Origin of the sequence: Streptomyces hygroscopicus subsp. hygroscopicus (assembly GCF_030269125.1) — a bacterium.
GTDB lineage: Bacteria > Actinomycetota > Actinomycetes > Streptomycetales > Streptomycetaceae > Streptomyces > Streptomyces hygroscopicus_C.
Window position 1 is genome coordinate 400,363 of the sequence record NZ_BSSM01000003.1, and the last position, 56,629, is coordinate 456,991.

The 56,629-nt window shown below is 71.2% G+C and carries 52 protein-coding genes (2 of these 52 running past the window's edge); 36 read left to right on the top strand and 16 right to left on the bottom strand.

Annotated features, from left to right (window positions below):
- From QSK45_RS09910 to QSK45_RS09935, 5 genes are all read left to right on the top strand, one after another.
- Nucleotides 1–1,325: the 3' portion of an allophanate hydrolase gene (locus tag QSK45_RS09910; RefSeq protein WP_285555539.1), read on the top strand. It extends 340 nt beyond the left edge of the window; the window shows 1,325 of its 1,665 coding nt (coding positions 341–1,665); its start codon lies off the left edge, out of view; the stop codon is at nt 1,323–1,325.
- 42 nt (nt 1,326–1,367) lie between these two features.
- Nucleotides 1,368–2,063, top strand: a complete 696-nt coding sequence (locus QSK45_RS09915; protein WP_285555229.1) for a TetR/AcrR family transcriptional regulator — start codon at nt 1,368–1,370, stop codon at nt 2,061–2,063.
- A gap of 551 nt (nt 2,064–2,614) precedes the next feature.
- Nucleotides 2,615–3,859, top strand: a complete 1,245-nt coding sequence (locus tag QSK45_RS09920; protein ID WP_285555231.1) for a ThuA domain-containing protein — start codon at nt 2,615–2,617, stop codon at nt 3,857–3,859.
- A gap of 498 nt (nt 3,860–4,357) precedes the next feature.
- Complete coding sequence (locus QSK45_RS09930; protein WP_285555233.1) at nt 4,358–5,269, top strand: phosphatase PAP2 family protein; 912 nt, start codon at nt 4,358–4,360, stop codon at nt 5,267–5,269.
- A gap of 79 nt (nt 5,270–5,348) precedes the next feature.
- Nucleotides 5,349–6,050: a sensor histidine kinase gene (locus QSK45_RS09935; protein ID WP_285555234.1), complete on the top strand. Its 702-nt coding sequence runs from the start codon at nt 5,349–5,351 to the stop codon at nt 6,048–6,050.
- Nucleotides 6,051–6,711: 661 nt separating this feature from the next.
- On the opposite strand, the gene QSK45_RS09940 is transcribed toward QSK45_RS09935, so the two are convergent.
- The gene (locus tag QSK45_RS09940) at nt 6,712–7,143 is read right to left on the bottom strand and encodes a MarR family winged helix-turn-helix transcriptional regulator (RefSeq protein WP_285555235.1); all 432 of its coding nucleotides are present in this window, start codon (nt 7,141–7,143) and stop codon (nt 6,712–6,714) included.
- A gap of 188 nt (nt 7,144–7,331) precedes the next feature.
- Here QSK45_RS09940 and QSK45_RS09945 point away from each other — a divergent pair, with 188 nt between their 5' ends.
- Complete coding sequence (locus QSK45_RS09945; RefSeq protein ID WP_490993539.1) at nt 7,332–8,732, top strand: DHA2 family efflux MFS transporter permease subunit; 1,401 nt, start codon at nt 7,332–7,334, stop codon at nt 8,730–8,732.
- Between the two features lie 25 nt (nt 8,733–8,757).
- Here QSK45_RS09945 and QSK45_RS09950 read toward each other — a convergent pair whose 3' ends face one another.
- On the bottom strand, nt 8,758–9,570 hold the full coding sequence (locus tag QSK45_RS09950; protein WP_285555239.1) for a family 1 encapsulin nanocompartment shell protein: 813 nt from the start codon (nt 9,568–9,570) through the stop codon (nt 8,758–8,760).
- The gene (locus QSK45_RS09955) at nt 9,551–10,615 is read right to left on the bottom strand and encodes a Dyp-type peroxidase (protein WP_285555241.1); all 1,065 of its coding nucleotides are present in this window, start codon (nt 10,613–10,615) and stop codon (nt 9,551–9,553) included. Before QSK45_RS09955 ends, QSK45_RS09950 begins: the two co-directional genes overlap by 20 nt.
- A 434-nt stretch (nt 10,616–11,049) precedes the next feature.
- Here QSK45_RS09955 and QSK45_RS09960 point away from each other — a divergent pair, with 434 nt between their 5' ends.
- A complete protein-coding gene (locus tag QSK45_RS09960) occupies nt 11,050–11,943 on the top strand; it encodes a helix-turn-helix transcriptional regulator (protein ID WP_285555243.1) in 894 nt (297 codons plus the stop codon).
- Between the two features lie 178 nt (nt 11,944–12,121).
- On the opposite strand, the gene QSK45_RS09965 is transcribed toward QSK45_RS09960, so the two are convergent.
- Together QSK45_RS09965 and QSK45_RS09970 are read right to left on the bottom strand one after the other, a co-directional pair.
- Nucleotides 12,122–13,519, bottom strand: coding sequence for a CHASE3 domain-containing protein (locus QSK45_RS09965; RefSeq protein WP_285555245.1), 1,398 nt, complete (start codon nt 13,517–13,519; stop codon nt 12,122–12,124).
- 135 nt (nt 13,520–13,654) lie between these two features.
- Nucleotides 13,655–14,119 carry a MarR family winged helix-turn-helix transcriptional regulator gene (locus QSK45_RS09970; RefSeq protein ID WP_490993540.1) on the bottom strand — a complete coding sequence of 155 codons (465 nt, stop codon included), beginning with the start codon at nt 14,117–14,119 and terminating at the stop codon, nt 13,655–13,657.
- A gap of 191 nt (nt 14,120–14,310) precedes the next feature.
- On the opposite strand from QSK45_RS09970, the gene QSK45_RS09975 reads away from it, so the two are divergent.
- From QSK45_RS09975 to QSK45_RS09990, 4 genes are all read left to right on the top strand, one after another.
- On the top strand, nt 14,311–15,555 hold the full coding sequence (locus tag QSK45_RS09975; RefSeq protein WP_285555247.1) for a cytochrome P450 family protein: 1,245 nt from the start codon (nt 14,311–14,313) through the stop codon (nt 15,553–15,555).
- A gap of 129 nt (nt 15,556–15,684) precedes the next feature.
- Complete coding sequence (locus tag QSK45_RS09980; protein WP_285555249.1) at nt 15,685–15,963, top strand: alpha/beta fold hydrolase; 279 nt, start codon at nt 15,685–15,687, stop codon at nt 15,961–15,963.
- Nucleotides 15,964–15,968: 5 nt separating this feature from the next.
- Nucleotides 15,969–16,523 (top strand): alpha/beta fold hydrolase, encoded by a 555-nt coding sequence (locus QSK45_RS09985; protein WP_490993526.1) that lies wholly within the window; start codon nt 15,969–15,971, stop codon nt 16,521–16,523.
- Nucleotides 16,524–16,996: 473 nt separating this feature from the next.
- Entirely contained in the window at nt 16,997–17,713 is a 717-nt protein-coding gene (locus QSK45_RS09990; RefSeq protein WP_285555251.1) for an SDR family oxidoreductase, read from the top strand.
- Between the two features lie 180 nt (nt 17,714–17,893).
- Here the strand turns inward: QSK45_RS09990 and QSK45_RS09995 are convergent, their stop codons facing one another.
- Both QSK45_RS09995 and QSK45_RS10000 read right to left on the bottom strand, forming a co-directional pair.
- On the bottom strand, nt 17,894–18,739 hold the full coding sequence (locus tag QSK45_RS09995; protein ID WP_285555252.1) for an LLM class flavin-dependent oxidoreductase: 846 nt from the start codon (nt 18,737–18,739) through the stop codon (nt 17,894–17,896).
- A gap of 50 nt (nt 18,740–18,789) precedes the next feature.
- On the bottom strand, nt 18,790–20,490 hold the full coding sequence (locus QSK45_RS10000) for an amidohydrolase (protein ID WP_285555253.1): 1,701 nt from the start codon (nt 20,488–20,490) through the stop codon (nt 18,790–18,792).
- A gap of 135 nt (nt 20,491–20,625) precedes the next feature.
- Between QSK45_RS10000 and QSK45_RS10005 the strand changes: the two genes are divergently transcribed.
- Complete coding sequence (locus QSK45_RS10005; protein ID WP_285555254.1) at nt 20,626–21,813, top strand: metal-dependent hydrolase family protein; 1,188 nt, start codon at nt 20,626–20,628, stop codon at nt 21,811–21,813.
- A 124-nt stretch (nt 21,814–21,937) separates the two neighbouring features.
- Here QSK45_RS10005 and QSK45_RS10010 read toward each other — a convergent pair whose 3' ends face one another.
- Nucleotides 21,938–22,483: a YceI family protein gene (locus QSK45_RS10010; RefSeq protein WP_395485498.1), complete on the bottom strand. Its 546-nt coding sequence runs from the start codon at nt 22,481–22,483 to the stop codon at nt 21,938–21,940.
- Between the two features lie 203 nt (nt 22,484–22,686).
- Between QSK45_RS10010 and QSK45_RS10015 the strand changes: the two genes are divergently transcribed.
- Nucleotides 22,687–25,446: a helix-turn-helix transcriptional regulator gene (locus tag QSK45_RS10015; RefSeq protein WP_285555256.1), complete on the top strand. Its 2,760-nt coding sequence runs from the start codon at nt 22,687–22,689 to the stop codon at nt 25,444–25,446.
- 224 nt (nt 25,447–25,670) lie between these two features.
- On the top strand, nt 25,671–26,114 hold the full coding sequence (locus QSK45_RS10020; RefSeq protein ID WP_285555257.1) for a cupin domain-containing protein: 444 nt from the start codon (nt 25,671–25,673) through the stop codon (nt 26,112–26,114).
- Between the two features lie 54 nt (nt 26,115–26,168).
- Here QSK45_RS10020 and QSK45_RS10025 read toward each other — a convergent pair whose 3' ends face one another.
- Entirely contained in the window at nt 26,169–26,663 is a 495-nt protein-coding gene (locus QSK45_RS10025) for a hypothetical protein (protein WP_285555259.1), read from the bottom strand.
- A 157-nt stretch (nt 26,664–26,820) separates the two neighbouring features.
- Complete coding sequence (locus QSK45_RS10030) at nt 26,821–27,387, bottom strand: SsgA family sporulation/cell division regulator (protein WP_285555261.1); 567 nt, start codon at nt 27,385–27,387, stop codon at nt 26,821–26,823.
- Nucleotides 27,388–27,563: 176 nt separating this feature from the next.
- Between QSK45_RS10030 and QSK45_RS10035 the strand changes: the two genes are divergently transcribed.
- The 6 genes from QSK45_RS10035 to QSK45_RS10060 all read left to right on the top strand — a co-directional run bounded on the left by QSK45_RS10035 (nt 27,564) and on the right by QSK45_RS10060 (nt 33,451).
- Nucleotides 27,564–29,096, top strand: a complete 1,533-nt coding sequence (locus tag QSK45_RS10035; protein WP_285555262.1) for a GMC family oxidoreductase — start codon at nt 27,564–27,566, stop codon at nt 29,094–29,096.
- A 209-nt stretch (nt 29,097–29,305) separates the two neighbouring features.
- The gene (locus QSK45_RS10040; RefSeq protein WP_285555264.1) at nt 29,306–29,671 is read left to right on the top strand and encodes a hypothetical protein; all 366 of its coding nucleotides are present in this window, start codon (nt 29,306–29,308) and stop codon (nt 29,669–29,671) included.
- 67 nt (nt 29,672–29,738) lie between these two features.
- On the top strand, nt 29,739–30,569 hold the full coding sequence (locus QSK45_RS10045; protein WP_285555266.1) for a class I SAM-dependent methyltransferase: 831 nt from the start codon (nt 29,739–29,741) through the stop codon (nt 30,567–30,569).
- Between the two features lie 261 nt (nt 30,570–30,830).
- Nucleotides 30,831–31,055: a hypothetical protein gene (locus QSK45_RS10050; RefSeq protein ID WP_285555268.1), complete on the top strand. Its 225-nt coding sequence runs from the start codon at nt 30,831–30,833 to the stop codon at nt 31,053–31,055.
- A 391-nt stretch (nt 31,056–31,446) separates the two neighbouring features.
- Entirely contained in the window at nt 31,447–32,370 is a 924-nt protein-coding gene (locus QSK45_RS10055; protein ID WP_285555270.1) for an SDR family oxidoreductase, read from the top strand.
- 97 nt (nt 32,371–32,467) lie between these two features.
- A complete protein-coding gene (locus QSK45_RS10060; RefSeq protein WP_285555272.1) occupies nt 32,468–33,451 on the top strand; it encodes an alpha/beta hydrolase fold domain-containing protein in 984 nt (327 codons plus the stop codon).
- A gap of 199 nt (nt 33,452–33,650) precedes the next feature.
- Here QSK45_RS10060 and QSK45_RS10065 read toward each other — a convergent pair whose 3' ends face one another.
- Complete coding sequence (locus QSK45_RS10065) at nt 33,651–34,259, bottom strand: helix-turn-helix domain-containing protein (protein ID WP_285555274.1); 609 nt, start codon at nt 34,257–34,259, stop codon at nt 33,651–33,653.
- 110 nt (nt 34,260–34,369) lie between these two features.
- Here QSK45_RS10065 and QSK45_RS10070 point away from each other — a divergent pair, with 110 nt between their 5' ends.
- Genes QSK45_RS10070 through QSK45_RS10080 form a run of 3 tightly spaced genes read left to right on the top strand, consistent with a single transcriptional unit; the run spans nt 34,370 to nt 36,289 of the window.
- Nucleotides 34,370–34,855, top strand: a complete 486-nt coding sequence (locus tag QSK45_RS10070; RefSeq protein WP_285555298.1) for a hypothetical protein — start codon at nt 34,370–34,372, stop codon at nt 34,853–34,855.
- A 29-nt stretch (nt 34,856–34,884) separates the two neighbouring features.
- The gene (locus tag QSK45_RS10075) at nt 34,885–35,520 is read left to right on the top strand and encodes a class I SAM-dependent methyltransferase (protein WP_285555300.1); all 636 of its coding nucleotides are present in this window, start codon (nt 34,885–34,887) and stop codon (nt 35,518–35,520) included.
- A gap of 31 nt (nt 35,521–35,551) precedes the next feature.
- Nucleotides 35,552–36,289 (top strand): SDR family NAD(P)-dependent oxidoreductase, encoded by a 738-nt coding sequence (locus tag QSK45_RS10080; protein WP_285555302.1) that lies wholly within the window; start codon nt 35,552–35,554, stop codon nt 36,287–36,289.
- Nucleotides 36,290–36,345: 56 nt separating this feature from the next.
- On the opposite strand, the gene QSK45_RS10085 is transcribed toward QSK45_RS10080, so the two are convergent.
- The gene (locus tag QSK45_RS10085) at nt 36,346–37,569 is read right to left on the bottom strand and encodes a glycoside hydrolase family 3 N-terminal domain-containing protein (protein WP_285555304.1); all 1,224 of its coding nucleotides are present in this window, start codon (nt 37,567–37,569) and stop codon (nt 36,346–36,348) included.
- A gap of 512 nt (nt 37,570–38,081) precedes the next feature.
- Here QSK45_RS10085 and QSK45_RS10090 point away from each other — a divergent pair.
- From QSK45_RS10090 to QSK45_RS10120, 7 genes are all read left to right on the top strand, one after another.
- Complete coding sequence (locus QSK45_RS10090) at nt 38,082–38,618, top strand: GNAT family N-acetyltransferase (RefSeq protein WP_285555306.1); 537 nt, start codon at nt 38,082–38,084, stop codon at nt 38,616–38,618.
- A complete protein-coding gene (locus QSK45_RS10095; RefSeq protein WP_285555307.1) occupies nt 38,615–38,971 on the top strand; it encodes a hypothetical protein in 357 nt (118 codons plus the stop codon). Before QSK45_RS10090 ends, QSK45_RS10095 begins: the two co-directional genes overlap by 4 nt.
- 53 nt (nt 38,972–39,024) lie before the next feature.
- Nucleotides 39,025–40,290: a ParA family protein gene (locus QSK45_RS10100; RefSeq protein WP_285555308.1), complete on the top strand. Its 1,266-nt coding sequence runs from the start codon at nt 39,025–39,027 to the stop codon at nt 40,288–40,290.
- Nucleotides 40,287–41,522 carry a ParB/RepB/Spo0J family partition protein gene (locus tag QSK45_RS10105; RefSeq protein WP_285555309.1) on the top strand — a complete coding sequence of 412 codons (1,236 nt, stop codon included), beginning with the start codon at nt 40,287–40,289 and terminating at the stop codon, nt 41,520–41,522. Before QSK45_RS10100 ends, QSK45_RS10105 begins: the two co-directional genes overlap by 4 nt.
- A 267-nt stretch (nt 41,523–41,789) precedes the next feature.
- A complete protein-coding gene (locus tag QSK45_RS10110; protein WP_285555310.1) occupies nt 41,790–42,599 on the top strand; it encodes a GNAT family N-acetyltransferase in 810 nt (269 codons plus the stop codon).
- Between the two features lie 56 nt (nt 42,600–42,655).
- Nucleotides 42,656–43,441 carry a GNAT family N-acetyltransferase gene (locus tag QSK45_RS10115; protein ID WP_285555311.1) on the top strand — a complete coding sequence of 262 codons (786 nt, stop codon included), beginning with the start codon at nt 42,656–42,658 and terminating at the stop codon, nt 43,439–43,441.
- Between the two features lie 25 nt (nt 43,442–43,466).
- The gene (locus QSK45_RS10120) at nt 43,467–43,796 is read left to right on the top strand and encodes a nuclear transport factor 2 family protein (RefSeq protein ID WP_285555314.1); all 330 of its coding nucleotides are present in this window, start codon (nt 43,467–43,469) and stop codon (nt 43,794–43,796) included.
- 118 nt (nt 43,797–43,914) lie between these two features.
- On the opposite strand, the gene QSK45_RS10125 is transcribed toward QSK45_RS10120, so the two are convergent.
- Entirely contained in the window at nt 43,915–44,979 is a 1,065-nt protein-coding gene (locus QSK45_RS10125; protein WP_285555316.1) for an NAD(+)/NADH kinase, read from the bottom strand.
- Nucleotides 44,980–45,196: 217 nt separating this feature from the next.
- Between QSK45_RS10125 and QSK45_RS10130 the strand changes: the two genes are divergently transcribed.
- Nucleotides 45,197–45,988 carry an MIP/aquaporin family protein gene (locus tag QSK45_RS10130; protein ID WP_285555318.1) on the top strand — a complete coding sequence of 264 codons (792 nt, stop codon included), beginning with the start codon at nt 45,197–45,199 and terminating at the stop codon, nt 45,986–45,988.
- A gap of 215 nt (nt 45,989–46,203) precedes the next feature.
- On the top strand, nt 46,204–48,972 hold the full coding sequence (locus QSK45_RS10135; RefSeq protein ID WP_285555319.1) for a helix-turn-helix transcriptional regulator: 2,769 nt from the start codon (nt 46,204–46,206) through the stop codon (nt 48,970–48,972).
- 97 nt (nt 48,973–49,069) lie between these two features.
- On the opposite strand, the gene QSK45_RS10140 is transcribed toward QSK45_RS10135, so the two are convergent.
- From QSK45_RS10140 to QSK45_RS10150, 3 genes are all read right to left on the bottom strand, one after another.
- Nucleotides 49,070–49,588, bottom strand: coding sequence for an SRPBCC family protein (locus QSK45_RS10140; protein WP_285555320.1), 519 nt, complete (start codon nt 49,586–49,588; stop codon nt 49,070–49,072).
- 931 nt (nt 49,589–50,519) lie between these two features.
- Nucleotides 50,520–51,488 carry an amidohydrolase family protein gene (locus tag QSK45_RS10145; RefSeq protein WP_285555321.1) on the bottom strand — a complete coding sequence of 323 codons (969 nt, stop codon included), beginning with the start codon at nt 51,486–51,488 and terminating at the stop codon, nt 50,520–50,522.
- Between the two features lie 205 nt (nt 51,489–51,693).
- On the bottom strand, nt 51,694–52,701 hold the full coding sequence (locus QSK45_RS10150) for a LacI family DNA-binding transcriptional regulator (protein ID WP_285555322.1): 1,008 nt from the start codon (nt 52,699–52,701) through the stop codon (nt 51,694–51,696).
- Between the two features lie 292 nt (nt 52,702–52,993).
- On the opposite strand from QSK45_RS10150, the gene QSK45_RS10155 reads away from it, so the two are divergent.
- The 4 genes in view from QSK45_RS10155 to QSK45_RS10170 are tightly spaced (at most 30 nt apart) and all read left to right on the top strand, a layout consistent with a single transcriptional unit that may run on beyond the window.
- Nucleotides 52,994–54,286, top strand: coding sequence for an ABC transporter substrate-binding protein (locus QSK45_RS10155; protein WP_285555323.1), 1,293 nt, complete (start codon nt 52,994–52,996; stop codon nt 54,284–54,286).
- Nucleotides 54,287–54,292: 6 nt separating this feature from the next.
- Nucleotides 54,293–55,204 (top strand): carbohydrate ABC transporter permease, encoded by a 912-nt coding sequence (locus tag QSK45_RS10160; RefSeq protein WP_285555324.1) that lies wholly within the window; start codon nt 54,293–54,295, stop codon nt 55,202–55,204.
- Entirely contained in the window at nt 55,201–56,139 is a 939-nt protein-coding gene (locus tag QSK45_RS10165) for a carbohydrate ABC transporter permease (RefSeq protein WP_285555325.1), read from the top strand. The genes QSK45_RS10160 and QSK45_RS10165 overlap by 4 nt, the downstream gene beginning before the upstream one ends.
- A gap of 30 nt (nt 56,140–56,169) precedes the next feature.
- Nucleotides 56,170–56,629: the beginning of a glycoside hydrolase 5 family protein gene (locus tag QSK45_RS10170; RefSeq protein ID WP_285555326.1), read on the top strand. It continues 803 nt past the right edge of the window; only the first 460 of its 1,263 coding nucleotides appear in the window; it begins with the start codon at nt 56,170–56,172; its stop codon lies beyond the right edge, outside the window.

Consider the following 56,629-nt stretch of genomic DNA (forward strand, 5'->3'; position numbering starts at 1 on the left):
TACGCAACGCCTGGGACGCGCAGCGCGTCTCGGGCGGCTCGTCCTCCGGCTCCGCCGTCGCGGTCGCGCTGGGCATCGCCGACCTCGCGCTCGGCACCGACACGGCCGGCTCCGGGCGGGTGCCCGCCGCCCTCAACGGCATCGTCGGCGTCAAGCCCACCAAGGGTCTGGTGCCGGTGACCGGTGTGGTCCCCGCCTGCTACACCCTCGACTGTGTGACCGTCTTCGCGCGTGACCTGCGACTCGCCCGCACGGCGGTCGAGTTGGCCGAGGGACCCGACCCGGCCGACCCGCTCTCGCGCAGCGGCGCCCAGCTCCCGCCCCCGCCCGCGCGCCCCCGGGTCGCCGTCCCGGCCCCGGAGCATCTCCGGGGGCTGGCCGAGGGCTGGCGCGAGGCCTTCGACGCCGCGGTCGTCCGCCTGGCGAGCACCGGGGCGGAGATCGTCGAGGCCGACGTCACCCCGCTGCTCCAGGCGGCGGAACTGCTGTACGGCGGCGCGTTCGTCGCCGAGCGGTACGCCGCCGTGGGCGCGCACCTGGAGGAGCACCGCGATCTGATCGGCACGGACCTCGATCCGACCGTCGCCGCCACGGTGCTGGCCGGCCGGCAGAAGACCGCGGCCGACTGGGCCGCCGACACCGCCCGCCTCGCCGCCCTGGGCGCCGCCGGGCGGGCGGTGCTCGACGGCTGCTCGGCTCTGCTGACCCCGACCACCACCTGGCACCCCACCCTCGACCAGGTGGCGGCCGACCCGGTCGGCGCCAACGCCCGACTGGGCCGTTTCACGAACTTCGCCAACCTGCTGGACTGCGCCTCGCTCGCCGTGCCCGCGGGGTTCGTGGACGGTCTGCCGTTCGGTGTGATGTTCACCGGGCCGGCCTTCTCCGACCGCGCGCTGGCCGCACTGGCCGAGCGGTTCGCGGATCCGGGGCTCGACCTGTTCGTGGTCGGCGCCCACCTCACCGGGCAGCCGCTCAACGCCCAGTTGGTGCAAGCGGGCGGGACACTGGTGGGCCCGGCACGCACGGCCGCGGGCTACCGGCTGTACGCCCTGGCCACCGCGCCGCCCAAGCCCGGCCTGGTCCGTGTCGCCGAGGACACGGCAGGCGGTACGGGGCCGGGCGTGGAGGGCGAGGTCTGGCGGCTTCCGGCGGCCGGGTTCGGTACGTTCACCGCCGCCGTTCCGCCGCCGATGACCATCGGCACCGTGGAACTGGCCGACGGGCGGCACATCAGCGGCTTTCTCGTCGAGCCGTACGCCGTCGAGGGCGCGCCCGACATCACCCGTCACGGCGGCTGGCGGAGCTATACGGCCTCCTCGTGACCGGGGACGGCGTCGTGCCGGGGTGATGGCAGGATGGGCCCCATGACGACGACGCGCCCCCGTCAGGGCAGGCCCCGGCACACGCCATCGTCCGATCCCGGCACCTCCGCGCGGGACCAGATCCTCGACGCCGCCGGGGCGCTGTTCGTCGAACGCGGCATCGGCGGGACCAGCACCCGGATGATCGCCGAGCGGGTGGGCATCAGACAGGCCTCGCTGTACTACCACTTCGCCACCAAGGAGGACATCCTCGCCGAGCTGCTGGCCACGTCCGTACGGCCCAGCCTGCGGATGATGGAGCGCATCGGGGCGCTGGTGCCCGAGCGGGCCGAGCCGGCCGCAGCGCTCTACGCGGTGGCCGCGATGGACGTGCGCACGCTCTCACGCACCAGCTACAACATCGGCACGCTCTACCTGCTGCCGGAGGTGCGGGCGGAGCGGTTCGACGCGTTCCGGTCCGAACGGGACCGGCTCCAGGCCGGCTACGGTGCCCTCGGGGCGCTGGCGGCGACCGGGGACGTCGCGCGGAGCATGCCCGCCGAACGGATCGGCGAGCTGCTGATCCAGCTGGTGGAGGTCGTCATCCAGATACGGCGCTCCCGCGAGCCGGAGCCGGCCGACACGGACGCCATCGCGTCGTCCTGCCTGCGGTTGTGCGGCCTCGACGAGCGGGCCGTGGCCAGGGCGAGGGGCGGGGCGGACGTGCTGTTGAGCGGTTCGGACCGGCCGACGTCCTGATGGGCGTGACGCACGAGGGGAAGGTGCTCGGGCGGTTCACGCGTCGGGCCCGGCGGGACACCGCGCTCGGTGTCGCCGGGCCGACGTCCGAGCCGGTGGCCGGCCGACGCGGGTGCGCCGGCCACCGCGGTGTCAGGACTCGTGCGGGTGGAGCGCCTTCTGCGCGGTGAAGAAGTGCGCGGCCTCGCCGCCGCCCAGCCGACCGAAGCCGGAAAGGGCAACCCCGCCGGAGGGCACGTACCCTTCGCCCGCGACCGACGGGCCGGCGAGGCGTCGGCCGGCCGGCGCAGAGCCCCTTCCGCGTCCGCCGTGTTCGCCCCGGTCGCGTCCGCCGACGGCACCGTCACGGTTCCTGGGCCGACGGGCTGGAGCGGCTGAGGTACCGACCGCCCACGGGCCCGCCGTCCGCCCGCCGGAGGCGGCGGACCCGTGCCGTACGACCACCGACGGACATCTTGGCCTAGACCAGTGTTCGCATGTACTCTCCCACCACCTCGCACTGCGGCACCACAGCACGGCTCCCCACGGTCGCTGCCCAGGAAGGTCCCCGCATGATGCACTTCCGCGCCCGAACCCCCCTGCACCGCTCCCTGTCGAGACTGCTCGCCCTGTTCGTCGTCCTGCTCGGCGTCCAGACCGCACCCGCGTACCGCGCCCACGCCGCCACGCCCTTCAAGGTGATCGCCTTCTACGACGGCACCTACGACGCGGCGCACATCAGCTTCGACCACGAGGCCAACGCGTGGTTCCCGCAGGCGGGCGCACAGAACGGCTTCACCTACACCGCCACCACCGACTGGAGTCAGCTGAACACCGCGAACCTGGCCGGCTACCAGGTCGTGATGTTCCTCGACGACTACCCGCACACCGCCGCGCAGCAGACCGCCTTCCAGACCTACATGGCGAACGGCGGGGGCTTCGTCGGCTTCCACGTCTCCGCGTACGACGACGACACGAGCGACTGGCCCTGGTACCACGACACGTTCCTCGGCACCGGGACGTTCCGGAGCAACTCCTGGGGGCCGACGTCCGAGACGCTGCGGATCGAGGACGCCGGCCATCCGGTGACCGCGGGTCTGCCCGCGACCATCACGTCCTCGGTCAGCGAGTGGTACAGCTGGCAGAACGACCTGCGGCAGAACCCGGACATCGACATCCTGGCCTCGCTGGACCCGTCGACCTTCCCGGTCGGCACCGATCCCAACCAGACCTGGAACAGCGGTTATTACCCGATCGTGTGGTCCAACCGCCACTACCGGATGGTCTACGACAACTTCGGTCACAACGCGATGGACTACTCGACCGACACCGCCCTGTCCTCCACCTTCGCGAGCGCCCAGCAGAACCAGCTGCTCCTCCAGGAGATCACGTGGGCGGCCGGACAGTCCGGCCCGGTGACCCCGCCCGCGAACGCCACCGGCCCCATCCACGGGTACGGCGGCAAGTGCGTGGACATCGCGGGCGCGAACACCGCCAACGGCACGGCCGTCCAGCTCTACACCTGCAACGGCACAGCCGCGCAGAACTGGACCGTGGGCGGCGCCGGCACGCTCAGCGCGCTGGGCAAGTGCATGGACGTGACCTCGGCCGGCACCGCCAACGGCACCAAGGTGCAGCTCTACGACTGCAACGGCACGGGCTCGCAGGTCTGGCAGCCCGGTGCGAACGGCTCCCTGGTGAATCCGCAGTCGGGCAAGTGCCTGGACGCGACCGGGCCCAGCTCGGCCGACGGCACCCTGTTGCAGATCTGGTCCTGTACCGGAGCCGCCAACCAGAGTTGGTCCCTGCCCTCCTGAACGCGCCGGGGCCGGCGGGGCGAGGTGCCTCCGCCGGTCCCCGGGACGCACGCCGTTCCGCGCCCTCAGTCCTTCGCGCCCGTCGTCACCTCCAGGAAGACGGGGTTGGTCAGGGCCGCCATCGGGCCGAACAGCAGCGCGTTCCCCATGGACGCGGCCCGCGCGGATGCCGTCGATGACGGAGTCGGTGGCCAGGTCGTCCGCGCGGACGACGTCGTGCGGCAGGCCGATGACGTTCGGGGCACTGTGCGCGTCGCTGTTGCCCATGGCGGGCAGCCAGCGCTTACCCGTGCGAACCGCCTCACCGAGTTACTGGTCCCAGGTGCTGACCGCGTGCTCGTCGTCGTACGTCCACGGGCCGGTCCACACCTCGGTGGCATCGGCGTCGTCGAAGCCGAACTTCCACTGGCAGTGCCGGGCGACGCAGACCTAAGACATCCCCGACACATCATGTGTTCAGGTGAGAAAAACATGAGGACACTGACCTAACATCAGTGCGTGAGCCCTGGTGGGAAAGACGAGAAGCCCTTCGCCACGCGCGTGCGCGGACGACTGGAGGCCGTCGCCGCGGGCGCGGCGCTGCTGCTGGCCGGCGTCAACGCGGCGTTCGTGCGGACGGCGGCCGGACAGCGTTGGGAGAACGCGGCGCTGGCCGGCCGACGCGAGGACGAGACCCTGGCCGCCGCCCGTACCGCCGACCACATGCTGGATCACATCACCCTGTCCTCGCTCGGCGTGGCGGTGGCAGTGCTGGCCCTGATCGGGCTGGTGCGGCGCCGCTCCGTCCTGACCGCGGTCGCCGTCGGTACGGTGGGCGTCTCCCTGGTGCTCGCCGAGGTGCTGAAGCGGTACGTGCTGCACCGTCCGGATCTCGTGGACGCCCCGCGGCGGCTGCTCGGCAACAGCTTCCCGAGCGGGCACACCACGATCGCGATGAGCGTGCTGTTCGGGCTCACCCTGGTGGTTCCCTACCGGTTGCGGGGCGTCGCCGTCGGCGTCTGCGCGTTGTGGGCGACCTTCGTCGGTGCCTACACGGTGGCGGCGGGCTGGCACCGGCCCAGTGACACCATCGGGGCCGACCTGCTCGTGCTGGCCGTCGCCTGCGCGCTCACCGCGCTCCTGGCGCGGAGTGGACGGGTGCGTCCCGTCGCGGACCGCCCCCGACCGTTGCGCGCGCTGTTCGTGATCGCCCCGCTGAGCGGTGTGGCGCTGGCCGGGCTCGGCTCCGGTGCGCTGCTGCTGGTGGAGTCCATGTTCCGGCTGCCGCCCGGGGATCCGGCGGTGCCGCGCCTGGCGTACGCGGGCGGCCACGCGCTGGCCGCGGGGGCCAGTGCGGCCGTCACCCTGGTGCTCCTCGCTCTGCTGCGCCGGGTCGACTTGGACCGGCCCCAGAGCCCGGATGAGGCATGAGCGGCTCATAAACGTGGCTTATGAGGTCATACGGCGAAGACCGCTATCGCTGCCCGACGGCCGGTGCCAAGGTGACGTCATGACGGCTTCATCGCAGTCGATCGCCGAGAATGTGACGCGCGGCCAGGACGTCGTGCGGAAGGGTACGGACGCCGCGGCGCGGCCTGCCGCCGACGCCGCAGCGGAGCGACGCCGGCAGGCCGCGCGTCTGCTGCGGGACGGGGCCCAGGAACGGCTGGTGTCCCTCCTGCTCGGTCTGCGGATGGCTCGCGAGCAGCTGGGCGAGGCTCCCTCGACGGCCGCTGCCGGACTCCTCGACGACGCGATCCGGGATGCCGAGACGGCGCTCGCACAGGTTCGGGAAGTGGCGGCGGGGCTGTGCCCGCAGGTGCTCCAGCTGCGTGGACTGGGGCCGGCCGTCTCCGCCCTCGCGGCGGCGAGTCCGGTTCCCGTCACCGTGACCGTCCGCTCGGGTCGGGACCGGCTGCCCCGGGCGGTGGAGACCCACGTGTACTTCCTGATCGCGGAGGCGCTGGCCCACGCGGTGCAGGACTCCGGCGCGAGCCGTGGCGAGGTGGAGCTGACGCATATCGGCTCCGGTCTCGTGGTGAGCGTGGTCAGTGACGCCTGTCCGCCGCGCGGAGCGGGCGCCGATGCCCGGATGGGCGCCATGACGGAGTGCGTGACCCTGCTGGAGGGCACGCTGACGGTGACGTGTTCCTCGGCTGCGGGCACCACCGTCCGTGCCGTGCTGCCGGTGCCGGCCGGCCGACCGGCGTGACACCACGACGGGGGTTCACCCTGACGGTGGCCCCCGGGTCACGCCGCCCGTGACGCCGTGGCTCTCAGGCCGCCGGAGCGACGACCGCGGCGGCGCGTAGGCACAGCTCTCGGTGCCCGGGGCCTGAGCCGCCGCCACCGTCGTACGATCCGCGGCCGGCCCGGCGCGCGGCCACCGGCCAAGTGCGCCGGCCGCTGGCCGCCGCCCGGTTGTGCGGGCGAGCACAAGGGCGGCCGTGAGCACCACCGGGCCCCGAGCACCGTGCTGCTTCGCCAGGCTTCCGGCGTCGGCACCCGCCCCGCGGCCGAACCCACCGCCGCGGGGCGTGGTTCGCCTCGCTGCCGCGGATGTGCGGTGTCTTCCGGGCCGCCCGGCCGGCTCTTCCCACCGAGACGCCGCTGGTCGTCGCCGAGGGGAGCACGCGGGGCGTGCCCTTCACCGTGTCGCTCGACGTGGCCCTCGTGGCCTCGGGCACCGGCGCGACCACCGTGGTCAACGGCGCCCTGGGCGACGTCTCGCGCCTCACCGCACGGCTCGCAGTGCGGCTGGGTACCCCGCGACCCACCACGCGTGCGGTCCGGCGGCACTCCCCCGCCGCAGCCGGCGGCCCCGCTCGACCGACGCCCCGCGCCGGTCGGCCGTTCCCGGGCCGCCGGCACCGTCAGACGGTGCGGTCCCGGATGCGCGCGAGCAGGGACCGCAGTTGTGCGCGGTCCTCCTCGTCCAGGGCCGTGGTCGCCTCGGCGAGCGCGAGGCGGTCGATCTCCTCCGCCTCGCGGTGACAGCGCATCCCCTCTTCGGTCAGCCGGACCAGCGAGGCCCTCCGGTCCCGCGGGTGGCGGACCCGCTCCACCAGGCCGTCGCGTTCCAGGCTGTCCACGATCGTGGTGGCGGTGCGGGCGGCGATGCCGGCCATCTCGCTCAGGTCCCTCATCCGCAGCGGCTGCCCCTCCCGGGCCAGCATGCGCAGGGCGCGCAGCCGGGCCACCGAGGCCCCCTTCTCCCGCAGTCTGCCCTCCACGAACTGCCGTAGCCGGTACGTCGTCTCGAACAGCTCGTCGACCAGGACGTCGCTGCTGCCGTGCACTGCCATGGTGCCCAGTCTCTCCTGTCCCGCGCCGCTCCCGCGCACCTTCGGCGCCGCTTCCCTGCCATGGAAGCCAATATCCTGAGAAGGCACATAGTGAGTATGCTCAGCATATGCGACGACGTCACTCCGCGCGGTCCGCCCCGCCGCCCCGCCTCAGCCAGCGTCTGGTCGTCCCGGTCGTGTGCGTCAGCGTGACGTTCGTCGCGATCGCCGACGGGGCGATCACCACGGTGGCCCTGCCCTCGATCGCCCGTCAGTTCCGGCTGACCGCCGCCGCGTTGGACGGAGTGGTCGTGGTCTACCCGGTCTGCCTGGCCATGGCCATCCCGGCGTCGGCGTGGCTGGTCGAGCGGTTCGGCGGCAAACGCGTCCTGCTGACCGCCCTGGCCGGGTTCCTCGGCTCCTCGCTGCTGTGCGGGGCTGCGGCCGGACTCGTCCAGCTCGTCGCCTGGCGCGGGGTGCAGGGGCTGTCGGCCGGCGTGCTCTTCCCGGCCTCCACGGCGCTGCTGTTCGGCACCTTCACCCCCGCGGAGCAGCTCCGCGTCTCCCGCTACATGATCGTTCCGCAGCAGATCGCCCCGGCCGCGGCCCCCGTCCTCGGCGGGCTGCTGGTGGACCATCTGTCCTGGCGGTGGGTGTTCTACGTCAATCTGCCGGTGGGCCTGCCGGCGCTGGTGTTCGGCGCGCTGTTCCTGGCCGGCGGCCGGGGAGCCCGACCCGGCCGCTTCGACCTGCCCGGCCTGCTGCTCAGCGCGGCCGGCCTGGGCACCGTGATGTTCGGCCTGTGCGAGGGGCCCGACCGCGGCTGGTCCTCCCCCACCGTGCTCGCCGTGCTCGTGCTCGGCGCGGTGCTGCTGACCTCCGCCGTCACCGTGGAACTGCGCACGGCCGAACCCCTGCTGCGGCTGCGGCTGTTCGCCGACCGGCTCTTCCGGGACACCAACCTGATCAACCTGATCGGCCTGATCCCCATCATGGGCGCCCTGTACCTGGGACCGCTCTTCCTCCAGCAGGCGCAGGGCCGTACGGCGCTGGAGTCGGGCCTGACCACCTTCCCCGAGGCGTTCGGCGTCCTGCTGACCGTCCAGCTCGCCGGTGTCCTGTACGCCAGGGTCGGTCCGCGCCTGATCGTGGGCTGCGGTCTGACCGGGGTCAGCGCGGTGCTGCTGCTCCTCGCCGCCTGCGACGACCGCACGGGCCTGTGGGCCTTCCGCGGCTGCATGTTCCTGTTCGGCGCGGCGATCGGCTGCTTCTTCATACCGACGACGATCGCCTCACTGGCCACCGTCGACCGTACGGACCTGCCGCAGGCCACCATGCTGAACACCGTCGTGCGCCAGACCGGCGGCGCGCTCGCGCCGGCGGCCGTGACCACGGCCCTGGTCCTCGGCACCCCGCCGGGCACCGCCGCCGCCCCGCCCATGGCCGCGTACCAGCACGCGTACCTCGTCCTGGCCGCGATCGCCGCGGCGACGGCGGTCTTCGCCTTCACGCTGCCCGACGGGCCGGCCCGCGCCGCCGCCCGCGGACCCGCCGGCCGGTCCGGTCCGGCCGCCCTCCCCCGGCGCCGGCGGGACCGGACCGGCTCCTGAGCCCCGTCAGTGCGGGCCGCCGGGATCAGACGGCGGTCGCAGCGGGCGAGAAGGCCACCACGGCCTCGCTCGTGTACGCCAGGAAGGTCAGCGTCTCCTCGAAGTAGAGCGTGACGCTCGTCGCGTCGTGCGACAGATAGCCGATGGACACGTCCTGGCCGAGCCGCAGCTCGAAGTCGCCGCCGCGGCCGGAGAGCAGGAAGGCGCCGTCGATCGCCGGTGCCCAGACGATGTCCCCGTCGAGCAGCCCGGCGATGTGCCTGAGGACGGGATAGCCGTGGTCGGACGTCTCGCTGACGGCCGTGTACGCGTCGGCGCTCAGCGCCAGCGTGTAGGGACCGTCCACGCCGGCCAGCCGCAGGGCCGTCACCGCCCGGGTCACCGCGTCGGGGTAGTCGCGCACGTCGGCGGGAAGGGACAGTGCCGGGTGGGAGGTGCCGCGGCGCAGGCCCGTGATACCGGCGGCCGGGTAGCCCTCGAAGACGGCGCGGTCCTCGGCGAAGGCCAGGCGCCGGGCCGCGTCCTTCACCGGCTGCCAGTCGGCGTCCTTCGCGCCCCGGAGAACGGCGTCGGCCTGTCGGCGGTCGATGGTGAAGGGGACCCTCAGTTCGACCAGCGGCTGGAAGCCCCGGGTATGGGCGGTGACCCCCTCCGCGGGTGCCTGGACCGCTTCCATATGACCGGTGCCCACTCCGGCGAGCCCGGTGCCGCCCGCCTCGGGGACGTCGACGATACGGCGGGCCGCCACATGGCGCTTGAAGGTACGGCGTGCCTCGTCCTCCAGGTCGGCCCAGGCCGCGGCGGACAGGGGAGCGAGTTCACGGTGCAGGTTGTTCATCGGCGGGGCTCCGCTTCATGTCGCCGATCCCCAGGGAGGACCCTCGGGATCGGACCTGGTGGTCGGTCGGGGTGACGACGGCCGCGGGCATGACGTCCGGCGGCTCGGGGAGGTCTTCGAGGAAGTCCGCCGTGGGCGTGAAGAACAGGCAGCCGGTGACGGCGGTGGAGAAGTCCAGAATCCGGTCGTGCCGGGCCGAGGGGGTGCCCAGGAACATCCGCTCCAGCATCGTCTCCGTCACCTCGGGGGTGCGCGAGTAGCCGATGAAGTAGGTGCCGAACTCCCCCCGGCCCACGGACCCGAAGGGCATGTTGTCGCGCAGGATCTCGCGTTCGGTGCCGTCCGGGTCGGTGACGGTGGTCAGGGCGGTGTGCGCGTCCGCCGGTTTCACGTCGTCGGGCAGTTCCACGTCGGACAGCTTGTGCCGGCCGATCGCCCGCTCCTGCTCCTCGACGGACAGGGCCTCCCACGCCCGGAGGTCGTGCAGGTACTTCTGCACGACGACGTAGCTGCCGCCCGCGAAGGGCGGGTCCTCGGCACCGACGACGACGGCCACGCGCGCCGCCGCACCCGTCGGATTCTCCGTTCCGTCGACGAAACCGAGCAGATCGCGTGCGTCGAAGTACTTGAAGCCATGGACCTCGTCCGCGACGGTGACCGCTCCGCGCAACCGAGTCATGATCTCCGTGGCGAGCGCGAAGCACAGGTCGAGCCGCGCGGCACGGATGTGGAAAAGCAGGTCGCCAGGGGTCGCCACGGCCTGGTGCACGGGGCCGCTCAGCTGCCGGAAGGGGTGGAGCCGAGCGGGGCGCGGCCCGGAGAAGAGCCGGTCCCAGGCGTGTGAACCGATGCCGGTGACACAGCTGAGCCTGCCCTCCGGCTGCGCGCGGAAACCCACCGCGCGCTGCAACGATCCGATGTCCGACAGCAGGTCGCGGACCGTTCCCTCGCCTCCCCTGTCGATCGTCACGACGAGGAAGATCGCCGCGCTGGTCAACGGGGACAGGACCGGTTGGGGAACCGGTTGGGGGACCTCTCCGGTCATGAGTCATACCCTCCGGTGTCGGGAAAGCAGGCAAGTAAACGTAACTCTAGGTGAGACTCATCAACTTCGCGATATGTGCGCCCGATAAGATATGTGCGTCACATGTAGTAACTTAATGTGTGTGACCGAGCCATGCGAGGACGGGACTCCAGCGCGGCAAACCTTGTGGAGTACCGTCCTGCGGAGGTCACCGAGGGCACGTGCGCGTGGTGGTCCCGGACGCGGTCCTGACCCCGCGCGGGCGGACACGGCTGCCCGGCGAGTAAAAAGCGCGCAATCTCTGGGCACCCGGTCGCTCTCGATCCCCGGACGGACCTTCGGGCGCGCTCCGCCCCAGGGACACCCCTTTCGGGCCGGTTGGGGGACGCGGCAGGTACACCCAGCGGACACGATACGACGTTTAGTGTGTCACTTCAGCAAGTAACCTTAGTTAAATGCAAAGCGTCAACCCGCTAGGTGAGTTCATACGGGCTCGCCGAGCCGCCACTTCGCCCAAGCAGGTGGGTCTGTCGGACGAGGGTCCCCGCCGTACCGCGGGGTTGCGGCGCCATGAGGTGGCCATGCTGGCGGGCGTGAGCGAGGGCTACTACGCGCGCCTGGAGCAGGGCCGGGAGAAACACCCTTCCGACCAGGTTCTCAAGGCGCTGACCCGGGTGTTCGGACTCGACGCCGAGGCGACGGAGCATCTGCACCGGCTGGCGCGTCAGGGGCTGCGCGGGACCGGTGGCAGCCGTGGCTCGGCGGACGACCGCGCTCCCTCCCATCTGGTCCGGCTCATCGGCTCCTGGAGCACGCCGGCGGTGATCCTCGGCCCCCGCTTCGACATCCTGGCCGCCAATGACGCGGCGAGGGCCTTGCTGTCCGTCATGGGCACGGAAAGAAATCTGCTGCGGTTCGTCTTCCTCGACCCGGCGGCCCGGCGGTTCCACCTGGACTGGGAGGAGATCGCCCGAACCCGTGTGGCCGGCCTGCGGGCGACGGCCGCCCTGAACGTCGAGGACGAGACCCTGCGGGCGCTGGTCGGTCAACTCTTGCGCCGCAGCGAGGACTTCACCCGCATGTGGGCCGAATACGATGTCCGCGCCAAAACCCACCAGACCAACCGACTGTTGCATCCCGACGCCGGGCAACTGACCCTGATCTACCAGTCCTTCACCGTGAACGGCTGCCCCGGCCAGCAGCTCGGCACGTACCAGGCCGAGCCGGGTTCGCCGAGCGAGGCCGCGCTGAGGCGGCTGGTCGAGACCCCCGCCGGTCCCGGGTCCGCGGCCGACGAGCAGCCCGCCCCGCATGACGATCCCGGCCCAGCGGGCGGGGCGGGCCGCTAGGCTCTGTGCGGCAGAAGACCTCACGTGGGTTGGCGGGCCGGAGGATCAGTGAGGCCCGGGTGGACTCCGGTCCGGCCGCGCCGCAGCCGCGGCACCATTTCCCGGCGGCCGGCTGGGAGACGGGGGGGAGGGGCGCGTGGACGCGGGTGGTGCCCCTTGGACGCGCCTTCCTCCCGGCTCAGTCCGGGAGCGGGATCCGCACCAGGATCGACGTGCCCTCGTCGGGCGGTGACTCGATGGTCAGCGTGCCGTCGAAGGCGGAGACCCGGTCCGTGAGACCGGTCAGGCCACTGCCGGGGGTGGCCCGGTCCAGGCCGCCCACGCCGTCGTCGGCAACCCGGATGAGCAGGACGTCGTCGGCGAGTTCCAGGCGGATGTCGATGTGGGAGGCCTGGGCGTGCTTGACCGCGTTCGTCACGGCCTCGGCCACGATGAAGTACGCGTTGGACTCCACGGCGGAGGCGAACCGCCGGTCGCACCTGTTGTCCAGGACGGCGGGCACCGGGCATCGGGACGCCAGGTCCCCCACCGCCCCCGCCAGTCCCTTCACCGTGAGGGTGAGCGGGTAGATTCCCCGGGCGAGTTCCCGCAACTCGTCGATCGCGGTCTGGGCGTTGGCGATGGAGTCCTCCAGCAACTCGGTCACGGGCCCCTCCGCGTCGGGGATCATCTCCCGCGCCAGCCGCAGCCCGATCATCAGGCTGACGAGTCGTTGCTGCGCCCCGTCGTGCAGATCACGTGCCGTACGGCGGTGCACCTCCTCGACGCTCTCCATGATGCGTCTGCGGCTGTCCTGCATGGAGGCCGCCATGGTGTTGAACGACGTGCCGAGCGCCCCGATCTCGGAGACCTTGCTCGGAGAGATCCGCACGGCGAGGTCGCCGCCCGCGAGCCGCTGGGCGGCGGCCGCCACCCCGCGCACCGGCCGTACGACGGCGCGGTGCTGGAGCACCGTGAAGGCGGCCACCAGCGCCGTCGAGGCGGCCAGGCCCACGCCCGCGGCGATCACCGCCCGGCGCCCGTTCGCCCCGGCCGCGTCCTCGCGCGCGGCGAGTTGGGTGCGCTCGTCGGCCATGTACCGGTCGAACCGGGCCCGCAGCGCGTCGACCCGTCGCTTGCCCTCCTGCGTCGCCGCCACTCCGGAGGCGGCCGGGTCGCCGCGCCGCACCTCCTCGACCAGCGGGATCGAGTAGTCGTTCAGATACGACTGGACACTCCGGGCGATCTGCGTGGCGGCTCGTCGCTGGTGGGGTGAGGTGGTTCCGTCGGTGAATCTCCGCGTCTCCGCGGGGAGGTCCCGGCGTGCCTCGTCCCACGGCTCAAGGAAGGTCTCCTGCTTGGTGATCAGAAAGCCCCTCTGGCCCGTCTCGAGGTCCAGCACCAGTTGCTCCATGGTGCCCGCCTCGACCAGGGCGGTCCGGGACGCACGCCTCGCCGACGTGGAGTCGTTGGCGTCGTCGATCGCCCACAGCAGGACGGCGAACGCCACACCTATCAGCAAGGCGAGCAGACCGCTCGCCGCGATCGTGAGACTCGTCAGCCCCAGTCGCCGGCCGTGCCACCGTCGTACCCTCATGCTCCGCCCAGCGGTGAAAAGGATGAGAACGTCTTGCGCCTTCAGTAAGTAACGTATCTATGTTCGGTGAACGGTGCACCAAAATACATAACCACCAAGGTCCCGCCAAGCATCGACCGAGGAGTCAGGTGGCCGTCAGCTCCGTGAAACGTTGTCGGTGAGCAGACGCAGCAGTTCCTTGACGGTCGAGTCCTGCTCCTCGGTCAGGCCCATCGCCTCGCCCATGGCGAGCGGTACGGCGCACGCACGGTCGCGCAGGGCGAGCCGGGCCGGAGTGAGAGTGAGAGTGACCGTGCGCTCGTCGTCGGAGCGGCGCTCCCGGCGGACGTGACCGGCCGCCTCCAGCCGCTTGAGGAGTGGAGACAGGGTGCTGGACTCAAGGCGGAGAGCGGCTCCGAGGTCACGGACCGAGATCTGGTCCTGCTCCCACAGGACGAGCATCACCAGGTACTGGGGACGCGTCGGCCGAGGAGGCCGCCATGCGCCTGACCGCAGACTCCGACACGTGGCCCGAAAGTCGGTAGCTTCGTCAGGCGGGTACGGCCGGATGTGGTCCCGAGCCTGAAGAGGCGTCGGAGTCCGCACGGTGCCGCCGGCCATCGGCGCGACGATCACCGGGCTCCTGTCCGCCACGGCCTACAGCGTGACACCGGTGACCGAACGCGACACCTGGTGACAGTCCCCCATAGGTGACGGTGTCTGCCCTTCTGTCACGCGTTCCGGGCTCATACGGTCAACTTCCCCCGCGACTTCCCGGATCACGCCGCCGGGGCCTGCGTACGCTCCCGTCCATGACGGACTTGCCCGCACCTCCCGATCAGGGCCGTGTGCTGCTGAACGCCGCGTTCAAGGCGGACGCCCACGCAAAGTACGCCCGACTGTTCGAGCTGGGCCCCGTGCACCGGGTCGTGCTCCCCTCAGGATTGGAGGGCATGCTCGTCGTCGGCTATGACGCGGCCCGTGAAGCTCTCAGCCACCCGGCGCTGCTCAAGGACCCGTCGCCGGCGGCGGAGACGCTCACGGCCGCCGGCTACGTCCTCAACCAGCCGGGCGTCGGGCTCGGCGGCCAGATGCTGGAGTCCGACCCGCCGGAGCACACCCGGCTGCGCCGCCTGGTCTCGGCCGCCTTCACGCCGAAGCGGACGGCTGCTCTGGCCCCGCGCATCGAGCAGATCGCGAACGCCCTGATCGACGCGCTGCCGCCGTCCGGGGAGACCGATCTGGTCGACTCGTTCACGGCGCCGCTGCCGGTCACGGTGATCGCGGAACTGCTCGGCATCCCCACGGCCCATCGCGCGGAATTCCGCGCCTGGAGCAGCAAGGTACTCGAACTGGGCAGCGCCGGACACCAGGAGGCGGTCACGGGCCTGCACCGGCTGCTGCGCGGGCTCATCGCGGACAAGCGCCGGGAACCTGCCGACGACCTGCTGTCCGCCCTCGTCGCCGCCCACGACGAGGAGAGCGGGCGGCTGTCGGAGGACGAACTCGTGGGCACCGCGCTGCTGCTGGTCATCGCGGGTCACGAGACAACCGTCAACCTGCTGGGCAACGGCATCGTCGCCCTGCTGCGCCACCCCGACCAGCTGCGGCTGCTGCGCGAACGCCCCGACCTGCTGCCCGGCGCGGTGGAGGAACTGCTCCGGTACGACACCTCGGTCGAATTCAGTACCCACCGCTACGCCGCGCAGGACCTGGTGCTCGCCGGTGTGCCGATTCCACGCGGCACCGTCGTGGTGGTGTCCCTGGCATCCGCGAGCCGTACCGCTCCCTTGCCGGACGGAGCCGACCCCGCCGCCCTCGACGTCACCCGCCCGTCCGCCCGTCACCTGTCCTTCGGGCACGGCATCCACCACTGCCTGGGCGCTCCGCTCGCCCGCCTGGAGACCCTGGTCGCGCTGCGCACGGTCCTCGCCCGCTTCACCCGCCTGGAACCGGCGGTGCCCCCGGAGTCGCTGCGGTGGATCCCGGTGGGCATGATGCGCGGTCTGCTCACCCTGCCGGTACGTTACGAGACGGCTGGGACCGGGACCGCCTGAAGCCGACGTCGTCACCACGGTCACTTGACCCATGCCACCGGAGTGCCGGAGGCGGAAAGTCGTCCTGCGGGCCGGGCGGAGGTGTGCCCAGACCGCCGGACGCACACTCCCGACCCGGAGGAAACACCTATGAACCCCGGTCCCCTGGTGCTGGTGCACGGCGCTTTCCACGGCGCCTGGTGCTGGAACGACGTGCTCGTGGAACTGGCCGCCCTCGGCCGGCCCGCGCTCGCCGTGGATCTGCCGGGCCACGGACTGCGGGCAAGACGGCCCGCGGCACTGACGCGCAGGCCGTTCGACGACGCCGCGTTCGCCGCCGAGTTCTCCCCGCTCGCCCACGTCGATCTCGCCCGCGCCGCCGCGTCCTGTCCGAGCAGGTGCGGCACATCGGCCGCGGCCGGCCGGTGACGCTGGTGGCGCACAGCATGGGAGGCCCGGTGATCACCCGCGTGGCGCAGGAGAGCCCCGGTCTGGTCGCCCGGGTGGTGTACATCAGCGGATACATGCCCGCGTCCCACACCCCTCCGCTCGCCTACATGGAGCGTCCGGAGGCCGCCGACTCCCTGCTGCCCGAGCTGCTGGTCGGTGACGCCACGTCGACCGGAGCGCTGCGCATCGACACCCGCAGCGACGACGAGGACGTACTGCGCGCCCTGCGGGAGACCTTCTACGGCGACGTCCCGGAGCCCACGGCCGACGCGGCGCTCGCGCTGCTCGGCTCCGACGGGCCCCTCGGTCTGGCGGCCCAGACCACGCGGCTGACGGCCGACGGCTGGGGTTCCGTGCCCCGGACGTACTTCCGCTGCGCCCACGACCGGTGTGTCCCGCCCGCGCTCCAGGACCTGTTCGTCGCCGAGGCGGACCGGGCGTTCCCCGAGAACCGGACCGTGGTCGAATCGCTGATGTCGGCGCACTCCCCCTTCCTGTCCCAGCCGCAGCGGCTCGCGCGGATGCTCGCCGAGGCGTAGCACGGCCCGGCCGGCTGTCCTCACCCCGCGCGTCACAGTCCGTGGGCGGTCCTGCCCCTTGTCGCGGGGCTTGCCTGCGCTCTGCTGACCGGGTGCGACGGGGCCGCTGACGGCGGTGACGGCACCCGTATGGTCGTCGGCACGACGGACGACATCCTGGCCACCGATCCGGCCACCGGCCACGACCCCGGCGGACGGTCACCCCACGCACCTGACCCGCGCCGACGCCCCGGACCTGCCGTGGGGCCGCTGTTGCGCGGAGGCGTCCGCGCGGCCGGGCGACTCCGGAGGCGGTGCGGCTCCACGCCGCGCTCTCGACCATGCTCGCCGCATCCACCGTGCCCTCGTGTACAAGGTTTCCGGCACGTGCGTACATCGGATACTTCGCACAACGGATCAAGATCCGCGAAACGACGGACGTGACGGGTTGAAATGATCAGCGACTGGTCGTTCGAGGAAGAGGGAGCACACTGGTGTCCGGACGTACCGTGCTGATCACAGGAGCGTCGAGGGGAATCGGCCTCGCCACCGCCCACCGGCTCGCCGGCCTGGGCCACCGCGTGCTGGGCGTGGCGCGCGGCGTCCCGGACGGTGACTTCCCGGGAGTGCTGCACGCGTGCGACCTGGGTGACTCCGACGCCACGGGTGAGCTGCTGGCGGCCCTGACCCGCGAGGAGCACGTGGACGCGGTCGTGAACAACGTCGGCACGGTGCTGCCGCAGCCGCTGGGCGACATCACCCTCGACGCGCTGCACACGGTGTACGAGCTGAATGTGCGTGTCGCCGTGCAGGTCACGCAGGCCTGCGTCGGCGGGATGCGGGAGCGCGGCTGGGGCCGGATCGTCAACGTGACGAGCCGTGCCCAGTACGGCTCGCGGCTGCGCAGCAGCTACGCGGCGGCCAAGAGCGCGCTGGTGGGGCTGACCGGTACCTGGGCGCTGGAGCTGGCGCGGGACGGGGTGACGGTCAACGCGGTCGCCCCCGGCCCGGTGGAGACCGAGCTCTTCCGCGAGAAGCATCCGGTCGGTGGTCCGGAGGAGGCCGCGGTGCTGGGTTCGGTCCCGGCGGCACGCCTCGGCCGCCCGGAGGAGGTGGCCGCGGCCATCGCCTTCCTGCTCGGCGAGGAGGCCGGTTACATCACCGGGCAGGTGCTCGGCGTGGACGGCGGCGGGAGCGTCGCCGGGCGGTGAACGCTCCTGCGGGCCGGCGTCCCGCGGCACGCCCCGGTCGTCATGCGCGGCGCACCCGTAGTGGGCGGCCGGGCCGCCTCCTCCTCGTCGGACGGCGACCGGCTCACCCTGACCGGGGTGCGGACCAGGAGCCCGGTGCGGCTGCTCGGGGGCCCGCACGTGCGGCGGGTCCGCGGCGCGTCAGACGACGTCGGCGAGCCGGGCCACCTGGTCCGGATCGGTTCCGTAGCAGTAGAGCATGACCTCGTCGGCGCCGAGGTCGGCGAGGCTGGTCACGGCCGCGCGGATCGTGTCCGGGGTGGTGAGCATGTCGGCGGCCATCCGGTCGGCCATGCCGGTGAAGGCGTAGTAGTCGGTGAGCGCGTCGCGGGCCTGCTCGACGACACGCGTCGGCCCGAGGGCGACGCTGACCTGCGCGACGAGCCGAGGACTGCCCGCACGGTCGTGCTCCCGCCACGCCTTGCGGACGGTGTCGAACAGGTCCGCGACCATCGGCAGCGGCGCTGCGGCCAGGTAGCCGTCCGCCCACCGGGCGACGCGTTCCAGCGCGGCCGGGCGGAAGCCGCCGAGCAGCACTTGGGGACCACCGGGGCGGCTGGGGAGCGGTCCGATCGGGCCTACGCCGTCGCCGTGGTCGGCGCCGGACCACAACCGGCGCATGACGGCCAGCTGTTCGTCCAGGCGACGGCCCCGGGTCCGCATGTCGGCGCCGACGGCCGCGTAGTCGTCGCCCCGGGTGCCGACGCCGAGGCCGAGCACGAGCCTGCCTCCGGTCATCCGGTCGATGGTGGCCGCCTGTTTGGCCAGCAGGACCGTGTCGCGCGTGGGGGCGAGGAGGACCTCGGTCTGTACGCGGATGCGCGAGGTGGCACCCGCCAGGACGGCAAGGGCGGCGAGGGGTTCGGGGTTGTCATAGACCACCCGGTCGAGCAGGCCGAGTGAGCTGAACGGACCGGCATCGGCCCGCCGGGCCCAGTTGGTCAGCTGGCCGGGATCGCCGATGGGCAGGCCGATGCCGATGTTCATGGACGAGGCTCCTTCTCTGGAGACGGGATCGAGGTGTGGCGCCGCTCGGGTCAGGTCACCGGTGGCAGCGCGGGGCCGGTGGTCCCGAGTTGCTCCTGGGCGACGATCTGCGGGATCGGCCAGGTGACGCCGGGAGGCGGCCAGGACTGCCCGGTCGCCTTGAGGAACTCGGCGGGCGGTTCGTACAGCGGCGGCTGGGTGCCGTCGAGGATCATGCTCTTCCAGGCGACCCCGCTCGTCCGCTCCTTGAACTCGTCCTTCATGCCCTGGAGCAGGTCGGGCTGTTCGATGAGGTCGACGGCCGAGGCGGCCATGTAGCGGGCGGCGGAGAGCATGGCCTGGTGACCGATGTTGGTCGCGGCGGTGGCGGTGACACCCCAGTTGTGGTTGGGCAGTCCGGGCGGGTAGGCCGCCGCGAGCAGCGTGGCCGTCGGCGCCTGCCAGCTCACGTCGGCGGCGTCGGTGGCCAGTCCGCCGGTGTAGTTGGCGGCAGGCGGCGCGAGCGGGGTGATGGTGATGGACATGCCGGTCTCGGGCTTGCCCAGCGACTTCTGGATCGCCTTGGCGAGGGCGTGGTCGTCCTCGGTGAACTGCGGCGCGCCGATCCGTCTCATGTTGTCGTACACCAGCTCCGCGCCCGCCTTGTTGGCGAGCAGGTTCCAGGTGGCGGAGTGGAACTTGTGCACGAGCCGGGTCTGACTCGCCTGCGCCGCGGCCTTGGCACAGTCAACGATCTTGTCGTAGAGCACCTGGGCGCGGGCCGGGCTGCCCTCACGGACGTAATACCAGATGGAGCACATGTCCGGGGTCACGTTGGGGGCGCCGCCGCCGTTGATCACGGCGTAGTGGAAGCGGCCCGAAGGCGCGACGTTCTTCTCCCGCAGGTACTCCGACATCGTGGCCATCAGCAGCGCGCCGTCGAGACCGCTCTTGTTGCCGAGGGGGGTGCCGCCGTGGCCGGAGGCGCCGAGGAAGGTGAAGGTGGCCGACAGCAGCGCGCTGGTGGTGTTCCAGAACGGCATGGTGACGTTGAACGGGTGCCAGTCGAGGACGGCGTCCAGGCCGTCGTACACCCCGGCCTTGACGGCGTACGCCTTGCCGACCAGCTGTTCCTCGCCCGCACTGCCGAAGAGCTTCACCGTGGCCTTGAGGCCGTGTGCCTCGATGGCCTTGCCGGCCGCGATGGCGGCGGCGGTGGCGGCGCCGCCCAGGAGATTGTGCGCGTCGCCGTGACCGCCGCCGTACGTCGGTCCGTAGGCGTCGTGGTTGTAGACGAGGGGGTCGTGCGTCGACGCGCCCTTCTTCTGGGAGAGGCCGGGCAGGGCGTCGTACTCCGCGCTGAAGCCGAGCACCGGCCCGCCCGAGCCGTAGGTGGCCACGAACGCGGTCGGGAAGCCGGCGGAGCCCCATGTGACACGGAACCCGTTGCGCTCCAGCAGTGCGGCGTGGGCCTGGGAGGACTTCCACTCCCGCAGGGACAGCTCGGCGTACTGCCAGATCTCGTCGCTCAGCTCCGTGAGCGTGCGGCTGTTGGAGGTGATCCAGGAATCCGCGGTGGCCTTGGCGGGGGTGTCGCCGGCGAGGCCGGTAGGAGCCTTGTAGCCGGTGGGCGAGACGCCGGAGCGTTCGTCGTGCCCCAGCGTCGCGGCGAGCACGGGATCGGCTTGCAGCACCGCCGCGGTCGTCGCGGTGGCGCCCAGTCCGAACATCTTCAGCAGGCGCCTGCGGCCCACGTAGGGCACATCGTTCATCGCAGCCCTTCTCGACAGCGCGGAAGTAACAGTTGCGGCAGTCATGATCCTCTCCCGCGCTGATCAGTGCCAGGACGTGTTAGGACTACCTAAAGTGTTTATCAGCCACGCCATACTGTCACTACCGTTACACACATGAGTCAATATGTGATCAGTGCTGCACGCATGTTCGATGGCACGAGATGGTCTGGCCCCCGCTCGCTGTACGTCGAAGACGGTCGGATCATCGACGTCACCGGTGTCGACGACATGGACGCGTATCTCTCGGTCACCGAACTCATCGACTACGGCCCCGACTCCTGCCTGCTGCCTGGACTGATCGACACCCATGTGCACCTGGCCTTCGACGCCAGTGCCGACCCTGTCACCGCGCTCGGCGACAGGGACGACGACGAGCTGCTCGACCACATGCGCCGTGCCGCACGCAGCGCGCTGGAGGCCGGCATCACCACGGTCCGCGACCTCGGTGACCGGGGCTATCTGGCGATGGCGCTCGTCCGGGAGTTCGAACAGAATCCTGGGCGGGGTCCGCACATCGTCTCCGCCGGCCCTCCGCTGACCCCGGTCGGCGGCCACTGCCACTTCTTAGGCGGGGAGGCCGAGGGGACAGCGGATCTGCACGAGGCTGTCCGGGAACGGCACGCGCGGGGATGCGGCGTCGTGAAGATCATGGCGAGCGGGGGCAACATGACACCCGGTTCGACAGCCCCGCACGCTTCCCAGTACACCATCGACGAGTTGCGTACGGTGGTCGAGGAGGCACACCTGCTCGGCCTGCGCGTCGCCGCGCACGCGCACGGCAACCGGGCCATCCTCGACGCCGTCCAGGCGGGTGTCGACACCCTGGAACACGTCAGCTTCCTCACCCCCGACGGCTGCGATCCGAACGAGGAAGTACTGGCGGCCATCGCCGGCAGCGGGGTGTTCGCCAGTGTGACGCTGGGCGTCGACCCGGAGGCGCCGGGGACGCCGCCGATGACCATCGCCACACAGCTCGCCCGCATCCAGGCCGGCTACGGGGCGCTGCACGCACGAGGGGCCCGCGTGGTGGTGGGCTCCGACGCCGGCATCGCCCCCTTCAAGCCGCACAACGTGCTGCCTCACGCGGTGGCCGAGCTGCGCGCGCTCGGCCTGACCGCGGAGGCGGCACTGGCTGCGGTCACCTCACGGGCGGCCGAGGCGGCCGGCCTCGGCGACCGGAAGGGGCGGATCGCCGCAGGCTACGATGCCGACGTGCTCGTGGTCGACGGCGATCCGGCGAACGACCCCGCCGCCCTCCTGAAGGTCGCCGGGGTGTTCCGGACCGGGGTCCGCGTGCACTGACGACCAGGCTTCGAAACCGTCATGACGCGCGGCCGGGCACCCGGCGGGGCCTTCGGCCGCGTGTGACCGTCGTGCGGTCACCCGAGCGGGCCCAGCAGCCGGTACGGGCTCGCACTGCCGGGCGTCACACCTGCCTGATCGCCGAGATGTCGAAGACCAGTCTGACCTTGTCGGAGACCAGGACGCCACCGGTCTCCAGCGCCGCGTTCCAGGTCAGGCCCCACTCCGAGCGGAGGATCTCGGCCTTGCCCTCGAAGCCGACGCGCTCGTTGCCGAACGGGTCCTTCGCGGCGCCGTTGAACTCGAGGTCGATGGTGAGCGGCTTGGTGACGCCGAGCAGGGAGAGGTCGCCGGTGATGCGGTAGTCGTCACCGCCCAGGTACTCCGCCTTGGTGGAGCGGAAGGTCATGACCGGGAACTCGTCGCTCTTGAAGAAGTCGGCCGACTTCAGGTGACCGTCGCGGTCGGCGTTGCCGGTCTCGACGCTGTCCATCCGGACGTCGATCGTGGCGGCGGACTCGGTGGGGTCGGCGCCGTCCAGGTGCAGCGTGCCGGTGAAGTCCTGAAAGCTGCCCTTGACGTTCGTGACCATAGCGTGCCGAACCACGAAACCGATCATGCTGTGGGCCGGGTCGATGGCGTAGTCGCCCGTCAGTGCCGATGTGTCCATACTGTTAGAGGTGCTCACGCGGGCGCTCCATGAAGGTGAAATGTCACGTGCGGAGGTTCGCCACCATAATGACATGGCTCTTGAATGTTCAATCGTAAAGTCATGTATGTTGGACATGTACGAAAGAGTCAGTCAGTCGCCATGGCTCACCTGTACACCCTAGGCTGCCCACGGTGACAGCGGGACCTTCCAGAGGTAGGCCCATGGACGATGCGACTCCTCCGTCGACACTGTTCGGCCGGGACCAAGAGCTGCGGAGGATCGAGACCTTTCTCGAGGAGGCTCGGCGTCGGGGTTCTTCGCTCTTCCTGTACGGCGAGCCCGGCGTGGGCAAGACACGCCTGCTGGACGCCGCCGTCGAGCGCGCCGATGCACAGGACGTACGCGTCATCCGGGCGACCGGAGTGCAGTACATGGCGGACGTCAGCTACGCGCTGCTCGGCGAGGTGCTGCTCCCCCTGGCCTCGGGAATCACCGAGTTGGACACCGTGTTCCGGGATGCCCTGCAGGCGGCTCTCGGTATGCGGACCGGGCCGGTTCCACCACGGCTGGTGATCCTCAACGCCTGCCTCACCCTGCTGCGCCGCCAGGCCGAGGAACGCCCGCTCCTGCTCGTGGTGGACGACCTGCCCTGGGCCGACGGCCCGAGCGCGGTCGCGCTCGGCTTCGTGGCCCGGCGGCTGACCGGCAGCAGGGTCGGTCTCATCACCGCCACGCGCAACGACGAACGCGACCACTTCGAGCGCAGCGGGTTGCCGACCCTCCAGGTCAGGCCGATCGACGAGCGCTCCTCGGACGAACTGCTGCGCGCGGCGTTCCCCCGGCTGGCACCCGGCGTGCGGCACCGTCTCGTCGCCGAGGCCCGCGGCAATCCGCTGGCGCTGCTGGAACTGCCCGCGGCCCTGGGCCCCGACCAGTTGTCCGGCGTCGCGGTGCTGCCGGACGTCCTTCCGCTCACCCGCCATGTCGAGTCGGTGTTCGCGGCGCGTGTCGCCTTGCTGCCCGCCCTGACGCAGGAAGCCCTCCTCATCCTGGCCCAGGAGGGTACCGGCGATCTACGGGTGTTGCAGCGGGCCGCCGGCGCCGAACCCGCCCTCGAACACCTCGCACCGGCGGAGAGCGCGAAACTCATCAAGGTCGATCTCGCCTCGCGGCAGGTGGAGTTCCGTCACCCCCTCGTACGCTCGGCTGTGGTGGAGTCCGCCGGGGAAGCCGACCTGCGCCGGATCCACCGGCTGCTCGCCGGTCTGTTCACCGATGACCCCGAGCGGCGTGCCCTGCACCTCGCCGAGGCGGCGAGCGGGGCCGACGAGTCGATCGCGAGCCCGCTGGAGCAGGCCGCCCGTCGCAAGCTCCGTCGCGGCGACGCGACCGGTGCGCTGGCGGCTCTCGTCCGCGCAGCGCGGTTCAGCACCGCCGCCGACGACCGCTGTCGGCGGCTGGCCCATGCTTCCTACCTGGCCGCCCACCTCACCGGTGAGCTGGGCACCGCCGCTCGCCTGCTGGCCGAGATCCGCGCCGTCGGCCCTCGGTCCGGCGGCTCGCTGCACGCGGCGGCGGCCGCCGCCTACGTGCTCATCGACAGTGACGGCGACGTCGAGACGGCTCACGCCATGCTCGTCGATGCCGTCGAGAACGGCGACCACGGCTACGAGGCCGCTCGCCCCGACCTCGTCGAGGCCCTGCACGCGCTGCTGATGATGTGCTGGTTCGCCGGCCGGGAGGACTTCTGGCCGCCGCTGTACGCCGCGATCGACCGGCTCCGGCCGCAGCCCCCGGAGCTGCTGCTCCTCATGAGCAGGGCCCTGCCCGACGCCGCCCGCACCACACCCGGGGAGCGGCGGCGTCTGACCGAACTGATCGACCGCCGGCAGGAGTGGCGGGAGCCCCATCAGCTGGTCCGCCTCCATGCCTCGGCGATCTACCTGGACCTCTTCGGTGGCTGTCGTGCGCAGGCGTGGGGCCTCGTCGAGAACGGACGGGCGGGCGGGGCCGTGCGCAGCGCGCTGAGCGCGCTGCTGCACCTGGGGCTCGACGATTTCGCGGCCGGACGCTGGGAGGAGGCCGAACGGCTGGCCGACGAGGGCCTGGCACTCTGCGAAGGCCACGGGTACACCTTCGTGGCCTGGTTCTTCCACCTGCACAAGGCCCTGCTCGCGGCAGCCCGCGGCGACGCGGAGGTGGACCGGTGGGCCGACGAACTCACCCGTGTCACCACTGCTCGCAGGGCCCATGGCGCGGCCGGCACCGCACACCACCCCAGAGCGCTCGCCGCCGCCGGACGCGGGGACTGGGAGAGCGTCTACCAGCACGCCTCCCGGCTCAGCCCCGCGGGCTCGCTGGCCCCCTACACCTCCCACGCCCTGTGGGTGGCCCTCGACCTCGTGGAAGCGGCCCTACGTACCGGGCGCACCGCGGAGGCGGAGGCGCACACCCGGGCGATGCGGGAGTCTGGGCTGCCGGATCTTTCACCCCGGCTCGCCCTGCTCACCCTCGCCGCCGAAGCGCTCGTGGCACCCGACGAGGAGGCACTGGCCCTGTTCGAGCGCGCCGTGTCGGCCCCCGGTGCCCAGCACTGGCCGTTCGACTACGCACGCGTGCAGTTCCTTTACGGTGAGCGTCTGCGTCGTGTCGGCGACGTGGCAGAGGCCCGCTCGCACCTCATCACCGCCCTCACCGTCTTCCAGCGGCTCCAGGCCGCCCCTTGGGCGAATCGGGCGGGCGCCGAGCTGAGGGCCGCCGGCCGCAACCGCCCGCTGCCGGTCGCCGGGGGCACGGGGACCGGCAGTCTCACGGCCCAGGAGGTGGAGATCGCCATGCTCGCCGCCGAGGGACTGACCAACAAGCAGATCGGCGAGCGGCTCTTTCTCTCGCACCGGACGGTGGGCACCCATCTCTACCGCATTTTCCCGAAGCTGGGCATCACTTCCCGTGCGGCGCTGAGGGACGCGCTGTCGCAGTAGGAGAGCGGGCGTGCCGTCGGCGGCATTGATCCTGGACGCGGAGTGACGGCGGGCTGTCGACACAGCCTGTGCACCATGCGTCCATGTCGTCTTCACCGCATGCGAGCACCCAACTGGCCACACCGACATGTCACCACTGACGCTCAACAAGTAATGTCACTTCGACCTCCGAGAGGCACTAACATGAGTCCCGCTTCCAACGACATATGTCGAAAGGTTATTCAATGACCAGGAATATGGCCCGTGCCGGCCTCGCCGCGGCCGCAGTCGCGGGACTCTCGCTGGGTGCCGTGGCCGTGCCGGCCTCCGCCACGCCGGCCGGACCGGGCGTGACCGGAACCATCATCTCCAAGACCACCATCGGCTCGAAGGACTACATCCTGCGGCGCATCACCCTGTCGCCGGGGCAGAGCACGGGCTGGCACTACCACGACGGCACGCTGATCGGCTACGTCGAACAGGGCACCCTGAGCCACTTCGACGCCTCGTGCGCCTCGGACGGCGTCTACAAGCAGGGCAGCTTCATCAAGGAGCCCGCGGGCGAGGACCACGTACACATCGGCCGCAACCTCGGCACCGTCCCGGTCGTCCTGGACGTCCTCTACGTCCTGCCCCACGGCGCGCCGCTGTCCGAGGACGCCCCCAACCCGGGCTGCGACTTCCAGTGACCGCCACCGGGTCCCGTGCTTCCTCACCCCGGAGGGCGGGACCCGGTCTCCGGCTCAGACCGCGACGTACCGCACCGCATGCCCCATCTTGATCCGCCGGGCCTCACCCCTCGCGACGAGCCCCTCCAGGGTCGTCCGGACCACGGTGGTCTTGATGGCCCGGTCAGGATGCGCCTCGCTCAGCGTCACCGCGATCTCGCGGCACGAACAGGGTCCGGACCGCTCGCCGAGCTGGGCCCGGACGAGGCTGACCAGGGTCGGCACGCGGTGCCTCGGCCCGTCGGCGCCCCGTCCCGACGAGGCGCGGGCAGCCGTGTTCCCACCGGCGGAGGCAGCAGGATTCCGGAGCGGGATTCCGGTTCGCAGAGCCCGGCACATTGTCATGAGCACGGCATGCGACTGCTGCAGGGCACCGAGTCGTGCTTCGAGCTGCTTCAGCTCGGCGCGGATTCCGTCCTGTTCCTCGGCATTCCGCTCCAGATCACTCGCCAACCGGGCACTGTAGCTCGTCACCAAGTCCGTGGTGGCGGTCGCCTCGGTTCCGGGCATTCGGCACCTCCTTGGGTCGGCTCCGAGTGCAGATCACGCTCCGACGTATCTCTCGGACTGCCGCCACGGGACACACGTCACGGAGGTCAGTACATGAACTCAGTGTGACACCCCTTGGTGAGATGCGCAGCTGTAAGTACAGAAGAAGCTGAGCGTCTCATTCGATCAAGTGAGTCAACTCATCCCATGTCACCCATTCCGCTTCCTGCCCCTCGGGCACAAGGCGGTAGGTCTGAAGGAGCCACTCGGCGACCGTCTCGGCCGGCAACTCGAAGCGGGCAGTGTGGGGGGCACGCCCGACTTCCACCCACAGGAACCACCCGTCGGCCCCGTCGTTCTCCGGCCACACGGCGACATCACCCTCGCCGGCGCCGTTCGTCAGTCCGTCGGCGAGCAGTTCCCGCGAGAAGACCCACCGTACCGGATGCTCACCCTCCGAATTGAGGATCAGCGTGACGGCGTACGGGTCCCGCACGTCGTAGGAGAACTCACACCAGATGGCCACCGGAAACCGCTTGGCGACCCAATACGTCGCGGCGGACGTGAGATGCGCTTTTCTCATTCCGTCCACCCGCTTCCCGACGACGAGTGTGAGGGGTGGTACTTCACTGTTTCCGGCTGTTTCATCTGCTCGCTTCCCGCTTCGGGGAACAGGGTCGCCCCGCACCACCTCGTTCCACCGCTTCATGATGCTGGCCGCTCCGGCTTCTTTCCCATCCGTCATCTGACGGTGATTTCCCCGGGGAAGCGGCCGCGACGCTCGCGACGACCGCCTCATGGCACCTAACTGAGACCTTTCACTTAACCCTTTGCGCGCTCACGAGACATGTAAAGTAATGTATGTTCCTGCCCATATAAGTCACTGAGCAGCCACGTGACGCACCTGGAGAAGGCTGGACGATGCACACAGAAACTTATGATTACATCCTGGTGGGTGCCGGCACGGCTGGATGTGTACTGGCAGCCCGGCTCTCGGAGGACTCGGAGGTCCGCGTCCTCCTGATCGAGGCGGGCAGCGCCGAACCGCTCGACCTGATGGCCGTTCCACCCGCCTGGCCCGCCTTGATGGGCTCCGACGCCGACTGGGCCGATCACAGCGTTCCACAGGGAGGCGCAGGCGGCATAGTGGTGCCCCTGCCGCGCGGGCGGGCCCTCGGCGGCAGTTCCTCCATCAACGCCATGACGTTCCTTCGCGGGCACCGCTCCAGCTACGACGCATGGGAGAAGGCCGGCGCGACCGGCTGGACGTACGACGGGCTTCTTCCGTACTTCAAGCGCAGCGAGAACCTGACGGGCGTACCCGGCCGTGACCCCCGATACCGCGGCATGAAAGGACCGTTGCGGGTCGCTCCCGCCGCCCAGCCCCACCCGCTGTCCGAGGCATTCCTCGAGGCGGTGCGGCAAGCGGGCCACCCGGTCACGGAGGACTTCACCAGCGGTCTGGACGAGGCCTTCGGACGGGAGGACCTGACCATCGTCGACGGTCTCCGCCTGGACGCGGCCACCGCGTATCTCCGGCCCGTCCTCGACCGCCCCAACCTGACCGTGGTGACGGACGCCCTCGCGCACCGGCTGACCTTCGACGGCGGACGGTGCACGGGTGTCGAGTACGGGGTCGGTGAGCAGCCGCACAGCGCGCGGGCGACCCGGGAGACGGTACTCACTGCGGGCGCGCTGGGCTCCGCCCAGTTGCTGATGCTCTCCGGCATCGGCCCCGGGGACCACCTGCGCGAGGTGGGCATCGAGCCGCGGCTCCACCTCGACGGGGTGGGGGCGAACCTCCAGGACCACCCGTTCACCGGAGTCGTCTACCAGTCCTCCCGCCCGGTTCCGCCTTCGACGGGCAATCACGGTGAGGTCGCCGGGCTGATCCGCACCGACCCGTCCCTGGACGGCCCCGACGTCCAGTTGCAGATGGTCGACGTGCCGCTGCGCGAGGACACTCTGCCCGGACCCGCGATGGACCAGGGGTACATGCTCATGGTCGCGCTCATGCGGCCGTTCAGCCGGGGCACGGTCCGGCTGGCCGACGCGACCCCCGGCAGCGCGCTCGTCGTGGACCCGCGTTACTACACGGATCCCCGGGACGTCGATGCCCTGGTGCACGGTCTGCGCACGGTACGGGAGATCGGCCGGACCGCGGCGCTGGCCGAGTGGCGCGGCGAGGAGGCACTGCCCGGTACGGACGTCCAGGACGACGAGGCCCTGCGCGCCTACGTCCGCCGCAACATCCGCACGTACGCCCACTACAGCGGCACCGCCCGCATGGGCACCGACGACGGCGCCGTGGTCGATCCGCAGCTGCGCGTACGGGGCGTCGAGGGACTGCGGGTGGCCGACGCCTCCGTCATGCCGACCATCGTGTCCGCCAACACCAACGCCACGGTGTACGCGATCGCGGAGCGAGCGGCGGAGCTGCTGCGGGCCCAGTGACGGGGGTGACGCCCTGACCGGGTCTCACTCCGGGAGACCCGGTCAACGGGTGGGTGCAACATGTCATGTCCCTGTTCCCGCCTACCACCTCACACCTATCGCCTGGCATAGTGATCACTACCAGGTGACTCGGACATCAGAACTGTCACTTTCCTGAAACACATGATTCTTTCTCCTCAACACACCGGTGCCCCTCGAAGGAACCACATATGCCCGAGCCCCTTGCCTTGGCCAGTCCGGCCGCCTCTCCGTCCAGTCTCCTGGCCGAGCTTGCCACCGCACTGGAACACGACGGGGTCACGGGCGAGTGGACGCCGACCGCGTTGGAGCGGAGCCTCGCGCGGCGCCTCGTCATCGGCTCGGCGGGTGATCTGCAACTGACTCCGGGGCTTCTGCGGTCGGCCCTGTGGGAGGGAAGTGTCGCGCTCGCCCACGAGAACGGAGGACGGTTCGGTTCACTTCTCGCTCTGTCCTTCAGCGTGGCCGAGTCGTCCGAGGCGGACCGCGACGACGTCCTCACCCGAGTACGGAAGGTGATGGAGCGCGTGCATTCCATGGAATGGGACACCGCCTGATCCGTTTCCCTGAGCGATTCGTATTTCGCCGGGTCGCTGTTCTGCGAAGAGATCAGCGAGGAGAGAAGTGACCGACACAGCAAGCCCGCCGGCCCCTTCCGGGGAGGTGTACGGCGACCATGTCTTCTCGCACCTGCGTCCGGACGAGGCCGAGCGTCTCGAAGCGCTCGCCCAGGCCCTGGACGAGAACACGTTCCGGCGCCTTGGCCGCCTGCCTCTGCGGGCGGACTGGCACTGCCTGGAGATAGGAGCCGGACTCGGGACCACCGCCCGCTGGCTGGCGGCCCGTTGCTCGCGCGGACGAGTCGTCGCAACGGACATCGACACCCGGCTCTTCCCCGATCCCGGCAGCAGAAACGGCTGGGAGGCGCGGGAGCACGACGTCACACGGGACGAGTTCCCCGCGGGTTCCTTCGACCTCATCCACGCCCGCTGGGTCTTCTCCCACCTGCGCAGCCGGGACGCCGACCTCACGAGGGTCGCCCGCTGGCTCAAGCCGGGCGGCTGGCTCGTCGTCGAGGACCTGGCCCAGTTCCCGCTGGGGTCCTCTCCCAACCCCCTCTACCGCAAGGTCAGCCTCGCCATGTGCGCCGCGGTGCAGGCGCGGATCGGCACCGACTGCACATGGGCCCGTGACCTTCCCCGGGTGCTCGGAGCGGCCGGCCTCACGGCCGTCGGGACGGAGGCGTCGGCGTCCTCGGTGGGCCCCACCCCCATGGGCCGCTTCTGGCAGCTCAGCGCCGAACAGCTGAGGTCGGACCTCCAGGAGACCTTCGGCATCACCACCACCGAACTGGAACGGTTCCTGGTGGAGGTCCGCAGCGGAGGACTCACGGACCTGTGTCTGGGCACCGTCGCGGCCTGGGGACAGGCTCCGCCCCAGCTCGTCGCCAGGTAGGACCGTTCGCGGCCGACGCCACGGCGGGCCATTGCCTCACCGGGGAATGGACCTGGCCGGCTCGCTCCCGGGTGTTCCCTCGATCGAGGGAACGTCTCGGTTCCCGTTCGTACACGCCTCCCCCGCGTCGGTCCGCCGCGCCCATGACCGCGTTAGCCTGCGCCTGCGCTCGCAAGCCGTGCCGAGCACATCTTGATGTGAAGTGGGAAGACATGAAGGCCAGCCACGTGCCGCGGTCTCGCGGAGAGGTCGCACGAGGTCATGCCGGGCGGCGGCCTCTGGATACGCGGCCGGCGCGAACGTGCCGACGCGCCCTCGCCGTCCACGCCGGTGGACGCCCGGCACGAACTGGTGCTGTACGACAGCGGTGACACCCGTCTGCGCGAGGAATTCCGCCGGATCGCCGAGGAACTCGCGCAGACTGTCTCGGCCGAGCACGACGTGCCCATCGTGGTGCGGGGCACCGGACGGGTGGACGAGCCCTGACGACGGCCCCCGGCCGAATGACCGTCCGCCGTCGGCACCGGGCTGTCCGCCCACGCCTCCCGGGCACGGGAACGGACCCCTCACCTCCGCGGGCCGGTCCCGGCTCCTCCGGACGAGTACGCCGGCCTCAGGACGTCCGTATCCACTGGACGGTGATTTCCACGGCTCCTCCCCTCGCCGGCTCATCGAGCATTCCGCTGTCTGCGGCGGGGCATGGAGGACCCGCTCGACGCGTCGGCCTGGCGCTGAACGCCGTGGTGATTCCCCACCCGCGATGACAGACTCTGACATCAGAGTGACGACAGAGACTGACATCGGTGCTACGGTGATGTCACGGACTGACATCACGGCTCCTCGCCCCGGTGGGGAGCCCGCAGCAGGAAGGAACGCCATGCGCGTCTTCGTCACCGGAGCCTCCGGACACGTCGGCTCCGCCGTCGTCCCCGAACTCCTCGAAGCGGGACACCACGTCATCGGGCTGGCCCGCTCGGACAAGTCCGCCGCCTGGTTGACGGCTGCCGGTGCCGAGGTGCACCGGGGCGACCTCGACGATCTCGACGGCCTCGCCGCGGCCGCCGCCGCGGCCGACGGCGTCGTCCACCTGGCCTTCAAGCACGACGCCATGTTCGCCGGCGACTTCGACGGCGCGATCGCGGCCGATCTGCGCGCCATCGGCACCCTCGGGGACGCGCTCGCCGGCACCGGCAAGCCATTGGTGGCCACCTCGGGGACAGTGGTGTTCGCCTTCGCGGGACTGCGGGAGGCCCTCACCGAGGCCGACGCGCTCGACGGGGGCCCACGGATCGACGCCGAGAACGCGGTGGTCGCACTCGCCGAACGCGGCATCCGCTCGTCCGTCGTCCGGCTCACTCCGACCGTGCACAGCACACTCGACCACAACGGCTTCATCCCGACCTTCATCTCCATCGCCCGGTCCAAGGGCGTCTCCGCCTACGTCGGCGACGGGGCCAACCGCTGGCCCGCCGTGCACACGCTCGACGCGGCACGCCTGTACCGGCTGGCGCTGGAATCCGCGCCGGCGGGATCACGGCTGCACGCCGTCGACGACGAAGGGATCACCTTCCGTCAGATCGCCGAAGCCATCGGGCGCGGCCTGGACCTCCCCGTGGTCAGCATCCAGCCGGCCGAGGCCGAGGCCCACTTCGGCTTCCTGAGCGCCCATGCCCAGGCCGACAACCCGTCGTCGAGCGCGCTGACCCGGGACCTCCTGGGATGGAAGCCCGTCCGGCCCGGCCTCGTCGACGACCTCGGCCAAGGCCACTACTTCGACGCCCCCGCGACCACCCCGCGCTGAGCCCGCCCCTTCTCCGTCCGCCCGCCCCCCGCGCGTCCAGACGACCCACCATCCCTTGCACGACCGGCTGCTGTGCAGCCGCGAGGAGACGAACGACATGAACACCCAGAACACACACGAGCGGATCGACCCCGAACTCGCCGAGGCCCTGAAGGCGGTGCCGATGACGGAGGCGGGGGTGTTCGACCTCGGCGACCTGGAGGGCACACGCGCCGGCGTCCGCGCCTTCGCCGAGGCGATCGCGGCCCAGATACCGGATGAGCCGTCCGTGTCCGTCGAAGAGGTCGACGTGGTCCGCCCGGACGGATCCACCCTCTCCCTCCGGCTGCTGCGGCCCATCGAGGCGGCCGGGCCGCTTCCGGTGCTGCTCTGGTTCCACGGCGGGGGGCAGGTCCTCGGATACGCGGCCCAGGACGATCCCACCCTCAAGCACCTGGTCCGGGAGGTCGGCTGCATCGTCGCCTCCGTCGACTACCGGCTCGCGCCGGAGGCTCCCGCCCCGGCCGCCGCCGAGGACGGACTGCTCGCCTATCGCCGGCTCCGCGGTGAGGCAGGCGCGCTCGGCATCGACGAGGGCCGGGTCGCCCTGGCCGGGCAAAGCGGGGGCGGCGGCATCGCCGCGGCCACCGCGCTCATGATCCGCGACCATGGCGAGCCGGCGCCGCTGTTCCAGGCGCTGAGCTACCCGATGCTCGACGACCGCAACACCACCGCTTCGAGTCACGAGGTCACCGGCATCGGCATCTGGGACCGCGCGACCAACATCCTGGCCTGGAACCTGATCCTCGGGGACCGCACCGGCGCCGACGAGGTGCCGCCGTACTGCGCGCCCGCACGCGCGAGCGACCTCACCGGCCTGCCGCCCACCTTCATGGCGGCCGCCGAACTCGACGTCTTCCGCGACGAGGACCTGAGCTACGCGACCAGGCTCCAGGCCGGCGGCGTGCCCGTCGAACTGCACCTGTACCCCGGCGCCTACCACGCCTTTGACCTCTTCGCCCCCGAAGCCTCGGTGAGTGCCGCGTACGCCCACGCCTGGTACGGCTATCTGCGCCGCCAGTTCTCTGCCCGTCAGTCCTGAGCGGAGGGCTCGCGCCCCAGCCGCGCGGTGCCGGCCGACAGGCCGTCACCCGGGCCTGATACCGCCGCCCGCTCCCGCCGACATGCGAACCGCGCCCACGCCCTGACAACGCCAACGGCCGTACGGGTCCCTCGTACCCGCGCGCGCCGAGCGGACGGCGGCGGTACACATGCGTGGTGGCCTTCCCGCCGTGCGCGCGTCACTCGGGGCCCGCTGCGGTGCCGTCGCGCCGTACGGTCCGGGCCCGGAGGTGCGCGCGCTCTCCCTGGTGGCCCAGGAGGCTGAGGATCTCGACGGGGTTCTCGTCGGCGTTGCCGAACCAGTGGGGGGTGCGGGTATCGAATTCGGCCGCTTCACCGGGCCCCATGACCAGGTCCTTGTCCCCCAGGACCAGGCGCAGGCGGCCGTCGAGGACGTAGATCCACTCGTAGCCCTCATGGCTGGACTGCTCGGGCTCGGGTGAGCGCATCTTGGGCGAGATGATCAGTTTGTACGCTTGCAGGCTTCCCGCTCGCCGAGTCAGGGGCAGCATGGTCATGCCGTGGCGGGTGACGGGCTTGAGCCGCAGGCGGGGATCGCCGGTCTGCGGCGCCCCGATGAGTTCGCCGATGTCCACGCGCAGCTCGCGCGCCAGAGGGAGCAGCAGTTCGAGGGTGGGGCGGCGCTGACCGCTCTCCAGACGGGAGAGCGTGCTCAGGGAGATCCCGGTGGCCTGGGCGAGGAAGGTCAGCGACAGGTTGCGCTGAGTGCGCAGCCCTTTCAGGCGGGGCCCGACCGCCTCCATCGTCGATGCGGTCTCTTCGTCCATGCCCCTACCTTGCCACCGCAGCAAGGATCTTTGCATGTTGATCGGCGTGGTCCGACTGTGTCGAGCAGGCGCCCCGACGCGGGCGATGACACAGGACAGGAGACCGTGCGATGACCCGAGGCAACTCGCCCACCGCCCCGGCGGGTGGGCCTGATACCACGCCGGCGCCGCCGACCGGTGCGATGGTGGGCGTTCGCCGCGGCTCGGTGGCGGCGGCCGGGGTGGTTCTGGTGCTGACGCAGCTGATGTTCGTCGTGGACACCTCGATCGTGAACGCGCCCCTGCCCGACATCGGCCGCGAACCGGGCTTCTCCAGCACCGGTCTGTCCTGGGTGGTCACCGCCTACGCGCTGGCCTTCGGCGGGATGATCCTGCCGAGCGGCAGGGTCGGCTCCATGATCGGCCCTCGCCGCGCCCTCGTGGGCCTGCAGCAACTCGGCGGCGCCATGGGCCTGGCCGTCCTCACCAGCGTCCTGGCCACCACCGGCGGCCTGGGCGCGACCCTCTTGGCCACCGCGGCCTTCCCGCCGGCCGGGCTCATCCTCTTCGGCGTGTGGGCCCGCCGCACACCCGCCCCCGACACCACCCACGCATGACCCTGCCCTGCCGTCCGAAGGAGTCCGTGATGACCGAGAACGACCCGCGTTTCAGTGCCGCCTTCTGGGACCGGCGCTACAGCGGCACCGGCCAGGTGTGGAGCGGTGAGCCCAACTCCGCGCTCGTCGAGGAGGTCTCGCCCCTCGCGCCCGGGGCGGCGCTGGAGGTGGGATGCGGTGAGGGCGCGGACGCCATCTGGCTGGCCGGACAGGGCTGGCAGGTCACCGGCGTCGACTTCTCCTCCCAGGCCCTCCACCGGGCCGCCGGGCACACCCCTGCCCACCTGGCCGGCCGCATGACCTGGCAGCAGGCGGACATCCGCCGCTGGCAGCCCGGCGAAAGGCCCCTCTACGACCTGGTCACCACATCCTTCAGCCACTTCCCCCCACCGGTGCGGGAAGCGGTCTTCGCAGCCCTCGCCGCCCGGGTCGCCCCCGAAGGGCACCTGGTGATCGTCGGCCACCACCCCGGCGACCTCAACACCGCCATGCCCCGCCCGGCCGACGCCGGCCTCTTCTACACCGCCGACGACCTCGCAGCCCACCTCCCCGGACACGAGTGGAAGGTCCTCACCCGAACCGCGCGCCCGCGCGCGGCCACCACACCCGACGGCACGCGGGTGACCGTCCACGACACCGTCCTCACCGCCCGCCGCACCCGCTGAACGACCGCACGACGGAGAAAGAAGCACGATCATGAACAAGGACCTCGCCCGGCAGACCGCCCTGGTCACCGGAGCCACCGCGGGCATCGGCCGCGCCACCGCCCTGGCCCTGGCCGCACGCGGCGCCGACATCATCGTCCACGGCCGCGACGAGGACCGCGCGGCCGACACCCTCCAGCGGATCGAGGCCCTCGGAGCCACCGCCCGCTTCGAACCCGCCGACCTCGCCGACCCCACACAGGTGACCGCGCTCACCGAGCGCGCCGGCCACGTCGACATCCTGGTCAACAACGCGGGCGTCTTCCACTTCGCCCACACCGCCGACACCGACCCGGCCACCTTCGACGCCCACATCGCCGTCAACCTGCGCGCCCCCTACCTCCTCGTCCAGGCCCTCGCCCCCGGCATGACCGCACGCGGACACGGCGCCATCATCAACATCAGCAGCGGCGCCGCCGGCACACCCGGCCCCGGCAGCGGCATCTACGGCGCCACCAAAGCCGCCCTCGAATCCCTCACCCGCGTCTGGGCCGCCGAATACGGCCCCGACGGCGTCCGCGTCAACGCCGTCGCCGCGGGTCCCACCCGCACCGAAGGCACCGCCGTCTACGGCGACGCCTTCGAATCCGCCGGACAGGCCGTCGCCCTCAAGCGCCTCGCCGACCCCGAAGAGATCGCCGCAGCCGTCGCCTTCATGGCATCCCCGGACGCCAGCTACGTCAACGGCGCCGTCCTCGGCGCCATGGGCGGCCTACCCGCCCTCGGCTAGTTGTTCTGTCCACGGAGGTTGGTGACGCAATGCCCCGACCGTCCTCCGGCCGCCGCTCAACCGCAGCCGAGTCGTCCGGCACCCGCCTTCGCCAGCAGAACGCGGTGCACGCTGTCGGCGACGTCGGCGCGGAACGCGGCACTGGTCCGCATCCGGTCGCTGATCGCCTGCGCCATCGCCGGAACGATGGACGGCTTCACGGTGAGGATCATGTTGCCGCCCGCCGACAGGAAGTCGACGGCTCGCTGACCCGGCGTGAAGGACCGTACGGCGACGGCCTGTCCGAGGTCGTCGGAGATGACGACACCCTGGAAGCCGAGCTGGGTACGCAGGAGTTTGCGGATGACCGTGGGCGAGAAGGCCGCGATGTGATGGGCGTCTATCTTCGTGTAGGTGGCCGAGGAGGTCATCACGAACGGCGCACCGGCTTGGATCCCGGACTTGAACGGCGTGAGGTAGGAACTGGTGGCGGTCGTCACCGAGTCGACGACGTTCGCGGTGGTGTCGGTGTTACCGATGACCCGGCCGAGACCGGGGAAGTGCTTGAACGTGGTCATCACATGGGCCTGCTTGAACCCGGCGGCGAACGCTCCGCTGTGCGAGGCGACGATGTCGGGGGTGTGGCCGTACTCGCGGTGGTAGCGCCCGATGGGCCCGTTGCGCGTGCCGAGGCTGACCGGCACCACGTCAGCGACGGGGGCCAGGTCGAGGTCCAGCCCGGCGGACTTCAGCTGGGCCGCCCACCCCGCGGCCCGGCTCTTCAGCGTCGACGTCGACCAGCCGCCCTGTGTCAGCGCGGTCGGGATGGTGGAGAACCCCGGGCCGCTCAGCACCTGCACCTGGCCGCCTTCCTGGTCCGTCGCGACCAGCAGGCCCACCCGCCGGCCGGAGACCTCGTCCGCCTGGCCGCGGAAGCCGTCCACCACCTTGCGTGTCGCCTTGGTGCCGACGCTGCTGCGCCCGGTCAGCATGACCGAGCCCACGTGGTGGTCACGGAGGGTGCGCAGATCGGTCGCGCTCGGCCGGGAGGCGGACACCCCTCCCATGAAGAGCTGTCCTATGCGCTGTGCCTGGGTCATGCCGTTGTAGACCCGGTCGGCGCAGGCGGTGGCCGAGGTGACCGGGGCGGACGCCGTCATGACCCGGACCGGCTCCGCGGGGCGCGCGTGGGCGACCGGTGTAGCGCAGGCGACGGCGGCCAACATCATGGTGACGAGCGGGGCACCGCTGCGCAGGGCCGCCGGACGGCATGCTCCGGGCCGGCGAGGACGTGCTGTCATGGAGCGCTCCTGTCTCGGAACAATGGAAGGCGGCGCAGTCGACCGGGCCACGGCCGGCGCACCGGACGGGCCGCTCCGCCGCGTCCCCACACGCTACGCCCAGCCGGCCGGGAGTACGCGCCTCGGGGCGCACTGTTCCGACCGGCCCCGTACCGCACGGTTGGCCTCACGTCGTCCTGAAGTCCGCCACCCGCCTTTCCCCCGCCGTCGGCCGCGCCCGGGATCAGCGCAGCAGCCACCCCGTTCGACAGGCGAGGTCGATCCCGTTGACGGAACGGTTGCGACTTCCTTGCCAAGACCGGACGTTCCGCCGATGACGACGATGTCACTCAGTGAATCATCCTGTATTTGTCCTGACGACGTGGAACAGCCAACTAACTCAGCCGAATTGACCATACTGTCAGCACCATCGCACACTAGCCCGAACATGTGAGTACAGGCGGGGCGGTCCCCGTCACGCGTGTCCTGACTGCCGAGCCCGACCCTGCACTCCGTGAAGAACGGGTACCTCCGTGTCGTACGCCCCCGCCGCGCTTCAGCCCGGTGACCATCCCATCCTCGCCCTCGACGGCCGGTCCACGCTGACCCGGCCGGCCGTGACGGGCGACCTCGACGCCGTCAACGCGATGCACGCGCGCTGCAGCCCGGAGTCACGTCACCGTCGCTACCAGACGGCGCGGCAGAGACTGACCCCCTCCGAATGGCGGTCGCTGACCGCTCCGGAGCGGGGACTGACGTGGGTGACGCGGCCCGCCGACGACCTGGACCTCGTCATCGCCGCCACACACCTGCTCCACACCCCGGCGGCCCGGACCGGTGAACTGGCGATCCTGGTGGAAGACGCCTGGCAGAGTGTCGGACTGGGCACGAGCCTGGTGCGACGGGCCCTTCGAGAGGCTCACCGCCTCGGCATGGCATCGGTCCATGTGCTGACCGACCGGGACAACCGCCGCATGCTGTCCATCTGCCGCTCGCTCGGTGCCCGCGTCCGGAAGGCCGAGGGCCCTGCCGTCGATCTCACCCTGCCAGTGCGCGAGGAGGCATCATGACCACACGCTCCCCCCGGTCTGTCGCACGGGTTTCCGGTCTCGTCGCCGCCCTCGCCCGCGCCGTCCTCGGCGCGGCGGCCGGAGCCGGCCGGCCTCCCACCCCGGTCCAGCGGTTCGCCGCCCGCCGCCCGGTCCTCCTGGCGGTGTACGCCGGTACGCCGATCGGGCTCGTCCTCGTCCTCGCCGCCTGGCCCCGCCTCCACACCACCGCGGACATCGTCTTCATCCTGGCCAACTGCGTACTCGTGTACTGCGTCTTCGCCCTGGTCGCGTACGGCGAACGCGCCCGGCAGCGGCTGCTCGGCCGGAACCGCCACGCGCCAAAAGGGACTGACGGACCGACACGGCATTGAAAACTAACGCGTCGGTGCTTCAACTGATCATCGGCGTTAGTAAGGTGTCCTCCATGAGTTCTCCAGCCACCTCCAGCGACCGCGAGAAGGTCGTCTCCAAACTGCCGGGCTGGCTCCGGCAGAACCTCAAGATCAGAGCTGCCCAGCTCGGCATCGAGATCCAGACCGCCGTCGAACACGGCGTCCGGGACTGGTGCGCGCTGGCCTCCGCCACGGCGCCCGTCGACACCGCGGGCGCCGACTCCTTCTCCACCTTCCTGCCTCCCGGGCAGTGGGAGGAGTTCCGGCGTTCCGCCGAGGACCGCCGGGTCTCGCTCATCCAGGGCCTCGCGCAGTCCGTCCAGCTGTGGCTCGACACCAACCCGGCGCCCGATGTCGTACGTCCCTCGGTGACCCGCCGCATCGTCATCTGCAACCAGAAGGGCGGTGTCGGCAAGACCGCCATCACCGCCGGTGTCGGCGAGGCGCTGGCCGAGTCGCCGGACGCCCTGCACCCCGTCCGCGTGGCGAAGGCGCTCGCCAAGGCCCTGCGGGACAGCGAGGCGGACGCCGACGGCGCGGAGTCGCAGGACGACCCCCTGGAGGTCGAGAACCTGCCCGGACTCGGGATGCGGGTCCTGCTGGTCGACTTCGACCCGCAGTGCCACCTCACCAACCAACTCGGCGCCACTCCCCTGCCGATGAACGGCGACAGTCTCACCAACCACATGGCGGGAGACCCCAAGGGCGACCTGCGCGACCTGGTCGTCTCCATCGACGAGGAGAGGTTCGGCGGCCGGCTGCACCTGCTGCCCGCGTGCAACGACGCCTTCCTCCTCGATGTGCGACTGTCCGCCGTCCGGGCCCGGGAAGCCGCCCTCGAACGCGCCCTCACGTCCCTGGAGTCCGACTACGACGTCATCCTCATCGACTGCCCTCCGAGCCTCGGCCTCAGCATGGACGCGGCGGCCTACTACGGCCGGCGCCGCGACGGGGAGAAGCCCGGCCAGTCTGGCGCGCTCATCGTCGTCCAGGCCGAGGACAGCTCCGCCGACGCCTACGAGCTGCTGACCACGCAGATCGAGGACCTCCGCGCGGACCTCCAGGTCGACATCGACTACCTCGGCATCGTCGTCAACCTCTACGACTCGCGCCGCGGTTACATCGCCACCTCCTCTCTCCAGGGGTGGGTCGACATAAAGGATCCGCGGGTCGTGGGCCTCATCGGAGACCTCAAGGAGCAGAAGGAAGCCGTACGGATGAAGCAGCCCCTGCTCTCCTACGCGCCCAAGTCCCAGCAGGCCATCGGCATGCGCGCACTGGCCCGGGAGATCTCATGAGCAAGGCCGACCAGTTGGGGGCGGGTCGCTTCGGCGGCGCCCGCACCGTCAGCGCGCGCCGACAGGCGGTGGCCGCCGCGACGGGTGTCCCGACCGAGGGCATCGCCCCACCCACCGAGCTGCCCATCCACCGGATCAGCCCCAACCCCGACAACCCCCGTTCCCAGCTCGGCGACCTCACCGACCTTGCGGGGAGCCTGAAGACGCACGGCCAGAAGCAGGCGATCACGGTCATGAACCGGGACGCCTACCTCAAAGCCAACCCCGACCGCGAGGGCGACCTCGAACCGGACACCACATACGTCGTCATCGACGGCAGCAGCCGGCTCGCCGCCGCCCGGGAAGCCGGGCTGCCCACGGTCAAGGTCATGGTCAGCGACGACCAGGGCAACACGTCGGAAGAACTCCTGGAATCGGCGCTCGTGGCCAACATCCACCGCCAGGACCTCGGCGAACTCGACGAGGCACGGGCCCTGCAGCGGCTGCTGGCCATCCACGGCAGTCAGACCGCGCTGGCCAAGCGGCTGCACCGGTCCCAGGGGTGGGTGTCCCAGCGGCTCGCCCTGCTGACGCTCACCCCCGAACTCCAGGCGCGCATCGGCCAGGAGCCGATCGACCTGCTCCGCGCCGTCGGCAAGAAGCCGGCCGAGGAGCAGGAGGCGGCCCTGGACGCGCTCAAGGCGGAACGGGCACGGGCCGAGGCGGAGCGCGTGGCCCGCAGGGAAGCGGAGAGGCTCGCGCGCGAGGCCCCCCGGCAGCCGGCGCCCGAGCAGGAAGCCGAACCGGAGCAGAGGCCCGTGGCGCCGGCGGCTTCCGAAGTACCGACTGGGTCGTCCGGCTCCAGGCAGCCGGAGCCCCATGACCCGGCGACGCGCCCGGCCCCCGCGACCGCTCCTCCCCCGAGCCGCTCGGCGCCACCGGCCGCTGAGGTCCCGGTCACGGGCGGGACACCCGCTGTGGCCGTGCCGGAGACGGCAGTTCCGGAGCCGCGGACGACCTCGGGTGCCGCCGCTCCCGCCGTACGGCCCACCGGCCCGGAACAGCCCGTGCGCAGGCTGCCGTACGACGAGCCCGGCTCACTCGCCATGCTGCTGGATCAGAAGATCGAGGACGATGACGTGTTCTTCGATCTGATCAGGTTTCTCGGACTGCGCGCGCTGCAGCGAGACCCCTCCCGCCTCGGCGAACTCGGCCGGTCCCTGGCCGACCAGTCCGCGGCCCACGCTGACTGAACCGTACGACCGCGCACGCGGCACCGGCCGGGCACATGGCGACCCGAGCAGGTAGGGTCACCTCATCGGTGCGGTGCCCGCGTGGAATCCGGGTTCGCGTCGGCCTCGGCCGCCCACGGATCCCACGACCGTCACTCTCGACGGCGACGAGCGGCACCGCGGGCCGCACGGAGTTCGTCCGGCCGGTGTTCGACAGTCCCGCGCCTTCTCCTCGCCGGCCCAAGTCAGCGAACGAACGCATGTCGTTCGACGAGCACGAGGTGACACATGACAGCGATACCGACCGCAGACGGCGCACCGGCCCCGTCCGAAGGGGTCGGCACCGGGGATCCGGACCGGGTGACCGCAAACTTCCGGCACTACCTCATGGGCTGGGGTGCGGAGCTGAGCGAGTGGGGGGACCCGGACCACTATCGCAGCGGGCTGGCCCAGCCCCAGTTCAACGGTGTCGTACGGCTGAGGTCCCTGGACGCGGTGGAGGAATCGATGGCCACCGCGCGGGCCCGGCTCGCGGGCGTGCCCTGGTGGTGGTGGGTCGGCCCGGACAGCCCGGAGGGGACCGCCGACGCCCTCACCGGGCTGGGCGCGGTGTCCCTCGGCGCCGTGCCCCTGATGAGCCGGTCACTCGCCGACGTCGAGGAGACCGAGGAGCCGCCGCCCGGTCTGCGGGTCGAAGAGGTCGGGGGAGGTGACCGGCTGCGGGACCTGGTCCGCACCTACAGCGCCTCGATGGGAGTCTCACCGAGCCTGGAGGACGGTGTGGTGCGCGTCGAGGCCGGGCGGCCCGACAACGCCGACATCGTCCGCCTCGCGGCGGTACTCGACGGCAGGGTGGTCGGTACGACGGTGGTCATGATGGCGCACGAGGTGGCCGGCATCTTCCTGGTCCACGTCGCGGAGGCGTACCGGCGGCGGGGCGTCGGCGGGGCGCTGACCACGGCGGCGCTGCGAGCGGGGCGGCAGCGCGGGATGCGGCTCGCGGCCCTGGGGGCCAGCGCGATGGGCGAGCCCCTGTACCGGCGCTTCGGCTTCGAGGCCGTCTCCGAGTACCACCTGTTTTCGGGACCCACTGCCTGACACAGGTAATGTCACATCGCGGCCAATAATGACATCCATTAAGTTATATTCGGTTCGTGACTCGATTCGCCGACACAGCAGCCCTTGAGCCTCAGCTTGCCAACTGCCGTGACTACTGGCTTGGCTGGGGAGTGCAGGAGCGGCAGGAAGACCACCTGTCCCTGTTCCGTAGCGGGCTCGCCGATGGCCAGCTCAACGGTGTGATGCGCCTGCGGGACGAGGGCCGCGCCGAGGAAGCCGTGGCCGAGGCGGTCAGGCGGTTCGACGGCCTTCCCTTCACCTGGTGGGTCGGTCCTGACAGCGCGCCGGGGGTGCGTCGGCGACTCGTCGACGGCGGGGCCACACAAGAGGGGTCCATGCCGATCATGACGGTGCGGACGGACCAGGTGCGGCACGCGAAGGGCCCCGGCGCCCTGCGCGTGCGGCCGATCGGTGACTCCGCGGAAGAGCTGTCCGACTGGGTCGGCGCCTACGGTCCTTCCTTCGGTCTCGCTCCGGAACTCCACGACGACCTCGTCCGCGTCGAACGGGAGCGGACGGATGCCGGGCGGATCACCCGGTTCGCGGGCCGGCTCGACGGACGCACGGTGGGCACCGCGCTGTTGTACGTGGCTCACGGCGTCGCCGGCATCTACGTCGTCACCACCGACGCCTCGCGACGACGGCAGGGGATCGGCGCGGTCCTCACCCAGGCCGCCGTGCAGGCCGCCCGGGAGAACGGTCTGCGCGTCGCCACCCTCCAGGCCACCGGCGACGGCGCGCCGGTCTACCGACGGCTCGGTTTCTCCGTCGTGGGCGAGTACGAACTCTTCGAGGTGCCGGCTCCCGGTCCGGCCCAGTGATCCATTCCCGTGAGGAGCGGCTGCCATGACCGACATCGAACTTCCCGACGCCATCCGGGTGTTCGTCGAAGCGACCAACGCCGGTGACTCAGAGGCCTTCGTGGCCGCGTTCGCGCCGGACGCGTACCTGAACGACTGGGGCCGCGAGTTCCACGGGCGCCGCGGGGTGAGCGACTGGAACCGCACCGACAACATAGGCGTGCAGGCGCACTTCGATCTGGTCTCGGCTCGGCGGGACGCGGCGAACGGCCGCTACCTGCTGACGCTGAAGGTCTCGGGCAACGGCTACAACGGCACCGGGCCCATGGTCTTCGAGCTGCGCGACGGGCTGATCGCCGGCCTGCGGATCAGCTAGGCCCTCGCCGACGCCACGGGGCGGCCGGCCGGACAGGACCGGCCGCTGGGAGAGCGGTCGTGGCGGTCCCCGGCTCGCTCGTCAGACGGCGTGCGACCACCCGCCGCCGACGGCCCGATCACCGCGCGGCCGCCGGGGGCGGCAGTCGCATGCCGGCGAGATCGGGCGGAATGGGAGTGTCGGGGCGGAAGAACGGTGCCGAGGGGCCGTCCTGGGCCGTGGCGGGGGCGTCGGTGAGACGGAAGCGGCCCCGCAGGCGGCCGTAGAAGTCCGTGGGGTGCAGACGGATCAACCGGACCCGGTCCGGAGCCCGGAAGACGCCGATCCAGTCACCGGGGTCGAGCACCCCGCGCAGCTGACCGTCGATGCTCACCGCGGCCTGCCCGGAGTGGGGCAGGACGCGCAGGGCGACCGGCTCGTCGGGCGCGGCGACTATGCTGCGGTTGAACGTCATGTGCGGCGCGATGGGGGTGAAGACCACCGCGTCCATGTGCGGGGAGAGCACGGGGCCGCCGGCCGCGAAGCTGTAGGCGGTGGACCCGGTGGGGGTGGCCACGGCCAGCGCGTCGGCCGAGTACGACGCCAGCAGCCGGCCCGCCATGTAGACGCCGACGCTCACCTGGCGATCGCGGGCGAGCTTCTCCAGGACGACGTCGTTGAGGGCGTTCACGTCCAGCGCGACGCCCCAGCCCTGGCCCTCGATGGTCTCCGGCCGTACGTCCGGGGCGGGCAGCGCGGGGCCGCGCCCGTACATCAGCAGGGCGTCCATCCCGTGCGGTATCTCCAGCGGCCGCGAGGCGCGCATCGTGAGGGTCATGCGCTCCTCGACGACGGCGTGGCCCTCGTGGACGGCGTCCAGAGCGGCCGTCACCTCGCCCGCCAGTACCTCGGTGAGGAAGCCGACCTTGCCCAGGTCCACGCCGAGGACGCTCGCCCCGCTCTTGACGGCGATCCGTGCGCCCCGCAGGAAGGTGCCGTCGCCGCCGAGCGTGACGACGAGGTCGGGGTTCCCCGCGGCCTCGGCCTCCTTGCGTCCGCCGCGCCGACCGTGGTCCTCGGTCCATACGTCGATGTCGGTGCACGGGACACCGCGGGCTTCGCTCCACCGGTGCACGGTCAGCGCCGTCTCCCGGGCTGTGGCCCGTCCCTGATGAACGACGAGACCTATGCGTTGCGTGGGCATGCTGACATCATGCAACACATAACAGCAGGTAGCACAGTCGAGGGTGGGTATCGGTGCCGTAGGTGAGTTCACCCGGCGCCTGTGAGGTGACTTCGCGACGGCATTGTGGGGATCGCCCCACGCACCGGCTGGTGCAGGCTCGATTTCCCCCCGTCGTCGTGGCTGGAAGGCTGCGCGGTGAGCGTCCCGCTTCCATCGCCGTGCCGAGGTGACCCGCATGACCGCGTCCGCCCGTCGTCCCGCCGCCGTGTCCACCGCACAGGTGTGGTGCGAGTTCGGTCTCACGACCGTGCTGCTCTTCCTGGTGGTGACCATCGTGCGCTGGCTCCGGGTGCCCGCGTCGCCGCTGTACATCGGCGATCTGTCCCTCGCTCTCTGGGTGATCGGGCCCGTCGCCGGACTGCTGATCACCGGGCTGATCCTCTCGCCGTGGGGACGCCGCAGTGGCGGACACATGAATCCCGCGGTGACCGTCGCCGTATGGCTGATGGACGTCTTCCCCGGGATGAGCGTCCTGCCTTACGTCGCCGCGCAACTGGCGGGCTCACTGCTCGGGGCGTCTCTCGGTCGGCTGGTGTGGGGACCGGTGGTGTCCGCGGTCGGCTTCGGGGCCCTGCGGCCCGCTCCCGGGTGGTCGGCGTCGGCCGTGTTCCTCGCGGAGGCCGGTTGCGTCCTCGTCCTCGCTCTCGCCGTCGGCTTCCTGCTTGCTTATCCGGCGTTCGGCCGGTGGCTGCCGGCCACGGTGGGGGCGTGCGTCGCGCTCATCATCGTGGTCTTCGGCCCACTCAGCGGCGGTTCCGCCAATCCCGCGCGGCAGTTCGGACCCGCCGTGCTCGCCGGCCGGTTCACCGATCTGCTGATCTACATGGTGGCGCCGGTCGTCGGAGCCGTTCTCGGGGCGTCGGTGCACCATCTGCTCTACCGGCGCTTCCGACTGCGCGAGCCGATCACCTACAAGCTCGCCGGCACCGGTGACACCGCCGGACGCGCCGGCGCGTCGCGGGTGTGAGAGGGCTGTCGGCCGGGCTTCGGTGGGGAACGCCGGCGCGGCCGGCGGCCGGGGAGCCCGCTCGCGGACGGAGCGCGTCGCCCGGCCGGTTCCGCGTCGATAGGTGATTTCTCCGCGGAAAGGTGGTTTCAGGCGGAAACACCGTCGGCGGTGGGTGTGACGCGCCTGTGCGAACCGCCTTGAAACGCCTACGGCAGCCAAGGGAGACTTCGCGGGTGATCCAACCCGGCGACCGACCCGACATACTCGTGGGACGCCTGCGAGAAATCGACTTCCTACGGCGTTTCCTCCAGCAGACGGGGATGAACGGCGGCACGTTGTTGCTGTCCGGAGAGGCGGGAGTCGGCAAGACGGCCCTGCTGGAGGCGACGGCCGACGCGGCCCGCGCGTCGGGGACGACGATCCTGCGCGTGACCGGAGCCGAGTTCGAGGCCGAGGTAAGCTTCGCCGGGCTCAACCAGGCCCTGTTTCCTCTCATCGACGACTTCGCCACGCTCGGAGACGAACACGCCGGGGCACTGCGCGTCGCCCTGGGGTTCGCGACCGGCCCCGCTCCGGACCGGCTCCTGCTGTCCAACGCGGTGACCCTGCTGCTGCGCAGGGTGGCCGCTCGGGCACCGCTGCTGCTGATCGTCGACGACCTGCCATGGCTGGACCGGGCCAGCGCCGCGGTGCTGAGCTTCGCGGCGCGTCGGCTGATCGGAAGCAGAGCCGGGCTCCTGGCCGCGTTCCGGACCGGTTCGGCCGGCTCCTTCGACATCAGTGGCCTGCCCGAGCTGCCGGTGCGGGCGCTGGACGACGAAGCGGCCGCCCAACTGCTGACGGAACGTTTCCCCGGTCTCGCCCCCCAGGTCCGGGCGCGGGTGCTGAGCACCGCGCAGGGCAATCCGCTCGCCCTGCTCGAACTCCCGCACGCCGTGCGGGAGAGCTGGCGCGGCCCCACCGAACCCGTGCCCCGGATACTCCCGCTGAACCAACGCCTGCAGGGACTGTTCGCGGCCCGGGTGGCGGCCCTGCCCGCCGCGACCCGGGCCCTGCTGCTCACCGCCGCACTGGAGAGCACCGGTGACCTCAGGGTGCTGCAGGCAGCGGGCGACGGCCGCTACCGGCTGGACGATCTGGCACCCGCCGAACAGGACCAGCTCGTCCGGGTCACGGCCGCCTCGCACACGGTGACGTTCCGGCACCCGTTGATCCGCTCCGCCGTCGTGTCGGAGTCGACTTCCGCCGAACGCCGGCAGGCCCACCGGACCTTGGCGGAGGTCCTCCGCGACGACCTCGAACGCAGGGCCTGGCACCTGGGGGAAGCCACCGTCGAACCCGACGAGGAGGTGGCCGCGCTGCTCCAGGCAGCGGCCCGCCGTGTCCGGGGGCGCGGGGACTACCAGGCCGTCATCTCCTTGCTGTGCCGGGCCGCGGATCTCAGCCCCACCGCGGAGGCACGCGGCAACCGCCTGGCCGAGGCCGCCTACATCGGGGCGGAAGGACTGGCGGCGGCCAGTACCACGGAACTGCTGCGGGGGGTGCGCCAGTCCGACGACCAGCCGTCCGCTTCCCTGCACTACGCGTCGGCGGCGGCACTCCAACTGCTCGAAGCGGACGGGCACGTGGACACCGCCCACCGCCTGCTGGCCGAGGCGATCGAGTCGTGGCCGAACCACACGGACCCCGACGACGAGCAACTCGTCACCGCGCTGTTCACCCTCGCCCTGGTCTGCCTCGTCGGAGGGCGGGCCGAACTGTGGACCGTCTTCCACCGAGCGGTGGCCCGGCTGCGACCCGAGCCGCCGGAACTGCTGGTCATGACGACCGGTCTGTACGCCGCCGACCCCGTCCGCACCGGGGTGGCCCTGCTGCCGATGCTGGACGCCAGGCTCGCGACGATCCATGAGGAGCGGGATCCCGGCGTGGTGCAGAACGTGGCGGCGAGCGCGATCTACGCGGATCGTCTGGCCGAGATGCGGGAGGCGTTGTGGCGGACCATCCAGCAGGGCCGGGCCGACGGGCCCGGCAGACGACGGCTCGTAGCCCTCATGGATGTCTGCTTCGACGACTTCGTCCGCGGCGAATGGGCCGAGGCCGGTGAACTGGCGACCGAGGGTCTCGCTCTGTGCGAGGAGTTCGGGGGCAGGTTCTTCAGCTTCTACTTCCGCTACCACCAGGCTCTCCTCGCCGCGGTCCAGGGCAGGTGTGAGACCAGCCGGGCCCTCGTCGAACAGATGCTCGGCTGGGCCGTGCCCCGCGGCGTGGGCATGGCGCAGACGTTCGCCCGCCACGCCCTGGTCCTGGCCCACCTCGGGGAGGACGACTACGAGTCGGCCTACCAGCGGGCGACGGAGATCAGCCCTGCCGGGACGCTCGCCTCGCACGTACCGCACAGTCTCTGGGTGGCTCTGGAGCTGGTCGAGGCCGCCGTCCGTACCGACCGCAGGGCCGAGGCCGAAGGGCACGTGCGCGCGCTGCGCGAGTCGGGCACGGCGGCGCTTTCTCCCCGGCTCGCGATGCGGGAGGCGGCCGCCGCGGCGCTCGTCGCCGATGACGGGGCCCCAGACCTCTTCGCACGCGCCCTGACGATGCCCCGGACCGGCGAGTGGCCCTTCGACACCGCGCGCGTCCGTCTCCTGTACGGCGAACGGCTGCGCCGCTCACGGACGGTGAGCGAGGCGAAGGTCCAGCTCAAGCAGGCACTCGACGCTTTCGAGAAGCTCGGTGCCACGCCCTGGGCGGTGCGCGCCGAGCGAGAGCTGAGGGCCGCAGGGCAGGCCGCGCGCACTGCCGCCAGCGCCCAGGGGGTGGCCTCCCTGACCCCGCAGGAAGTCTCGATCGCGCGGCTCGCGGCGTCCGGTCTGACCAACAAGGAGATCGGCGAGCGGCTGTTCATCTCACCGCGGACGGTGAGCAGTCACCTGTACCAGATCTTCCCGAAGCTGGGCATCACCAAGCGGGCGGCCCTGCGGGACGCGATCGGCAGCGACGATGCCTGAACACTGCCCGAGCCGACTCCGTCCCCGGTCGACCGGCGAGTGGCCCGCGTCATCGTGAAGGTCGTGGCAGGTCTCACTGGCCACTCCTCCTCCCCTTTCAGCCCTTTCCGCCGCCCCGCGACGCCCGCGCCTCAACAGCCGTCAGCCATCCCTCCACGATGCGCCGGGCACACGCCGGATCCGCTTCCCGGTGCGCGATGGCGGCCGGGCCGCGCGCCGCGAACCCCAGGAGAACCAGGGTCCGGCCGGTGCGGGCGAGGAGCAGCCACTCCTGGTACAGGCCGAGATCGGTGCCCTGCGCGAACCACGCCAGGCGGCTTCCGGGGCTGCACTCGCCGACCCGGGCGCGCACCTCCAGCCCGTCCAGCCGGTAGGCGAACTCACTGTCGGTCCGTAACCCTGGCGGCTCCGCGTCCGCCGTGGGCCCGTCGTCGATCCGCGTGACGTCCCGTGCCCAGCTGCACAGGTCGGCCAGGTGTCCGAAGACAGCCTCCGGCTGCGCGTCGATGTCGGTCTCGCCGACGGCCCAGAGGTCAGAGAAGTCCGGGGAGTAACCGATCGGCCAGTGCAGAAGTCGGTGGCCGTCCGGTCGCTCCGGTCCGGGCGCATCGAACACGATGTCTTCCTCCGTGCGGCTCCTGGTGGTGGTCCCTTCCCTCACCAGGTTTCCCGACGGCACACGGGCCGGCATCAGTCATTCGACGGGGTACCGCACGTCATGAGCACCCCGGCCGGTGCCGTCACCCCCTCGGTCCCACACCACCGCGCCCACCGCGGTCCCCACGAGCGCAGCTCGTCGAGAACGTGCCGAGTGCCCCGCACAGCCCGGTGCCGAGCAGCAGCCGCACCGGTCCGGGCGCGGCACCTGTGCCGACCGGGTCGGACGGCGCGCCCCAGGAGCAGGCAGGCGGTGACGCTGACCGGGAACTTGCCGCAGGAGAGGACGCCGCCCGTCCGCGCGTGCGGGGCTCGGTCGGTGCGGCAGCGCGACACCGCGCCCACCAGCCCGCCGGCCGCGGCAAGGAGCCGGTGCGCGGCCTGCCTCCGGTCGTGCCGCGCGTCGGCGGGCGCGCGAGGACCCGGCGGGTCACCGTCGCGGCGCACCCGACCGTCGCGAGCGCCGCGCACACGGTCGCCGCCGCGGCCAGGGAGAGGGCGATATGGCGGGTGCCCCCCAGCCCGCAGCCTTCGACGGCATACGTGGAGAAGGTGGTGAGGCCACCGAGACACCGGTCGCGAAGAACGAGCTGAGGAGGGGGCGGCGCCGGCGGATGCCGCTGGTCACCGTCGTGAAGACACCGATGGCCGCGCAACCGGTCACGTTGACGACGACGGTGGTGAGGGAAGGCGGCGGGGCCGGTGGGCCACGGCTGTTCGGCGCCGTAGCACGCGACGGCGCCGTACGGATCCCCCGGCCGCGACCGCGACGAGCACCGCCGTTCTCACCCGGGCCACCGCAGGGCGCGGGCCCGTGCCCTGAACCGCGGCGGCCGTCCGGTGGGACGTGGCCATGCCGCGTCTCCTCGCGGGCGTGGTGGGCGGTCCGCTCAGTGCCCGGCGACCAGGTCCGGCAGCAGCCGGGCGGCGTTGCGCGTGGTCAGCGCGCGCCAGGTGCCGCCGGCCGGCTGTTCGGCGGTGTCGACGGAGGCGATCTGCGCGACGGCTCCGGCGGCCGGGGTCCAGCAGTAGTCGCTGCCATAGAGCAGGCGGTCGTAGCCGAACGTCGTCGTGAGAACCGGGATCTGGTGCGGGAAGGGGCTCCCGGCCATGTCGAACCAGAGGCCGCGCAACTGCTCCTGGACGGTGGGACCGTGCTGGTCGCCGATGCCGAACACGGTCCGGAACAGTTCCATCCGGTCGACGAGCAACGGCAGCGCGCCACCGCCGTGGGTGAAGACCCACTGGATGCGCGGGAAGCGACGCAGCGCTCCGCTGAACACCAGGTCGGAGACGGCGCGGGTGGAGTCGAACAGGAACTCCAGCATGGGCCGGGGCCGGTCCAGGGCGACGGCCTCGTAGCAGGGCGGCGAGGTGGGATGGACGAAGACGACGGCGCCCCGCTCGTCCAGGTCCCGCCAGAGGGGCTCGAAACGGCTGTTGCCGAGATAGGCGCCGTCGTGGTTGGTCTCGACGGCGACGCCGTGGCTGCCGAGGACGTCGAGGGCGTGGGCGGCCTCGGCACGGGCGCCGTCCACGTCGGGCAGGGGGAGGGAGGCGAAGTGCCCGAAGCGGCCGGGGTGTGCGCGCAGCAGGTCCGCGGCGAACTCGTTGACCCGGCGGCTCAACAGACGCGCGGCGCGGTCGTCGCCGAAGTGCGTACCGGGCGACGAGACGGACAGCACGCTGGTGCGTACGCCATGGGCGTCCATGAGGTCCAGGTGCTCGGCCGCCGACCAGGTGGGGTAGCCCCGCATGCCGTCGGGGAGCAGGTGGCCCGCGGCCTTGGCCGCCTCGACGTAGTCGGGGGTCACGAAGTGGGCGTGGACATCGACGAGTTGCTCCGCTGTCGCGGTCATGGGCAGGTCCTCCGTTCCTGGCCTGCGACATAGCAGGGCTCGTACCGTGGGCTGGAGCGTGCGGTGCCCGAGGCTCCGTGCGCGGCGTCTCGGCCGGCTCCCCGATTCTCGCCGGGCGACCCGCGAGAGGGCCATGGGGTGATCCCCACGACCGGACATGGCGGGCATGGGGATCACCCCACACCCGCGGGCGGCGGCCTCGTTCCTAGCCTGGTGCCGGTCCGGTGCTCTCCCGGGCGATCAGTTCGGGCAGCGGTACCTGGACCGTGCCGGGGGCGGCTCCGTCCAGCAGGGACACCAGTTCCCGGGCGGCCGTACGGCCGAAGGCCACCGTGTCCCGGGAGAGCGCGGACAGGCAGGGCTTGACCATCCGGCACAGCGCGGAGTCCTCCCAGGAGACCACCGACACGTCGTCCGGTACGGCGAGGCCCAGTTCGGCCACGGCTGCGACGCCGGCGACCGCCATCACGTCGTTGTCGTAGATCAGCGCCGTGGGCGGCGTCTCGGCGCTCAGCACCCGGCGGGTGACGGCGGCGCCCTGCGCGTCGGAGTAGTCGGTGGTCACCGAGCGGACCTCGGCGAGCCCCCGCCGCTCCGCCTCGGCGCGCAGGCTCCGCACCCGCCGCTGGGTGTGCGCGAGACCGGGGAGCCCGGCGATGTGCACGATCCGCCGGTGGCCCAGGGAGTGCAGTTCCGCGACGACGGCGGCCATGGCGCCGGCGTCGTCGGCCCACACCGCCGACAGCCCCGGGTCCAGCCCGTTCGGCGCACCCCCGATCACCACGGCGGGCAGGCCGAGTTCGTCGAGGAGGCCGGGGCGGGGGTCGTCGGTGCGGGGGTCGACCATGAGGACGCCGTCGACCCGGTGCTCGGCCCACCAGGCGCGGTACACCGCGCATTCGTCGGCAATGTCCTCTACGACTTGGAAGAGCAGGCCGAGGTGTCGCTCGGCCAGCACTTCCTGGATGCCCGAGACCAACTGGAGGAAGAACGAGTCCACGCCGAGGGTGTGCGCCGGCCGGGCCAGTACGAACCCGATCGTCGCCGCGCCCTCGCCGGACAGTTGGCGTGCGGCGGTGCTCGGCCGCCAGCCCAGTTGTTCGGCCACCCGGCGCACGCGGGCCCGGGTCGTCTCCGAGACGCCGGGACGGTTGTTGAGGGCGAAGGAGACCGCGCTCTCGGAGACCCCCGCCCGCCGCGCGATGTCCTTCATCGTAGGCCGGCGAGCCGGTGCACGCTTGTCCGCCACTTCCGCTCCCATTCCCCTCACGCCGAACACTAATGCGCTTGAGCGGAACCAGCCTAAAGCGCATTAGCGATGGGGACAAGAGCCATGCCCATACACTTGTCCGGCTCACATCAGCCCTCCTGACCTGGCACTTTCCTGGATGCGTTGAAGTTTTCAGCCGAATCCGTTGACATTTTTCCGCCGCAGGATGCAATGTCTGCCCCTGAACCCGTGGCCGGCATCGTCGCCTTGGCCCACCGCTCGAAGGAGCCCAGCCGTGCGCATATCCCGCAGAACCTTCGCCACCGCTGTCGTCACCGCGGCCCTGTTGCCGCTCACCGCCTGCGGCTCCGGGAACGACAGCTCCTCGGGCGACGCCTCGGGCAAGATCCAGGGCGACATCACCTTCCAGACCTGGAACCTGCGCGCCAACTTCAAGCCGTACTTCGAGAGCCTGATCGCCGACTTCGAGCACCAGTACCCGGGCACCCACGTGAAGTGGGTGGACCAGCCCGCCGAGAACTACGCCGACAAGATCAGCGCTGAGGCGGCCGGCGGTACCCTGCCCGACGTCGTCAACGTCTCCCCCGACCTCGCCGCCCCACTCGCCAAGGCGGGCCTCGCGCTGAACCTGGACAAGGACAAGGCGGCGGCGAAGTACCAGGGCGAGTACCTGCCCGGCGCATGGAGCAGCACGGACATCCCCGGTCTGCCGGGCACCTGGGCGTTCCCCTGGTACCTCAACACCGGCCCACTGTTCTACAACAAGGCCCTGTTCAAGAAGGCCGGGCTCAACCCCGACCAGCCGCCGAAGACGTACACCGAACTGTTCAAGGACGGTCTGCAGATCGCCGAGAAGACCGACGGCAAGGTCGCCACCCTTTCCAACGTCCCGGCCATCGAGGACTTCGGCCGCTACGGCGTCCAGCTGATGAACAAGGGAGGCACCGGCTTCGCCTTCAACGACGCCAAGGGGGTCGAACTCCTCACCAAATACAAGGAGTTGTACGACGCCAAGGCCCTGGACCCGCAGGCGCTGACCGCCACGCCCGAGTCGGCTGGACAGAAGTTCCTCACCGGTGCCGTCGCCATGAACCCGGGCAGCGCGCTGGACCTGAAGAACTTCAAGACGCAGGCGCCGAGCCTGTACAAGAACATCGGCATCACCGACCAGATCACCAACACCGGGCACGTCAACATGTACGTGATGGGCCTGCTGGTGAACTCCCAGTCCAAGCAGAAGCCCGCCGCCGTGGCCTTCGCGCACTTCGTCACCGACGCGAAGAACCAGATGTCCTTCGCCAAGAAGGTCGCCATCTTCCCGAGCACCGCCGGCTCCCTGGACAACCCGTACTTCACCAAGGAGGACGGCACCGACGAGACCCGGGTCCGGGTGGCCGCCGCCAAGTCGCTGAAGACGGCCGTGAACTACACGCCGGTGCTGTTCAGCGACCAGATGAAGACCGCGCTCCAGCAGGAGGTCGCCAAGGCGCTGCAGGGCAAGGAGAGCCCGAAGCAGGCGCTCGACAACGCTGTCAAGGCGTGCGACCAGCTGCTCAAGCAGGGCTGATCCACCGTGGCCTCCTCCCTCCCCGCCCGCCGAGGCTCCCGGGTGCGGCGTCAGCTGCCCACCAGTCCGTGGCTGTTCGCCGCACCCGGGTTGCTGGTCACCGCCGCGTTCGTGCTGTACCCGTTCGTGTCGACGGTGGTGAACTCCTTCACCGACCGCCGCACACTGATTCCGGGCCATTTCGTCGGTCTCGCCAACTACCGCGAGATGCTCCACGACGACATGTTCTGGATCGCCCTGCGCAACAGCACGCTGTACATCATCGGAGTCGTCCCGGCACTGGTGCTCCTGCCGCTGCTGCTCGCACTACTGGTGCAGAAGCACATTCCCGGTATCGCCTTCTTCCGGTCCGCCTTCTACACACCGGTCGTTGCCTCGATCGTGGTGGTCGGCCTGATCTGGGTGTGGCTGCTGGACGAGCGCGGACTGATCAACTCGCTGCTGGAGACGCTCGGCGCGAGCCCGGTCGGGTTCCTCAGCGACCAGTGGCTGATCCTGCTCAGCGCCATGGCGGTCACGGTGTGGAGGGGCATCGGCTATTACATGATCATCTACCTAGCGGCGCTCGCGAACGTGCCGCGCGAACTGCACGAGGCCGCCGCCGTGGACGGCGCGGGCGCGGTGCGCCGCTTCCTCACCGTCACCGTGCCCGCCCTGCGGTCCACGATGGTCCTGGTGGCGGCGCTCTCCGCGGTCTCCGCCTTCAAGGTGTTCTCCGAGGTGTACCTGATCGCGAACCCGACCGGCGGTCCGGCCGGCGAGGACACCACCCTGGTCATGCTCGTACAGCGCACCGGCACCGGCCTCAGCGGCCGGGTCGGCTACTCCTCCGCGATCTCCGTGGTGGTATTCGTGATCACGGTGGTGCTGATGCTGCTGGTGATGCGCGCGGACCGGAAGGACGAGGCCCAGGCATGACCGAGACCCTTCGCACACCGGGCGAGGAGATCGCCCGCCCGGTCCGCCCGACGGAGGAAACCGCCCGGCGGACCGGCCGCCGCCCCCGCTTCACCGACGAATCCGGCCGGCAGGTCGGTCCCTGGGAACTCGTCCTCCGCTACCTGCTGCTGCTCGCGGTGCTGGCCCTGACGATCGGTCCGTTCCTGTGGCAGCTGTCGACCTCGCTGAAGGGCCCCACTGAGGACATCTACAGCTCCCCGCCGTCGTTTCTGCCCGAGCATCCGACCCTGCACAACTACAGCCGGGTCGCCGACGTCATCCCCGTCTGGAACTATGCTCTGAACTCCCTCAAGGTCGCCGTCGCCAGCGTGGTCACCAACTGCGTCGGCTCCACCCTGGCCGGCTACGCCCTGGCCCGGCTGCGCTACCGGGGCCGCGGGGCCCTGACCCTGGTCTTCGTCCTGGCGCTGCTGGTACCCGCCGAGAGCATCATCATCGCCCAGTTCACGACCATGCGGTCGCTGAACCTGAACAACACCCTCATCGGCGTGGTGCTGCCCGGCTGCGTCGGCGCGATGAACGTGCTGTTGATGCGCAACGCCTTCCTCAACCTGCCGTACGAGATCGAGGAGGCGGCCTTCGTCGACGGTGCCAACGTCTGGCAGCGCTTCCTGCGGATCGCGCTGCCCTCGGTCAAGGGCACGCTCGCCGTCGTGGCGATCTTCGCTTTCATGGGTGCCTGGGACGACTTCCTGTGGCCGCTGATCGTGCTGGGCGACCCGGACAAGTTCACTCTCACCGTCGGCCTGAACTATCTGCACGGCACCTTCGCCAACGACCAGCGGCTGGTCGCCGCCGGCACGATCATCGCCGTGGCCCCGCTCATCGCCCTCTTCGCCTGCCTCCAGCGGTACTTCTTCCGCGGGGTCGGTGAGGGCGCCGTGAAGGGCTGACCACCGTACCGAATCCCCGCAAGGACATCCATGCCTCCTGCCGTGCGCTTCGGCGTCAACTACACCCCCAGCAAAGGGTGGTTCCACCACTGGCTCGACTTCGACCTCGACTCCGTACGCGCCGACCTGGACTCGATCGCCGGGCTCGGCCTGGACCACCTCCGGGTCTTCCCCCTGTGGCCGTACTTCCAGCCGAACCGGGCTCTCATCCGGCCGCGCGCGGTGGAACAACTCGTAGCCCTCGCCGACGCCGCCGCCGAACGCGGCCTGGACGTGAACGTGGACGGCCTGCAAGGCCATCTGTCCAGCTTCGACTTCCTCCCCGCCTGGACACGCACCTGGCACCGGCGCAATCTCTTCACCGACCCCGAGGTCATCGACGGCCAGGCCGCCTATCTGCGAGCCCTCGCCGGCGCCCTCGCCGACCGGCCCAACTTCATCGGCATGACCGTCGGCAACGAGATCAACCAGTTCAGCGCCGGTCCGCACC

Bases quoted from the DNA above. Each gene is read 5' to 3' on its own strand.
- QSK45_RS09980 (WP_285555249.1), top strand. From the start codon at position 15,685: ATGAACCCCGGTCCCCTGGTGCTGGTGCACGGCGCTTTCCACGGCGCC.
- QSK45_RS10050 (WP_285555268.1), top strand. From the start codon at position 30,831: ATGCCGGGCGGCGGCCTCTGGATACGCGGCCGGCGCGAACGTGCCGAC.
- QSK45_RS10015 (WP_285555256.1), top strand. From the start codon at position 22,687: ATGGACGATGCGACTCCTCCGTCGACACTGTTCGGCCGGGACCAAGAG.
- QSK45_RS10035 (WP_285555262.1), top strand. From the start codon at position 27,564: ATGCACACAGAAACTTATGATTACATCCTGGTGGGTGCCGGCACGGCT.
- QSK45_RS09955 (WP_285555241.1), bottom strand. From the start codon at position 10,615: ATGACCGGAGAGGTCCCCCAACCGGTTCCCCAACCGGTCCTGTCCCCG.
- QSK45_RS10065 (WP_285555274.1), bottom strand. From the start codon at position 34,259: ATGGACGAAGAGACCGCATCGACGATGGAGGCGGTCGGGCCCCGCCTG.
- QSK45_RS10130 (WP_285555318.1), top strand. From the start codon at position 45,197: ATGACCGCGTCCGCCCGTCGTCCCGCCGCCGTGTCCACCGCACAGGTG.
- QSK45_RS10025 (WP_285555259.1), bottom strand. From the start codon at position 26,663: ATGCCCGGAACCGAGGCGACCGCCACCACGGACTTGGTGACGAGCTAC.
- QSK45_RS10095 (WP_285555307.1), top strand. From the start codon at position 38,615: ATGACCACACGCTCCCCCCGGTCTGTCGCACGGGTTTCCGGTCTCGTC.
- QSK45_RS10020 (WP_285555257.1), top strand. From the start codon at position 25,671: ATGACCAGGAATATGGCCCGTGCCGGCCTCGCCGCGGCCGCAGTCGCG.
- QSK45_RS09950 (WP_285555239.1), bottom strand. From the start codon at position 9,570: ATGAACAACCTGCACCGTGAACTCGCTCCCCTGTCCGCCGCGGCCTGG.
- QSK45_RS10080 (WP_285555302.1), top strand. From the start codon at position 35,552: ATGAACAAGGACCTCGCCCGGCAGACCGCCCTGGTCACCGGAGCCACC.
- QSK45_RS10055 (WP_285555270.1), top strand. From the start codon at position 31,447: ATGCGCGTCTTCGTCACCGGAGCCTCCGGACACGTCGGCTCCGCCGTC.
- QSK45_RS09975 (WP_285555247.1), top strand. From the start codon at position 14,311: ATGACGGACTTGCCCGCACCTCCCGATCAGGGCCGTGTGCTGCTGAAC.
- QSK45_RS10100 (WP_285555308.1), top strand. From the start codon at position 39,025: ATGAGTTCTCCAGCCACCTCCAGCGACCGCGAGAAGGTCGTCTCCAAA.
- QSK45_RS10165 (WP_285555325.1), top strand. From the start codon at position 55,201: ATGACCGAGACCCTTCGCACACCGGGCGAGGAGATCGCCCGCCCGGTC.
- QSK45_RS10070 (WP_285555298.1), top strand. From the start codon at position 34,370: ATGACCCGAGGCAACTCGCCCACCGCCCCGGCGGGTGGGCCTGATACC.
- QSK45_RS09920 (WP_285555231.1), top strand. From the start codon at position 2,615: ATGATGCACTTCCGCGCCCGAACCCCCCTGCACCGCTCCCTGTCGAGA.
- QSK45_RS09970 (WP_490993540.1), bottom strand. From the start codon at position 14,119: ATGGCCGGCGGCACCGTGCGGACTCCGACGCCTCTTCAGGCTCGGGAC.
- QSK45_RS09995 (WP_285555252.1), bottom strand. From the start codon at position 18,739: ATGAACATCGGCATCGGCCTGCCCATCGGCGATCCCGGCCAGCTGACC.
- QSK45_RS09940 (WP_285555235.1), bottom strand. From the start codon at position 7,143: ATGGCAGTGCACGGCAGCAGCGACGTCCTGGTCGACGAGCTGTTCGAG.
- QSK45_RS10060 (WP_285555272.1), top strand. From the start codon at position 32,468: ATGAACACCCAGAACACACACGAGCGGATCGACCCCGAACTCGCCGAG.
- QSK45_RS10120 (WP_285555314.1), top strand. From the start codon at position 43,467: ATGACCGACATCGAACTTCCCGACGCCATCCGGGTGTTCGTCGAAGCG.
- QSK45_RS10150 (WP_285555322.1), bottom strand. From the start codon at position 52,701: ATGAAGGACATCGCGCGGCGGGCGGGGGTCTCCGAGAGCGCGGTCTCC.
- QSK45_RS10085 (WP_285555304.1), bottom strand. From the start codon at position 37,569: ATGACAGCACGTCCTCGCCGGCCCGGAGCATGCCGTCCGGCGGCCCTG.
- QSK45_RS09965 (WP_285555245.1), bottom strand. From the start codon at position 13,519: ATGAGGGTACGACGGTGGCACGGCCGGCGACTGGGGCTGACGAGTCTC.
- QSK45_RS10030 (WP_285555261.1), bottom strand. From the start codon at position 27,387: ATGACGGATGGGAAAGAAGCCGGAGCGGCCAGCATCATGAAGCGGTGG.
- QSK45_RS10010 (WP_395485498.1), bottom strand. From the start codon at position 22,483: ATGGACACATCGGCACTGACGGGCGACTACGCCATCGACCCGGCCCAC.
- QSK45_RS10145 (WP_285555321.1), bottom strand. From the start codon at position 51,488: ATGACCGCGACAGCGGAGCAACTCGTCGATGTCCACGCCCACTTCGTG.
- QSK45_RS09960 (WP_285555243.1), top strand. From the start codon at position 11,050: ATGCAAAGCGTCAACCCGCTAGGTGAGTTCATACGGGCTCGCCGAGCC.
- QSK45_RS10075 (WP_285555300.1), top strand. From the start codon at position 34,885: ATGACCGAGAACGACCCGCGTTTCAGTGCCGCCTTCTGGGACCGGCGC.
- QSK45_RS09935 (WP_285555234.1), top strand. From the start codon at position 5,349: ATGACGGCTTCATCGCAGTCGATCGCCGAGAATGTGACGCGCGGCCAG.
- QSK45_RS09915 (WP_285555229.1), top strand. From the start codon at position 1,368: ATGACGACGACGCGCCCCCGTCAGGGCAGGCCCCGGCACACGCCATCG.
- QSK45_RS10040 (WP_285555264.1), top strand. From the start codon at position 29,306: ATGCCCGAGCCCCTTGCCTTGGCCAGTCCGGCCGCCTCTCCGTCCAGT.
- QSK45_RS10105 (WP_285555309.1), top strand. From the start codon at position 40,287: ATGAGCAAGGCCGACCAGTTGGGGGCGGGTCGCTTCGGCGGCGCCCGC.
- QSK45_RS10000 (WP_285555253.1), bottom strand. From the start codon at position 20,490: ATGAACGATGTGCCCTACGTGGGCCGCAGGCGCCTGCTGAAGATGTTC.
- QSK45_RS10125 (WP_285555316.1), bottom strand. From the start codon at position 44,979: ATGCCCACGCAACGCATAGGTCTCGTCGTTCATCAGGGACGGGCCACA.
- QSK45_RS10110 (WP_285555310.1), top strand. From the start codon at position 41,790: ATGACAGCGATACCGACCGCAGACGGCGCACCGGCCCCGTCCGAAGGG.
- QSK45_RS10005 (WP_285555254.1), top strand. From the start codon at position 20,626: ATGAGTCAATATGTGATCAGTGCTGCACGCATGTTCGATGGCACGAGA.